At 66.3% G+C, this 53979-nt stretch carries 61 protein-coding genes and 1 tRNA gene (2 of these 62 running past the window's edge); 33 read left to right on the plus strand and 29 right to left on the minus strand.

The genetic code is table 11. The annotated features are described in order from the left end of the window. The 3 genes from V9L20_RS13385 to V9L20_RS13395 all read right to left on the minus strand — a co-directional run. A protein-coding gene (locus V9L20_RS13385) for a response regulator (RefSeq protein WP_126749383.1) crosses the window boundary here: on the minus strand, positions 1-131 show its 5' portion. The gene continues 235 nt to the left of window position 1, outside the view; 131 of the gene's 366 nt are visible here — the first part of the coding sequence; the start codon lies at positions 129-131; the stop codon falls past the left edge of the window. Further along, positions 131-529, minus strand: a complete 399-nt coding sequence (locus V9L20_RS13390; protein ID WP_126749384.1) for a response regulator — start codon at positions 527-529, stop codon at positions 131-133. Before V9L20_RS13390 ends, V9L20_RS13385 begins: the two co-directional genes overlap by 1 nt. Before the next feature lie 83 nt (positions 530-612). Next, positions 613-783 (minus strand): rubredoxin, encoded by a 171-nt coding sequence (locus V9L20_RS13395; RefSeq protein WP_007838397.1) that lies wholly within the window; start codon positions 781-783, stop codon positions 613-615. Between the two features lie 111 nt (positions 784-894). Here V9L20_RS13395 and thiD point away from each other — a divergent pair, with 111 nt between their 5' ends. Next, on the plus strand, positions 895-1860 hold the full coding sequence (thiD, locus tag V9L20_RS13400; protein ID WP_337296963.1) for a bifunctional hydroxymethylpyrimidine kinase/phosphomethylpyrimidine kinase: 966 nt from the start codon (positions 895-897) through the stop codon (positions 1858-1860). Then, positions 1860-3155, plus strand: coding sequence for a glutamate-1-semialdehyde 2,1-aminomutase (gene hemL / locus V9L20_RS13405; RefSeq protein ID WP_337296964.1), 1296 nt, complete (start codon positions 1860-1862; stop codon positions 3153-3155). Before thiD ends, hemL begins: the two co-directional genes overlap by 1 nt. A gap of 92 nt (positions 3156-3247) precedes the next feature. On the opposite strand, the gene purH is transcribed toward hemL, so the two are convergent. The 3 genes from purH to dusB are packed head-to-tail and all read right to left on the minus strand — an operon-like array spanning position 3248 to position 6189. Beyond that, positions 3248-4855, minus strand: a complete 1608-nt coding sequence (gene purH, locus V9L20_RS13410) for a bifunctional phosphoribosylaminoimidazolecarboxamide formyltransferase/IMP cyclohydrolase (RefSeq protein WP_337296965.1) — start codon at positions 4853-4855, stop codon at positions 3248-3250. Between the two features lie 16 nt (positions 4856-4871). Further along, on the minus strand, positions 4872-5108 hold the full coding sequence (locus V9L20_RS13415; protein WP_007838304.1) for a Fis family transcriptional regulator: 237 nt from the start codon (positions 5106-5108) through the stop codon (positions 4872-4874). A gap of 22 nt (positions 5109-5130) precedes the next feature. Continuing rightward, positions 5131-6189 carry a tRNA dihydrouridine synthase DusB gene (dusB, locus tag V9L20_RS13420; RefSeq protein ID WP_337296966.1) on the minus strand — a complete coding sequence of 353 codons (1059 nt, stop codon included), beginning with the start codon at positions 6187-6189 and terminating at the stop codon, positions 5131-5133. Positions 6190-6370: 181 nt separating this feature from the next. Here dusB and V9L20_RS13425 point away from each other — a divergent pair, with 181 nt between their 5' ends. Then, positions 6371-6841: a YqaA family protein gene (locus V9L20_RS13425; RefSeq protein WP_337296967.1), complete on the plus strand. Its 471-nt coding sequence runs from the start codon at positions 6371-6373 to the stop codon at positions 6839-6841. A gap of 16 nt (positions 6842-6857) precedes the next feature. On the opposite strand, the gene V9L20_RS13430 is transcribed toward V9L20_RS13425, so the two are convergent. Beyond that, positions 6858-7532 carry a glutathione S-transferase family protein gene (locus V9L20_RS13430; RefSeq protein ID WP_337296968.1) on the minus strand — a complete coding sequence of 225 codons (675 nt, stop codon included), beginning with the start codon at positions 7530-7532 and terminating at the stop codon, positions 6858-6860. Positions 7533-7542: 10 nt separating this feature from the next. After that, positions 7543-8634: a redox-regulated ATPase YchF gene (gene ychF, locus V9L20_RS13435; protein ID WP_157615968.1), complete on the minus strand. Its 1092-nt coding sequence runs from the start codon at positions 8632-8634 to the stop codon at positions 7543-7545. A 190-nt stretch (positions 8635-8824) separates the two neighbouring features. Here ychF and V9L20_RS13440 point away from each other — a divergent pair, with 190 nt between their 5' ends. Genes V9L20_RS13440 through rbsD form a run of 6 tightly spaced genes read left to right on the plus strand, consistent with a single transcriptional unit; the run spans position 8825 to position 14892 of the window. Continuing rightward, complete coding sequence (locus tag V9L20_RS13440) at positions 8825-9781, plus strand: sugar ABC transporter substrate-binding protein (RefSeq protein ID WP_337296969.1); 957 nt, start codon at positions 8825-8827, stop codon at positions 9779-9781. 43 nt (positions 9782-9824) lie between these two features. Beyond that, a complete protein-coding gene (locus V9L20_RS13445) occupies positions 9825-11444 on the plus strand; it encodes a sugar ABC transporter ATP-binding protein (protein ID WP_337297044.1) in 1620 nt (539 codons plus the stop codon). After that, positions 11441-12424: an ABC transporter permease gene (locus V9L20_RS13450; RefSeq protein WP_126749396.1), complete on the plus strand. Its 984-nt coding sequence runs from the start codon at positions 11441-11443 to the stop codon at positions 12422-12424. Before V9L20_RS13445 ends, V9L20_RS13450 begins: the two co-directional genes overlap by 4 nt. A 25-nt stretch (positions 12425-12449) precedes the next feature. Next, complete coding sequence (locus tag V9L20_RS13455) at positions 12450-13538, plus strand: LacI family DNA-binding transcriptional regulator (protein WP_337296970.1); 1089 nt, start codon at positions 12450-12452, stop codon at positions 13536-13538. Continuing rightward, a complete protein-coding gene (gene rbsK, locus V9L20_RS13460) occupies positions 13535-14503 on the plus strand; it encodes a ribokinase (RefSeq protein ID WP_337296971.1) in 969 nt (322 codons plus the stop codon). Before V9L20_RS13455 ends, rbsK begins: the two co-directional genes overlap by 4 nt. Continuing rightward, positions 14500-14892, plus strand: coding sequence for a D-ribose pyranase (rbsD, locus tag V9L20_RS13465; protein WP_337296972.1), 393 nt, complete (start codon positions 14500-14502; stop codon positions 14890-14892). Before rbsK ends, rbsD begins: the two co-directional genes overlap by 4 nt. 13 nt (positions 14893-14905) lie before the next feature. Here the strand turns inward: rbsD and V9L20_RS13470 are convergent, their stop codons facing one another. Continuing rightward, positions 14906-15907: a glycerophosphodiester phosphodiesterase family protein gene (locus V9L20_RS13470; RefSeq protein WP_337296973.1), complete on the minus strand. Its 1002-nt coding sequence runs from the start codon at positions 15905-15907 to the stop codon at positions 14906-14908. Next, entirely contained in the window at positions 15904-16785 is an 882-nt protein-coding gene (locus V9L20_RS13475; RefSeq protein ID WP_258502413.1) for an MOSC domain-containing protein, read from the minus strand. Before V9L20_RS13475 ends, V9L20_RS13470 begins: the two co-directional genes overlap by 4 nt. A gap of 90 nt (positions 16786-16875) precedes the next feature. Here V9L20_RS13475 and V9L20_RS13480 point away from each other — a divergent pair, with 90 nt between their 5' ends. Genes V9L20_RS13480 through V9L20_RS13490 form a run of 3 tightly spaced genes read left to right on the plus strand, consistent with a single transcriptional unit; the run spans position 16876 to position 20623 of the window. Further along, on the plus strand, positions 16876-18024 hold the full coding sequence (locus V9L20_RS13480) for an FAD-dependent monooxygenase (protein ID WP_337296974.1): 1149 nt from the start codon (positions 16876-16878) through the stop codon (positions 18022-18024). A gap of 20 nt (positions 18025-18044) precedes the next feature. Next, positions 18045-18767 (plus strand): DsbC family protein, encoded by a 723-nt coding sequence (locus V9L20_RS13485; protein ID WP_337296975.1) that lies wholly within the window; start codon positions 18045-18047, stop codon positions 18765-18767. Further along, entirely contained in the window at positions 18767-20623 is a 1857-nt protein-coding gene (locus V9L20_RS13490) for a M61 family metallopeptidase (protein WP_337296976.1), read from the plus strand. Before V9L20_RS13485 ends, V9L20_RS13490 begins: the two co-directional genes overlap by 1 nt. A 17-nt stretch (positions 20624-20640) precedes the next feature. Here V9L20_RS13490 and V9L20_RS13495 read toward each other — a convergent pair whose 3' ends face one another. After that, positions 20641-21267 carry a DUF2325 domain-containing protein gene (locus V9L20_RS13495; RefSeq protein ID WP_337296977.1) on the minus strand — a complete coding sequence of 209 codons (627 nt, stop codon included), beginning with the start codon at positions 21265-21267 and terminating at the stop codon, positions 20641-20643. Between the two features lie 132 nt (positions 21268-21399). Between V9L20_RS13495 and V9L20_RS13500 the strand changes: the two genes are divergently transcribed. Then, positions 21400-22179, plus strand: coding sequence for an enoyl-CoA hydratase (locus V9L20_RS13500; protein ID WP_337296978.1), 780 nt, complete (start codon positions 21400-21402; stop codon positions 22177-22179). 33 nt (positions 22180-22212) lie between these two features. Here the strand turns inward: V9L20_RS13500 and V9L20_RS13505 are convergent, their stop codons facing one another. Both V9L20_RS13505 and V9L20_RS13510 read right to left on the minus strand, forming a co-directional pair. Next, positions 22213-23502 (minus strand): hypothetical protein, encoded by a 1290-nt coding sequence (locus V9L20_RS13505; RefSeq protein ID WP_337296979.1) that lies wholly within the window; start codon positions 23500-23502, stop codon positions 22213-22215. Continuing rightward, complete coding sequence (locus V9L20_RS13510) at positions 23499-24164, minus strand: sigma-70 family RNA polymerase sigma factor (RefSeq protein WP_337296980.1); 666 nt, start codon at positions 24162-24164, stop codon at positions 23499-23501. Before V9L20_RS13510 ends, V9L20_RS13505 begins: the two co-directional genes overlap by 4 nt. Before the next feature lie 148 nt (positions 24165-24312). Between V9L20_RS13510 and V9L20_RS13515 the strand changes: the two genes are divergently transcribed. Continuing rightward, positions 24313-24389: transfer RNA gene (locus V9L20_RS13515), tRNA-Met, on the plus strand. A 249-nt stretch (positions 24390-24638) separates the two neighbouring features. On the opposite strand, the gene alkB is transcribed toward V9L20_RS13515, so the two are convergent. Together alkB and V9L20_RS13525 are read right to left on the minus strand one after the other, a co-directional pair. Further along, the gene (alkB, locus tag V9L20_RS13520) at positions 24639-25298 is read right to left on the minus strand and encodes a DNA oxidative demethylase AlkB (protein ID WP_337296981.1); all 660 of its coding nucleotides are present in this window, start codon (positions 25296-25298) and stop codon (positions 24639-24641) included. Continuing rightward, positions 25295-26746: an aminotransferase-like domain-containing protein gene (locus V9L20_RS13525; RefSeq protein WP_337296982.1), complete on the minus strand. Its 1452-nt coding sequence runs from the start codon at positions 26744-26746 to the stop codon at positions 25295-25297. Before V9L20_RS13525 ends, alkB begins: the two co-directional genes overlap by 4 nt. A 97-nt stretch (positions 26747-26843) precedes the next feature. Here V9L20_RS13525 and V9L20_RS13530 point away from each other — a divergent pair, with 97 nt between their 5' ends. The 4 genes from V9L20_RS13530 to V9L20_RS13545 all read left to right on the plus strand — a co-directional run bounded on the left by V9L20_RS13530 (position 26844) and on the right by V9L20_RS13545 (position 29464). Then, the gene (locus V9L20_RS13530; protein WP_258502426.1) at positions 26844-27032 is read left to right on the plus strand and encodes a DUF2970 domain-containing protein; all 189 of its coding nucleotides are present in this window, start codon (positions 26844-26846) and stop codon (positions 27030-27032) included. Then, on the plus strand, positions 27032-27739 hold the full coding sequence (locus tag V9L20_RS13535) for a c-type cytochrome (protein WP_443098576.1): 708 nt from the start codon (positions 27032-27034) through the stop codon (positions 27737-27739). The genes V9L20_RS13530 and V9L20_RS13535 overlap by 1 nt, the downstream gene beginning before the upstream one ends. A 16-nt stretch (positions 27740-27755) precedes the next feature. Further along, positions 27756-29036 (plus strand): c-type cytochrome, encoded by a 1281-nt coding sequence (locus tag V9L20_RS13540; protein ID WP_337297046.1) that lies wholly within the window; start codon positions 27756-27758, stop codon positions 29034-29036. Positions 29037-29212: 176 nt separating this feature from the next. Then, a complete protein-coding gene (locus tag V9L20_RS13545; RefSeq protein WP_337296983.1) occupies positions 29213-29464 on the plus strand; it encodes a hypothetical protein in 252 nt (83 codons plus the stop codon). 18 nt (positions 29465-29482) lie between these two features. On the opposite strand, the gene V9L20_RS13550 is transcribed toward V9L20_RS13545, so the two are convergent. The 3 genes from V9L20_RS13550 to ruvB all read right to left on the minus strand — a co-directional run bounded on the left by V9L20_RS13550 (position 29483) and on the right by ruvB (position 32489). Then, positions 29483-30352: a UDP-2,3-diacylglucosamine diphosphatase gene (locus V9L20_RS13550; protein ID WP_126749414.1), complete on the minus strand. Its 870-nt coding sequence runs from the start codon at positions 30350-30352 to the stop codon at positions 29483-29485. 94 nt (positions 30353-30446) lie between these two features. Continuing rightward, entirely contained in the window at positions 30447-31418 is a 972-nt protein-coding gene (gene dmeF / locus V9L20_RS13555) for a CDF family Co(II)/Ni(II) efflux transporter DmeF (protein ID WP_337296984.1), read from the minus strand. 6 nt (positions 31419-31424) lie between these two features. Then, complete coding sequence (ruvB, locus tag V9L20_RS13560) at positions 31425-32489, minus strand: Holliday junction branch migration DNA helicase RuvB (protein WP_258502432.1); 1065 nt, start codon at positions 32487-32489, stop codon at positions 31425-31427. A gap of 82 nt (positions 32490-32571) precedes the next feature. Here ruvB and V9L20_RS13565 point away from each other — a divergent pair, with 82 nt between their 5' ends. Genes V9L20_RS13565 through V9L20_RS13595 form a run of 7 tightly spaced genes read left to right on the plus strand, consistent with a single transcriptional unit; the run spans position 32572 to position 39093 of the window. Beyond that, complete coding sequence (locus V9L20_RS13565) at positions 32572-33174, plus strand: CDP-alcohol phosphatidyltransferase family protein (RefSeq protein ID WP_337296985.1); 603 nt, start codon at positions 32572-32574, stop codon at positions 33172-33174. A 40-nt stretch (positions 33175-33214) separates the two neighbouring features. Next, positions 33215-34996 carry a bifunctional alpha/beta hydrolase/class I SAM-dependent methyltransferase gene (locus V9L20_RS13570; RefSeq protein WP_337296986.1) on the plus strand — a complete coding sequence of 594 codons (1782 nt, stop codon included), beginning with the start codon at positions 33215-33217 and terminating at the stop codon, positions 34994-34996. Between the two features lie 19 nt (positions 34997-35015). Further along, positions 35016-36365 (plus strand): phosphatase PAP2/dual specificity phosphatase family protein, encoded by a 1350-nt coding sequence (locus tag V9L20_RS13575; RefSeq protein ID WP_337296987.1) that lies wholly within the window; start codon positions 35016-35018, stop codon positions 36363-36365. Further along, the gene (locus V9L20_RS13580) at positions 36358-36798 is read left to right on the plus strand and encodes a hypothetical protein (RefSeq protein WP_337296988.1); all 441 of its coding nucleotides are present in this window, start codon (positions 36358-36360) and stop codon (positions 36796-36798) included. Before V9L20_RS13575 ends, V9L20_RS13580 begins: the two co-directional genes overlap by 8 nt. Next, positions 36795-37520, plus strand: a complete 726-nt coding sequence (locus V9L20_RS13585) for a lysophospholipid acyltransferase family protein (RefSeq protein ID WP_337296989.1) — start codon at positions 36795-36797, stop codon at positions 37518-37520. The genes V9L20_RS13580 and V9L20_RS13585 overlap by 4 nt, the downstream gene beginning before the upstream one ends. Next, on the plus strand, positions 37517-38470 hold the full coding sequence (locus V9L20_RS13590; RefSeq protein WP_337296990.1) for a phosphatidate cytidylyltransferase: 954 nt from the start codon (positions 37517-37519) through the stop codon (positions 38468-38470). Before V9L20_RS13585 ends, V9L20_RS13590 begins: the two co-directional genes overlap by 4 nt. 35 nt (positions 38471-38505) lie before the next feature. Continuing rightward, a complete protein-coding gene (locus tag V9L20_RS13595) occupies positions 38506-39093 on the plus strand; it encodes a YdeI/OmpD-associated family protein (RefSeq protein WP_337297047.1) in 588 nt (195 codons plus the stop codon). An 18-nt stretch (positions 39094-39111) separates the two neighbouring features. Here V9L20_RS13595 and ruvA read toward each other — a convergent pair whose 3' ends face one another. Then, a complete protein-coding gene (gene ruvA / locus V9L20_RS13600) occupies positions 39112-39684 on the minus strand; it encodes a Holliday junction branch migration protein RuvA (protein WP_337296991.1) in 573 nt (190 codons plus the stop codon). 20 nt (positions 39685-39704) lie between these two features. Between ruvA and V9L20_RS13605 the strand changes: the two genes are divergently transcribed. Genes V9L20_RS13605 through V9L20_RS13615 form a run of 3 tightly spaced genes read left to right on the plus strand, consistent with a single transcriptional unit; the run spans position 39705 to position 41726 of the window. Continuing rightward, positions 39705-40661 (plus strand): PhoH family protein, encoded by a 957-nt coding sequence (locus tag V9L20_RS13605; RefSeq protein ID WP_307699071.1) that lies wholly within the window; start codon positions 39705-39707, stop codon positions 40659-40661. Between the two features lies 1 nt (position 40662). Beyond that, complete coding sequence (gene ybeY, locus V9L20_RS13610) at positions 40663-41124, plus strand: rRNA maturation RNase YbeY (RefSeq protein ID WP_258502441.1); 462 nt, start codon at positions 40663-40665, stop codon at positions 41122-41124. 2 nt (positions 41125-41126) lie between these two features. Further along, complete coding sequence (locus V9L20_RS13615; RefSeq protein WP_337296992.1) at positions 41127-41726, plus strand: class I SAM-dependent methyltransferase; 600 nt, start codon at positions 41127-41129, stop codon at positions 41724-41726. Positions 41727-41736: 10 nt separating this feature from the next. Here the strand turns inward: V9L20_RS13615 and dtd are convergent, their stop codons facing one another. Next, complete coding sequence (dtd, locus tag V9L20_RS13620) at positions 41737-42180, minus strand: D-aminoacyl-tRNA deacylase (protein WP_337296993.1); 444 nt, start codon at positions 42178-42180, stop codon at positions 41737-41739. Further along, complete coding sequence (locus tag V9L20_RS13625; RefSeq protein ID WP_337296994.1) at positions 42177-43088, minus strand: cation diffusion facilitator family transporter; 912 nt, start codon at positions 43086-43088, stop codon at positions 42177-42179. Before V9L20_RS13625 ends, dtd begins: the two co-directional genes overlap by 4 nt. 143 nt (positions 43089-43231) lie before the next feature. Between V9L20_RS13625 and V9L20_RS13630 the strand changes: the two genes are divergently transcribed. Together V9L20_RS13630 and V9L20_RS13635 are read left to right on the plus strand one after the other, a co-directional pair. Beyond that, positions 43232-43726, plus strand: a complete 495-nt coding sequence (locus tag V9L20_RS13630) for a FecR family protein (protein WP_337296995.1) — start codon at positions 43232-43234, stop codon at positions 43724-43726. Positions 43727-43728: 2 nt separating this feature from the next. Beyond that, entirely contained in the window at positions 43729-44340 is a 612-nt protein-coding gene (locus tag V9L20_RS13635; RefSeq protein ID WP_443098580.1) for an OmpA family protein, read from the plus strand. 40 nt (positions 44341-44380) lie between these two features. Here the strand turns inward: V9L20_RS13635 and tyrS are convergent, their stop codons facing one another. After that, a complete protein-coding gene (gene tyrS / locus V9L20_RS13640; protein ID WP_337296996.1) occupies positions 44381-45613 on the minus strand; it encodes a tyrosine--tRNA ligase in 1233 nt (410 codons plus the stop codon). 157 nt (positions 45614-45770) lie between these two features. Here tyrS and V9L20_RS13645 point away from each other — a divergent pair, with 157 nt between their 5' ends. Then, positions 45771-47111 (plus strand): peptidoglycan DD-metalloendopeptidase family protein, encoded by a 1341-nt coding sequence (locus V9L20_RS13645; protein ID WP_157616027.1) that lies wholly within the window; start codon positions 45771-45773, stop codon positions 47109-47111. A gap of 59 nt (positions 47112-47170) precedes the next feature. Next, positions 47171-48298 carry an anhydro-N-acetylmuramic acid kinase gene (locus V9L20_RS13650; RefSeq protein WP_337296997.1) on the plus strand — a complete coding sequence of 376 codons (1128 nt, stop codon included), beginning with the start codon at positions 47171-47173 and terminating at the stop codon, positions 48296-48298. 100 nt (positions 48299-48398) lie between these two features. Here V9L20_RS13650 and erpA read toward each other — a convergent pair whose 3' ends face one another. The 3 genes from erpA to rplM all read right to left on the minus strand — a co-directional run bounded on the left by erpA (position 48399) and on the right by rplM (position 49779). Next, complete coding sequence (gene erpA, locus V9L20_RS13655) at positions 48399-48764, minus strand: iron-sulfur cluster insertion protein ErpA (RefSeq protein ID WP_126749433.1); 366 nt, start codon at positions 48762-48764, stop codon at positions 48399-48401. Positions 48765-48942: 178 nt separating this feature from the next. Next, entirely contained in the window at positions 48943-49335 is a 393-nt protein-coding gene (gene rpsI, locus V9L20_RS13660; RefSeq protein WP_126749434.1) for a 30S ribosomal protein S9, read from the minus strand. A 12-nt stretch (positions 49336-49347) separates the two neighbouring features. Further along, on the minus strand, positions 49348-49779 hold the full coding sequence (gene rplM / locus V9L20_RS13665; RefSeq protein WP_028259766.1) for a 50S ribosomal protein L13: 432 nt from the start codon (positions 49777-49779) through the stop codon (positions 49348-49350). Between the two features lie 223 nt (positions 49780-50002). On the opposite strand from rplM, the gene V9L20_RS13670 reads away from it, so the two are divergent. Then, positions 50003-50962 carry a 23S rRNA (adenine(2030)-N(6))-methyltransferase RlmJ gene (locus V9L20_RS13670; RefSeq protein ID WP_337296998.1) on the plus strand — a complete coding sequence of 320 codons (960 nt, stop codon included), beginning with the start codon at positions 50003-50005 and terminating at the stop codon, positions 50960-50962. A gap of 31 nt (positions 50963-50993) precedes the next feature. Here the strand turns inward: V9L20_RS13670 and V9L20_RS13675 are convergent, their stop codons facing one another. The 4 genes from V9L20_RS13675 to ahcY form a co-directional block, all read right to left on the minus strand. Continuing rightward, the gene (locus tag V9L20_RS13675; protein ID WP_337297048.1) at positions 50994-51590 is read right to left on the minus strand and encodes a septal ring lytic transglycosylase RlpA family protein; all 597 of its coding nucleotides are present in this window, start codon (positions 51588-51590) and stop codon (positions 50994-50996) included. Positions 51591-51676: 86 nt separating this feature from the next. Then, the gene (gene metF, locus V9L20_RS13680; protein WP_337296999.1) at positions 51677-52501 is read right to left on the minus strand and encodes a methylenetetrahydrofolate reductase [NAD(P)H]; all 825 of its coding nucleotides are present in this window, start codon (positions 52499-52501) and stop codon (positions 51677-51679) included. A gap of 9 nt (positions 52502-52510) precedes the next feature. Next, positions 52511-53299 carry a TlyA family RNA methyltransferase gene (locus tag V9L20_RS13685; RefSeq protein ID WP_337297000.1) on the minus strand — a complete coding sequence of 263 codons (789 nt, stop codon included), beginning with the start codon at positions 53297-53299 and terminating at the stop codon, positions 52511-52513. After that, positions 53300-53979, minus strand: partial view of an adenosylhomocysteinase gene (gene ahcY / locus V9L20_RS13690; RefSeq protein ID WP_337297001.1) — the end only. 760 nt of this gene lie beyond the right edge of the window; only the last 680 of its 1440 coding nucleotides appear in the window; its start codon lies beyond the right edge, outside the window; its stop codon occupies positions 53300-53302. It lies immediately after the preceding gene.

Below are 53979 nucleotides of genomic sequence, written 5' to 3' on the forward strand. Positions count from 1 at the left end.
TCGAGACGGCGCATGGCGTCGTCGGCGTTTTCAGCCGTCTTGACGGCAAAGCCGTTCTTGCGGAGCAGGTCTGACAGGAACACCAGTTCCGTCTTGGAGTCGTCGACGACGAGGATTTTTCGAATGGGCATTACTGCACTTCCTGTTGAACAATGCCAAACTGCTGCACGGCCTGCAGCAGCTGGTCTTTGGTGAAAGGTTTGGTCAGGTAGTCCTGCGACCCGACCATGCGGCCGCGAGCCTTGTCGAAGACGCCGTCTTTCGAAGAGAGCATCACGACCGGAACATTGGAGAATTGAGCGTTGCGCTTGATGATGGCGCAGGTCTGATAACCGTCCAGGCGGGGCATCAGGATGTCGCAGAAAATCAGATGCGGCTTGTGATCGTTGATTTTCGAGAGCGCGTCAAAGCCGTCTTCCGCAAGAAGAACCTCGTGCCCGCCCTGCTTCAGAAATATTTCGGCACTGCGCCGGATCGTATTGCTGTCATCGATGACAAGCACCTTGTAACCTGATCCATTCGGCCCCATTGCACACACTCCTGCTGAGATGAGACTTGGATGCCCGCCGCGCCGTACATCGACGCAAATCGCGTAGCCCTATGCCATGCTCTTCAGATTTCAACCATTTCGAAGTCTTCCTTGCGCGCACCGCACTCAGGACAGGTCCAGTTCATCGGGACATCGGCCCAGGCCGTGCCTGCCGCGATGCCGTCCTCCGGCACACCAACCGCTTCGTCATAGATCCACCCACAAATCAGGCACATCCAAGTTTTCGTATTCATCGGAGCTTAAAGTCCTTGTTCATTAAATGCAACGAGTGTATCTATGCGTATCTCACTGGCGGACGGTAAACGTCGCGCCTATGCCACCATCCAGGGGATTTTGCCCGGCGTATGACCATTTACTTACATCCAGCAGACAACGCCCGCAAACCGGGCGATCTTAACGACCCCCCGGGGGACGCCGAAGAGGTTGCCGAGCGCGACCTGAATCCGCCCTGCGTGCTGGTCTTCAACGCCAGCGATCCGAGCGGCGCCGGCGGCCTCGGCGCCGATGCCCTGGCCATGGCGTCGGTGGGCGCCCACATGCTTCCCGTGGTCACGGGGGCCTACGCCCGGGACACGGCCGAGATATTCGACCATTTCGCCTTCGACGAAGAGGCCGTGGCCGAGCAGGCGCGCGCCATCCTCGAGGACGTGGAAGTCCAGCTCATCAAGGTGGGATTCGTGGGCAGCCCCGACACCCTGAGCACCATCGCCGAGACCGCCTCCGACTACCCGGAAGTGCCGCTGGTGGCCTATATGCCCAACCTCTCGTGGTGGGACGAGAACCTGATCGAGCCCTATCTGGACGCTTTTCGGGAGTTACTTCTTCCCCAGGCCACAGTGTTGGTTGGAAACCACAGCACGCTCTGGCGATGGCTGCTTCCCGACTGGAGCGGCGACCGTCCGCCCGGTGCGCGCGACATTGCCAAGGCCGCGGGGGAGTTCGGCGTGCCCTACACCCTGGTGACCGGCATGGTGCTGCCCGACCAGTTCATCGACAACGTGCTGGCCTCCCCGCAGTCAGTGCTCGCCAGCGAGAAATACGAGCGGCTCGAAGCCGTTTTTGCCGGCGCCGGCGACACCTTGTCGGCCGCGCTGGCCGCCCTGCTCGCAAGCGGCACCGACCTGGTGGCCGCCACCAGCGAAGCCCTGGCCTACATGGACCGCTGCCTGGACGCGGGCTTCAGGCCCGGCATGGGCCATGTGCTGCCCGACCGCCTGTTCTGGGCCGAGCCCGAAGACGACGAAGACGACGGTGAAGACCCCGACGCGTCCCCAGACTTTGCCCTGCCCCCTCACGACACCAGACATTGATGCCAAACGCTGACCAAAACGACATTCTTTTCGACCGCGCCCGCGCCGTCATTCCCGGCGGCGTCAATTCGCCCGTGCGCGCCTTCAAGGCCGTGGGCGGCACGCCGCGCTTCATCCGCCGTGCCGAAGGCGCCTACTTCTGGGACGCCAACGACAAGCGCTACATCGACTACATCGGATCGTGGGGGCCGATGATCCTGGGCCACGGCCACCCGGCCGTCGTGGAGGCGGTGCAGAAGGCCGTGCTCGAGGGCTTCTCGTACGGCGCGCCCACCGAGCGCGAAATCGAGCTGGCCGAAGCCATCCTCGCGCTGGTGCCCTCGATGGAGATGGTACGGCTCGTGAGCTCGGGCACCGAAGCCGCCATGAGCGCGCTCCGCCTGGCGCGCGGCGCTACCGGCCGCAAGCACATCATCAAGTTCGAAGGCTGCTACCACGGCCACGCCGATGCGCTGCTGGTCAAGGCGGGCTCCGGCCTGGCCACTTTCGGCCATCCCACCTCGGCCGGCGTACCGCCCGAGGTTACGCAGCACACGCTGGTGCTCGAGTACAACAACATCGCGCAGCTCGAAGAAGCCTTTGCGCTGCATGGCAACGACATCGCCTGCCTGATGATCGAGGCGATTGCCGGCAACATGAACTTCGTGCGAGCCACGCCCCAATTTGCCAAGCGCTGCCGCGACCTGTGCACGCAGCACGGCGCGCTGCTGGTGTTCGACGAAGTGATGACCGGCTTTCGCGTGGGGCTGCACGGCGCCCAAGGCGTGCTGGGCATCACGCCCGACCTCACGGTGCTCGGCAAGGTCATCGGCGGCGGCATGCCGCTGGCGGCTTTCGGCGGCCCGCGCGCCATCATGGAGCAGCTTGCGCCCCTGGGCCCGGTGTACCAGGCCGGCACGCTTTCGGGCAACCCCGTGGCCACGGCCTGCGGCCTGGCAACGCTGAAGGAAATCGCCAAGCCCGGCTTCTACGAAGCGCTGTCGAAGAAAACGCAGTCGCTCGTCGCGGGCCTCAAGGCTGCCGCGGCGGCCGAAGGCCAGCCCTTCAACGCCGACAGCGAAGGCGGCATGTTCGGCTTCTTCCTGATGAACGAACTGCCGCAGAACTACGCCACGGTGATGACCACCGACAACGCAAAGTTCAACGCGCTGTTCCACGGCCTGCTCGACCGCGGCGTGTACATCGCACCAGCGCTTTACGAAGCGGGCTTTGTGAGCGCCGCGCACAGCGACGACGACATCGCCGCCACGATCGAGGCTGCCAGGCAGATCTTCAAGGCCTCCGGGCCCCGCTAAGGGCGAACCTCCGGCCAAGAAAAAAGCCGGGCTGCGCACGCCAGCAAAACGCTGGCGGTACAGCCCGGCCTTGCCCGAAGGGCCGTTGATGCTCAGTGGCGGAAGTGGCGCACGCCCGAAAGCACCATGACCACGCCGCGCTCGTCGGCCGCGTCGATCACTTCCTGGTCGCGCATCGAACCACCGGGCTGAATGACGCAGCTCGCACCGGCGTCGACCACCACGTCGAGGCCGTCGCGGAACGGGAAGAAGGCATCGCTCGCCACCGCCGTGTCCTTGAGCGACAGGCCCGCATGCTCGGCCTTGATGCTCGCGATGCGCGCCGAATCGAGGCGACTCATCTGGCCCGCACCCACGCCCATGGTCATGCCACCGGCGCAGAACACGATGGCGTTGCTCTTCACGTACTTGGCCACCTTCCATGCGAACAGCAGGTCTTGCAGTTGCTCGGGCGTGGGTTGCTTCTTGGTGACCACCTTGAGGTCGCTCGCCGCGAGCTCGTGGTTGTCCGCGGTCTGGATCAACAGGCCCGAGCCGACGCGCTTGACGTCCATCGCGTTGCGGCCGTTGTCCCAGTCGGTAGCGCCGCCCTTGGGCAACGCAATCTCGAGCACCCGCACGTTGAGCTTGGCCTTGGTGGCCTGGAACACCTCGAGCGCCTCGGGCGTGTAGCCGGGCGCCATCAGCACTTCGACAAACTGCTTGGCAATAGCCTGCGCGGTTTCGCCGTCGACCGGGCGATTGAAAGCAATGATGCCGCCGAAGGCCGAAGTCGGATCGGTCTTGAAGGCCTTGCCATAGGCTTCGGCCGCATCCTTGCCGACCGCAACGCCGCAAGGATTGGCGTGCTTCACGATCACGCAAGCCGGCACGTCGAAGCTCTTCACGCATTCCCATGCGGCGTCGGCATCGGCGATGTTGTTGTAGCTGAGCTCCTTGCCCTGCAACTGCTTGGCAGACACGAGCGAGCCGGGCGCCGGATGCAGGTCGCGATAGAACGCGGCCTGCTGGTGCGGGTTCTCGCCATAGCGCAGGTCTTGCACCTTCACGAAGCGGCCGTTGCTTTGCGCCGGAAACAGCGAGCGCGTGGGCGAAGGCTGGCCGATGCTGGCTTCGAAGTCGATGGCCGAAAGGTAGTCGCTGATGGCGCCGTCGTAATCGGCAATGCGGTTGAACGCGGCCACCGAGAACGCGAACTTGGTCTTGTCGCTGAGCTTGCCGCCGGCCTGGAGCTCGGCCAGCGCCACGGGGTATTGCGAGGCGTCGGTCAGCACGCCCACGTCTTTCCAGTTCTTGGCGGCGCTGCGCACCATGGCCGGTCCGCCGATGTCGATGTTCTCGATCGCGTCTTCGAGCGTGCACCCGGCCCTTGCCACTGTGGCTTCGAACGGATAGAGATTGACCACCAGCAGGTCAATGGTGTCGATGCCGTGTTCCTTGATGGCTGCCACGTGCGCGGGCAGGTCGCGGCGCGCCAGCAGGCCGCCATGAATCTTGGGATGCAGCGTCTTCACGCGGCCGTCGAGCATTTCGGGAAAACCGGTGTGGTCGGCCACTTCGGTGACCGGCAAGCCGGCATCGGCCAACAGCTTGGCGGTGCCGCCGGTAGACAGCAGCTTGATGCCGAGCGCATGCAGCGCCTGCGCAAATTCGAGGATGCCGGTTTTGTCGGAGACGGAAATGAGTGCGGTCTGGGCCATGGAATATGCCGTGTAGTTATTTCAAAAGTTTGTGTTCAACCAGCTTCTTGCGAAGCGTGTTGCGATTCAGGCCCAACCATTGCGCAGCCTTCGACTGGTTGCCCTCGGCGCGCGTCATCACGACATCGAGCAAGGGCTTCTCGACCACGCGCACGAGCATCTCGTACATGCCGTCGGGTTCGGTGCCGCGCAAATCGCGAAAGTAGCTGTCCAGACTGGTGCGAACGCAGTCCTCGATGTGTTTCTTGCTCATGCTTTTCTTCTCTTCTTCTCTCTCAATCAGCGGCGCAAGCCGCCTCCTCTTCACCGGACAGCTCTTCGGCCGCCTGGTGCACGGGCATGCGGTCCATGTGGTCCGCCAACCCGTCGAAATAATCGCCGACCGCACGCAGCTGCGCGGCGGAATCTTCGATGGTGTTCATCTGCGCGCGGAAGGCTTCGCCGTCCGCAAGCGTACGCACATACCAGCCGATGTGCTTGCGCGCGGTGCGCACGCCGCTGAACTCGCCGTAGAGCGCATAGTGCTCCACCAGATGGTCCAGCAGCAAGCGGCGAACCTCTATGACCAGCGGCGGCGCAAGATGCGTACCCGTTGCAAGAAAGTGAGAAATCTCACGAAAGATCCAGGGCCGGCCTTGCGCCGCGCGGCCGATCATCACCGCATCGGCACCGGTGGCCGCGAGCACGTCGCGCGCCTTCTCCGGTGAATTGATGTCGCCGTTGGCCACCACGGGAATGCGCACCGCCGCCTTCACGGCGGCAATGGTGTCGTACTCGGCGCTGCCCTTGTAGCCTTGCTCTCGCGTGCGGCCATGCACGGTGAGCATCTGCACGCCGGCCGATTCGAAGTCGCGCGCGAGCCTCACCGCATTGCGGTGCTCCTGGCTCCAGCCGGTGCGCATCTTGAGCGTGACCGGCACGTTGAACGGTTGAGCCGCATCCACCACCGCCTGCACGATCTCGCGCGCCAGCGGCTCGTCGCGCATCAGCGCCGAGCCGGCCCACTTGTTGCAGACCTTCTTGGCCGGGCAGCCCATGTTGATGTCGATGATCTGTGCGCCACGTTCGATGTTGTAGACCGTGGCCTCGGCCATCATGGCCGCATCGGTGCCGGCGATCTGCACCGCGATGGGGCCGGGCTCGCCGTCATGGTTGGCGCGGCGCGATGTCTTGAGCGTGTTCCACAGGTCTTTGCGCGAGGTCACCATCTCGCTGACCGCATAGCCCGCACCCAGTTGGCGGCACAGCATGCGGAACGGCCGGTCCGTCACGCCGGCCATGGGCGCGGCGAACAGGCGGTTTTCCAGCGTGTGATTGCCGATCTGCAGGGTCATGGAGGAGAAAGCGTCGCGAGTTCGGCTGCTGAAAAATGAGGCACGATTGTAGCCACGCGGGATTTCGGCGAATGAAACGATTTGCGCTTGGGGTAGGGAAATAAAACCTGCGGTCCTCGGCGCTTTCTCCGACCTGTACAAGCAGGCGGGCTACCTATACTGCGTCGACTCATTTCACCTTATGCAAGCCTGGCTCGACGCTCTTCTGGCGCTACTCGCGCTTCCGCAATACGGACTCTCCACGCTGTTCATCGCGGCCTTTGTCTCGGCCACGCTGCTGCCGGTGGGCTCCGAGCCCATTCTGTTCGGCTTGCTCAAGCTCAACCCCGAACTGTTCTGGCCGGCGGTGCTGGTGGCAACGGCGGGCAACACGCTGGGCGGCGCGGTCGACTGGTGGATAGGCTACGGCGCGCACAAGGTCGCAGACAAATACTCGCACTCGAAACATCATGTGCGCGTATTGAGTTGGCTGGAGCGGCTCGGTCCCAAGGCGTGTCTCTTGAGCTGGCTGCCGATCGTCGGCGATCCGCTCTGCGCGGTCGCGGGTTGGCTCAAGCTGCCGTTCTGGCCATGTCTTGGCTACATGCTCATCGGCAAATTCTTGCGCTACGTGTGTATGACCGTCGCGCTGCTCTATATCTTTCCGGGGTAGTCCCGGCGCACCCGCGTCAGCTCGACAGATCGTAGGGGCCGCCGCGTTCCAGCGCACGCTGGTAGGCCGGCCGCGCATAAATGCGCTCCAGGTAGGCCATGAGACGGGGGCGCGTTGCATTCAGGCCGCCGCGCGCCTGCGAGGCTTCGACGGGAAAGCTCATCTGGATGTCGGCGCCCGTGAATTCATTGCCCGCAAACCATTCGCTCTTGCCGAGCTCGGCTTCCATGAAGTTCAGGTGGCTCTCGATGTTGGGCATGATGATGGCCGCCTTGGCCTTGCCCGAGATCATCTTCGCGACCGGCTTCACGAAGAAAGGCATCTTGCTGCGCTCGATCTTGTCGAACACCAGCTTCAGCAGCAGCGGCGACATGGCCGTGCCTTCCGCGAAATGCATCCAGTAGCGGTAGCGCAGTGCCTCAGGCGTGCCCGGCGCCGGTGCCAGTTGGCCGTTGCCGTAGCGCTCGATCACCGTCTCGATGATCGCGCCCGATTCCGCAAGCGTGAGCCCGTCGTCCGTCGTGACCACCGGCGACTTGCCCAGTGGATGAACGGCCCGCAGCGAAGCGGGCGCCAACATGGTCTTCGCATCGCGCTGGTAGTGAACGATCTCGTAGGGCAGCCCGAGTTCTTCGAGCAGCCACAGCACGCGCTGCGAGCGCGAGTTGTTCAGGTGGTGGACGGTGAGCACGTGGCGAGCTTTACGAGCTGAACAAGAAGTTCATCACGTCGCCGTCCTTGACGACGTATTCCTTGCCTTCCGAACGCATCTTGCCCGCGTCCTTCGCGCCCTGCTCGCCCTTGTAGGCGATGTAGTCCTCGAACGCGATGGTCTGGGCGCGGATGTAGCCCTTTTCGAAGTCGCCGTGAATCACGCCGGCCGCCTGCGGGCCGGTGTCGCCGATGTGGATGGTCCAGGCGCGCACTTCCTTCACGCCCGCGGTGAAGTAGGTCTGCAGGCCCAGCAGCTTGAAGGCCGCGCGAATCAGGCGATTGAGGCCCGGCTCTTCCTGGCCGATTTCGGCGAGGAACATCTTCTTGTCTTCGTCGTCCATCTCGGCCAGGTCGGCTTCGATCTTGGCGCAGATGGCGACCACGGGCGCGCCCTGCTTGGCGGCGTATTCGCGCAGGCGGTCGAGGTACGGATTGTTTTCGAAGCCATCTTCGGCCACGTTGCCGACGAACATCGCGGGCTTGGCGGTGATGAGCGTGAACGACTTCACCAGCGGCTGCTCTTCCTTGGTGAACTCGAGCGCGCGCACCGGCGTGTTCTCGTTCAGCGCGGCTTGGCAGCGCTCTAGCAGGCCGACGAGCTTCTGCGCGTCCTTGTCGCCCGAACGCGCCACCTTGGTGTGGCGGTGCAGCGCCTTCTCGACCGTGGCGAGGTCGGCCAGGCAGAGCTCGGTCTGGATCACTTCGATGTCGGAGATCGGGTCGACCTTGCCGGCCACGTGGATCACGTTCTCGTCGTCGAAGCAGCGCACCACGTTCACCGTGGCGTCGGTTTCGCGGATGTGCGCAAGAAACTTGTTGCCCAGGCCTTCGCCCGTGCTGGCACCGGCCACCAGGCCGGCAATGTCGACGAACTCGACGATGGCGGGCACCACGCGCTCGGGCTTCACGATCTCGCTGAGCTGCGCGAGCCGCGGATCGGGCACTTCCACCACGCCCACGTTGGGCTCGATGGTGCAGAACGGATAGTTTTCCGCTGCGATACCGGCCTTGGTCAACGCATTGAAAAGGGTGGATTTACCGACGTTGGGCAGGCCGACGATGCCGCATTGCAAACTCATGGGGGGTCCTCTGGGTAACCCAGGATTTTAGGCGAGCCGGCTCAGCCATCGCCGGCGGGCTTTGCAAGACGGCTTGAAACCTCAGGGTTAGACCCAACAAGCAAACGTTTGCGCAAACGTTTTCGTTAGTTAATATCGGAGCCCCGGCCAAGACCGGCGCCCGCTCAACCACCTCAGGAGACACATCACCATGAAGTTCACCCGCCGTACGCTGCAAAGCGCAGCCGCACTGACGTTGCTGGGCGCCTTCGCCGCCACGCCCGCCCTCGCCCAGGAAAAGCCCAAGGTGGCGCTGGTCATGAAGTCGCTGGCCAACGAATTCTTCCGCACCATGGAAGACGGCGCCAAGGCGCACCAGAAAGCCAATGCCTCGCAATACACGCTGGTGGCCAACGGCATCAAGGACGAGACCGATACGGCCGCCCAGATCAAGATGGTCGAGCAGATGATGGCGCAGAAGATCAATGCGCTGGTCATCGCACCGGCCGATTCGAAGGCGCTGGTGCCGGTGGTCAAGGCGGCCATCGACCGGGGCATCCTGGTTGTCAACATCGACAACCAGTTCGACGCCGCCGCGCTGAAGGAAAAAGGCATCCAGGTGCCCTTCGTCGGCCCGGACAACCGCGCCGGCGCCAAGCTGGTGGGCGATGAACTGGCCAAGAGCCTGAAGGCCGGCGACAAGGTCGGCATCATCGAAGGCGTGTCGACCACGTTCAATGCGCAGCAGCGCACCCTCGGCTACCAGGACGCAATGAAGGCCGCCGGCGTGACGGTGGTGGGCGTGCAGTCGGGCCAGTGGGAAATCGACAAGGGCAACACGGTGGCCGCCGGCATGATGCGCGAGCACCCCGACCTGAAGGCGCTGCTCGCGGGCAACGACAGCATGGCGCTCGGCGCGGTGGCTGCCGTCAAGGCCGCGGGCAAGACCGGCAAGGTGCTGGTGGTGGGCTACGACAACATCGGCGCCATCAAGCCGATGCTGAAGGACGGCCGCGTGCTTGCCACCGCCGACCAGTTCGCGGCCAAGCAGGCGGTGTTCGGCATCGAGACCGCGCTCAAGGCGCTGGCCGAGAAGAAGCCGCAGTCGAGCATGCCGGCTGAAGTGAAGACCGACGTGGTGCTGGTCACCAAGACGTCGTCCAAGTAAGCAACAAGAAAAAGAGTCGCCGTTGAACGCATCCGCCGCCGCCATGAACGCAAGTCTTGCCACGCCCGTGCTCTCGCTGAGTGCGCTTGGCAAGGACTATGCGGCGCCGGTGCTCGACGACGTTTCTCTTGTGCTGAATGCCGGCGAGGTGCTCGCGCTCACGGGCGAGAACGGCGCGGGCAAGAGCACGCTCTCGAAAATCGTCTGCGGCCTGGTGCAGCCGACGCGCGGCCAGATGCTGCTGGGCGGCGCGCCGTTCCAGCCCGCATCGCGCCGCGACGCCGAGCGGCTGGGCGTGCGCATGGTCATGCAGGAGCTGGGGCTGGTCAACACGCTGTCGGTGGCCGAGAACCTGCTGCTCGACCGGCTGCCCAACCAGACCGGCTGGATTCGCCGCGGCAAGCTGCACGAGTTGGCCGCGCGCCAGCTCGCAAAAATCGGCATGCAGAACATCGACCCGGCTACGCCCGTGGCGCGGCTCGGCATCGGCCAGCAGCAGATGGTCGAGATTGCGCGCAACCTGCAGGACGACACGCGCGTGCTGGTGCTCGACGAGCCCACCGCCATGCTCACGCCCCGCGAAACCTCGCACCTCTTCGAGCAGATCGAACTGCTCAAGGCCCGCGGCGTGGCCATCGTCTATGTGTCGCACCGGCTCGAGGAATTGCAGCGTATTGCCGACCGCGTGGCGGTGCTGCGCGACGGCCGACTGGTCGACGTGCGCGCGATGGCCGGCGTGCGCGAATCTGAACTGGTGCAGCGCATGGTCGGCCGCGCGGTGCACGAGCACGAAGGGCGCGACCGCCGAGTGGCCGGCCCCGTCTTGCTGAGCGCACGCAGCATCGGCCGCGCCGAGGTCGTCAAAGGCATAGACATCGACTTGCACGCGGGCGAAGTCATGGGCTTGGCTGGCCTGGTCGGCTCGGGCCGGACCGAACTCGTGCGGCTGCTGTTCGGTGCGGACCGTGCCGACAGCGGTGAAATTCTTCTCTACGACGGCATTTCCAGCACGCAGCCAGTGCAGCGCGCGCCCAAGGGTTGGCGATCGCCGATGCAGGCCATTCGCGCCGGCATCGGCCTGGTGACCGAAGACCGCAAGTCGCAAGGGCTGCTGCTCACGCAGCCGATTCGCGTCAACGCCACGTTGAGCGACCTGGGCGCCATTTCGCACGCCGGCTGGCTGCAACGCGCCAAGGAGCGCGGCATTGCCAGGCGGCTGGTGGAACTGCTGCGCATCCGCTCCCGCAGCATCGAGCAGCCCGTTGCCACCTTGAGCGGCGGCAACCAGCAGAAGGTGGTGTTCGCGCGCTGGCTGCACCGCGAATGTAAGGTGCTGCTGCTCGACGAGCCCACGCGCGGCGTGGACGTGGGTGCGCGGGCCGATCTCTATGCCGAACTGGACCGCATGACCGACGCCGGCAAGGCGCTCTTGATGGTGTCGAGCGACCTGCGCGAGCTGATGGCCATGTGCGACCGCATCGGCGTGATGAGCGCCGGCCGGCTGGGCGCGGTGTTCGAGCGCGGCCAATGGAGCGAACAATCGCTGCTCGCCGCGGCATTCAGCGACGCGACGGGACGCGTCACCGAGCCAACGCCCGCCACGGCGGGATCTGCCATTTCCGATTCGAACAAGGCCCAACCAGCCTCCGCCGAGACACCATGAACGCAGCCGCCGCTACATCCGCCCAGCCCTCCGCTCTCAAGGGCCAGTTGGGCACCTACCTTGGCCTCACGGTCGTGCTCGTGGGCATGGTCGTGCTCTTCGGTTCGCTGAGCGAGTACTTCTTTACCCGCGAAACCTTCATCTCGATTGCCAACGAAATTCCCGCGCTTGCGGTGATGGCTGTCGGCATGACCTTCGTGCTGATCATCGCGGGCATCGATCTTTCTGTCGGCTCGGTGCTCGCCCTCAGCGCCGCGGTCACGGCCGCGGCCATCCTGCAGTGGCAGCTCCCGGTCCCGGTGGCTGCCGCGCTGGGTCTTGCGACCGGGCTGGTGTGCGGCACGGTCACCGGCGCGGTGTCGGTGGCATGGCGCCTTCCGAGCTTCATCGTCTCGCTGGGCATGCTCGAAGCGGTGCGAGGCGGTGCCTACCTGGTGACCGATTCGCGCACGCAGTACGTGGGCGATGCGATCTCCGGCCTTGCAGCGCCCTGGGTCGGCGGCATCTCGGCGGCGTTCGTGCTGGCGGTGGTGCTGGTGGTCGCGGGCCAGTTGGTGCTCACGCGCACGGTGTTCGGCCGGCATGTGGTGGGCATCGGCACCAATGAAGAAGCCATGCGGCTTGCCGGCATCGACCCGCGGCCGATCCGCATCATCGTGTTTGCGGCCACCGGCCTCCTGGCGGGGCTCGCAGGCCTGATGCAGTCGGCACGGCTCGAAGCGGCCGACCCCAATGCCGGCGTCGGCATCGAGCTGCAGGTGATCGCGGCCGTGGTGATCGGCGGCACCAGCCTCATGGGCGGACGCGGCTCGGTGGTCAACACCTTCTTCGGCGTGCTCATCATCGCGGTGCTCGAAGCCGGGCTCGCGCAGGTGGGCGCGAGCGAGCCGAGCAAGCGGATCATCACCGGGGCGGTGATCGTGGTTGCGGTGATCATCGACACCTTGCGCCAGCGTCGGGCCGATCGCCGCCTGGCCTGATGCCGCAATAAAAGGGGAACACGCCATGGCCACCATCAAGGACGTCGCGCTGCGCGCGGGGGTCTCGGTTACCACCGTCTCGCACGTGGTCAACGACACGCGGCACGTGAGCGCCAAGGGTCGCGAGCGCGTCGAGCAGGCCATCCGCGAACTGGGCTACGTGCCCAACGCGATGGCGCGCAGCCTGAAGAGCAACACCACCTCGACGCTCGGCATGCTGATTCCGAACAGCTCGAACCCCTACTTCGCCGAGATCGTGCGCATCGTGGAAGACCGCTGCTTTGGCGCCGGCTACACGCTGGTGCTGTGCAACACCGACGACGAGCCCCGCCGCCAGAGCGTGTACCTGCAGGTGCTGGCCGAGCGCCGCATCGACGGACTGATCGTGGTGTCCACGGGCGCGGGCGACGACGACTCGCTGGTCACGCAACTGCACGGCCTGCGCATTCCCACGGTGCTGGTCGACCGCGAGATTGCCGACCCGGCCTGCGATCTGGTGGAAACGGCCCACATGCAGGGCGGCCTGCTCGCGGTGCGGCACCTGCTGTCGCTCGGCCACAAGCGCATTGCCTGCATTGGCGGGCCAGTGGGCGTGATGCCGAGCGAGCAGCGCATCGAAGGCTGGCGCATGGCGCTGGCCGAAGCCGGCGCCGCCCCCAATGCGGACGCGCTGCTGTGGCGCGGCGGCTTCACGAGCCAAGGCGGCTACGAGGCGATGCACGCCATCTTGCGCACCGAGCACGCGCCTTCGGCCGTGTTCGTGTGCAACGACCTGATGGCCATCGGCGCCCTGCGCGCGGCGCATGAAAGCGGCGTGCATGTGCCGGATGATCTTTCGATCGTCGGCTTCGACGACATCGAACTCTCGGCCTACACCAGCCCGCCGCTCACCACCGTGGCGCAACCCAAGGAACGCATCGGCGCACTGGCGGTCGACATGCTGCTGGAGCGCGTGGGCGGCAAGCGGCGCGATGCGCGCAAGGTGGTGCTGCAGCCCGAGCTGCGCGTGCGCGCCTCGACGGCGCGGCACGCCAGCTTCCGCGAGGCGAGCGCCCCCTCCACTGCTGCTTCTGCTCCTTCTTCAACGGAAAACCGAAAGTCCCGCGCCCCGTGAGTTCCCAGCCTTCTTCTACCAGCGCTGCGCAGCAGCCGCCCCGCATCGTGGTGCTCGGCAGCCTGAACATGGACATCGTGCTGCGCGTGCCGCAGGCGCCGTCCGCCGGCGAAACCCTGCTGGGCCGCTCGATCGCCCACATTCCCGGCGGCAAGGGCGCCAACCAGGCCGTGAGCTGCGCACGCGAAGGGGGCAAGGTCAGCATGATCGGCTGCGTCGGCAACGACGCGCATGGCCAGGCGTTGCGCGCCGCGCTCACGCAAGACGGCATCGACAGCGCCGCACTGCGCACGGATGGCAGCGAGCCCACCGGCACGGCGCTGATCCTGGTGGAGGACAGCGGCCAGAACCGCATCGTGATGATCCCCGGCGCCAATGCGAAGGTCGAGATCGACGAGGCGGCACTGCGGCAGCAGCTGCAAGGCGCGGCGTTTCTGGTGGCGCAGTTCGAGACACCAATGCACGAGGTTGCCCGCGCCATCACGGTGGCACACGAGGCCGGCTGCAAGGTGCTGCTCAACCCATCGCCGGTACAGCCCATCGCCCAGCCGCTGTGGCCGCGCATCGACACGCTGGTCGTCAACGAGCTCGAAGCCGAGGCGCTGTGCGGGCAGGTCGCCGATAGCCCGCAGGAAGCCGCACTCGCCGGCCAAGCCTTGCGTGCAAAGGGCATTCAGCGCGTGGTCGTCACGCTCGGCGCGCGCGGCGCGGTGGCCGTCGATGCCAATGGCGCGCGCCACCATCCCGCACCCAAAGTGCAGGCGGTCGACACCACCGCGGCGGGAGACACCTTCCTCGGCGCGCTGGCGGTTGCGCTGGGTGAAGGCCAATCGTTCGACGAAGCCGTGCGCCTGGGCATCCGGGCCGCCGCGCTGTGCATTCAGCAGCCCGGCGCCCAACCTTCCATTCCGCAGCGCAGTGCCGTGCTGCAAAGCCCCATGCCCCCTGATTGGATCGCGCTGTGAAACGTACCGCCTTGCTCAACTCCGAACTGTCCCAGGTCATCGCCTCTCTCGGCCACGGCGACATGCTGGTGATCGGCGATGCGGGCCTGCCGATTCCGGAGGGCCCGCGGCGCATCGACCTTGCGGTGACACGTGGCGTGCCGCTGCTCACCGAGGTGCTTCAAGCCGTTCTGTCGGAGATGCAGGTCGAGAGCATCGTGGTGGCGGACGAGGCCTTGAGCGGCGCCGAAGCCCTGCCCGCCTGGTATCCGCAATCGCTCGGCATTGCGCCGCAAACCGTGTCGCACGAAGAGTTCAAGCGCCGCAGCGCGACGGCGCGCGCCATCGTGCGCACGGGCGAGTGCACGCCCTACGCAAACATCATGCTGATAGCCGGCGTGAGCTTCTGAGGCGCCACCGGCTTCAGTCCGGCACGCGGGAGCGCACTGCCGGACCGATGCGCTCGATGCGGTTGGTCCACAGCCCGCCGCGATAGTCGACGGGCAGCTCCGCAAGCGTCTCGGTGTTATCGATGCCACTGCTGAAGTCGCCGCCCGCATATGACCCGATCACCACCAGCCCGGTGCCGGCTGTCTCCAGCCGGCGCTGCAGCCGATGCGGCCAGCCCCAAAGCCACGGCGCCACATTGACCGGCACCAGCATCAAGCCGCTCCGGCATGCTTTGGGCATGTAGCTCGACCAGCCAAGCGCCGCGTAGCGCAGCAGGCACTGCACCAGCGCACTGCGCGGCGCCACGCGAATGTCCGGCAATGCCTGGTTGAGCGCGCTGACCGGCTCGTCGCTGCCGTACACCACGAGTCGGCTTCTCTGCACGGCATCCAAAGCGGCGAGGCGGCCTGCAAGCAGCCGGCCTTCTTCCGCGTCGCGGCTCTTCATGTGAATGAGAAAGCGCCCCGTCGGAAACTCGCTCAGTACCTGCGACAGGCTCGGCATCAACCCGATGCCCTTACCCCGCAATGGGTAAGTCTTGCCTCCGTCGGAGGTATAGCCGTAGCCGACGTCCAGCGCCTGCAGTTGCGCCAGCGTGTGATCGCGCACGACGCCTCGCCCCTCGGTTCGGCATTCGAGCGTCCAGTCGTGGAACACCGCAAACGCGCCGTCTTTGGTGGGATGGACATCGAACTCCACCATGTCCGCGCCGGCGTCGAAAGCTGCCCGCATCGACGGCAGCGTGTTTTCGATCAAAGCATGCGTCGGCGCGTGAATCTGGGCAGCGGTGCAGGTGTCGCTGCGCAAGCCGCGCACATCGAAAGTCTGGTGCACGCCGCGGTGGGACAGCAAAAAGGGCCGCGCGGCAGGCGGCTGGAGCCATCGCGACTGGTTGCCGGCAAAAAGCAGCACCGACGCCAGCGCGACGACCGCCAAAAGCACGGCCACCGAGCGCAGCGTGCGGCTGCCTTTCATTCGAACCGGTAGTTCGCGCCCACGGCCTGCCCCACCTTGAGCATGTGCTCCACGCCCTGCAGCACGATGCAGTTCATGCCGAAGGTGATCCGCCCGTCGACGCGCGCGTCCGCCCGGTAGGTGCGCAGCATGTCGCCGACCTCGGGGCTGCTGACGCCCGTGGCCGGGTCGATGTCCGGAATCGGGCAGCGCGTACAGGGCTTCACGGGCTTGAGCTCGGCCTCGCCTTCGGCTGTTTCGATGTGCAGCGCGTCGACCCGGTCTTCGTCGTGCGACTCGATGCCGGCCAGCACGATGTTGGGGCGAAAGCGTTCGATGCCGACCGCATCGTGCCCCGCGGCGGCCAGCCGCTCGTTGAGTTCGGCCAGCGAACCCTCGCTGGCCACCAGCAGCGGATAGCCGTCGGCAAACTGGTTCGTCGCCTCGACGCCATCCGTCCAATCCAGGCTTGAGAGGCGCTTTTGCTCAGGATCGAAGCGCACCAGGCGCAGCGTCTGCGGCTTGCCCGGCTCGGAGAGAAAGTCGCTGAACCATTGCGCAGCGATGTCGCCCATGTCGTAGGCGGCGACCTCGTCTTTCCAGACTTTCGCGCGAACCGGCTTTTCGACCTTGTCGAACGCGAGGTGCAGCGCCAGCATGCCGGGCGCCCGCAGCACCACTTCCATCTGCTTCATCTGCGGCTTGATCAGCGCCATGCGCGGCAGCTGGCGCTGGGTGACGAACTCGCCCTGTGCATCGACCACCATCCAGGCGCGGTCGAACTCGAGCCCGGTTTCGGTCAGCAGCGCTTCGGGGAGCTCGACCCCCGCGCATGATTTGACGGGATAGACGAACAGGCGCGCAATGGTGGCCTGAAGATCGAAAGCGGGCTGTGGCACGTGGGGTTCCTTGGAATTCGGCGCAGATTCTCCCGCATCGGCCATTCCGGGGCGAGCCCCGGGCCTGGGCATAGTTCTTACAATGGGCCGATGGCCCTCCCCCCTGAAGTTTGCATACGCGGTGCCGGCATCGTCGGCCGGACGTTGGCCCTGTTGCTTGCGCGCGAACGCGTGCGCGTTGCGCTGGTGGCTCCGCCCGCCACGGCGGGCAAGGACGACATCCGCGCCTACGCGCTCAACACCGCGTCGAAGAAGCTGCTCGAATCGCTGCGCGCCTGGCCGGATGCCGCGCATGCCACGCCGGTGCGCGAAATGCTCGTGAACGGCGACGAAGGCGGCCGCGTGCAGTTCAACGCCGTGCGCCAGAAGGTTGAGGCGCTGGCCTGGATCGTCGACGTGCCCGCGCTCGAAAAGCAGCTGGCGGACGCGGTTCGCTTTCAGCCCCAGGTCGAGGTGGTGGCCGATCCCGTCCCAGCGCCGCTCACGGTGGTATGCGAAGGCAAGGCCAGCACCACGCGCGAAGCGCTCGGCGTGAGCTACGCGGTCACGCGCTATCCGCAGCACGCGATTGCGGCGCGGCTCGAAGCGGCGCAGTCGCACGACGGCGTGGCACGCCAGTGGTTCAACGACAAGGGCGAGGTGCTGGCACTGCTGCCGGTGGGGGGCGTGCACGGCCGCTCGGTCGCGCTGGTGTGGTCGGTCGACCAGCTTCGCGCGCCCGCGCTGCTCGCCCAGAGCACTGAAGAATTCAACGCCGCCGTGACCGAGGCCAGCCATGGCGCCCTGGGCACGCTGCAACTCGCGAGCGAACGCGCCGCCTGGCCGCTCGCGCGCGCCATTGCCGACCGCTGGACCGGCGCCATGCCCAACCAGGCGCAGGGTGCTTCTGCCCCTTCCTCTCAATCCTGGGCACTGGCCGGCGACGCCGCCCACACGGTGCATCCGCTCGCGGGCCAGGGCCTCAACCTGGGCCTGGCCGATGCGGCCATGCTGGCCGAGGTGATCAAGCAGCGCGAGTACTGGCGCAGCGTGGGCGATGCGCGCCTGCTGCGCCGCTACGAGCGCGCCCGCCGCGCCGACGTGCTGCAGATGAGCCTTGCCACCGACGGCCTGCAGCAACTTTTTTCGCACAGCACGGGGCCCCTGCCCGCGCTGCGCAACTGGGGCATGCGCGGCTTCGACCGCACGCGCCTCCTCAAGCACTGGATCGCCAACCAGGCGATGGGCTTGAGGGCATGAATCCATCGACCGGACTTTCAATGAAACTCGCACGCCACCTTTTTCTCGCCGCCTGCACCCTGGGCGCGGCCGTCACAGCCCTTGCCGGCGAAGCCGAGATCCGCAAGAACCTGCAGGCCCGCATTCCGCAGTTTCCGGCCATCGACGAAGTCACCAAGTCGCCGCTGCCGGGCCTGTATGAAGTGCGCGTGAACGGCTTCCAGATCTACTACACCGACGAGCAGGGAAACTACCTGCTGCAGGGCAACCTCATTGACGTGAATGCGCGCAAGAACCTGACCGAGGAGCGCATCGAGAAGCTCAGCCAGGTTTCGTTCGACAAGCTGCCCGTGAAGGACGCGATCAAGATCGTGCGCGGCACCGGCAAGCGCAAGCTCGCGGTGTTCGAAGACCCGAACTGCGGCTACTGCAAGCGCTTCGAGAAGGACATGAAGACGGTCGACAACGTGACCGTCTACCTGTTTCTCTACCCGGTGCTCGGCCCCGATTCGGCCACCAAGTCGCGTGACATCTGGTGCAGCAAGGACAAGGGCAAGGCCTGGGGCGACTGGATGGAAGCCAACGTCAAGCCCACCGCCGCGGCAAGCAGCTGCGACGTGACGGCGCTGCAGCGCAATGTGGAGTTCGGCCGCAAGTACAACATCACCGGCACGCCCACGCTGATCTTCGCCGACGGCACCCGCACGCCGGGCGCCATTCCGGCAGAGCAGGTCGAAAAGCAACTCACCGCTTCCACCAACTGATGGCCGCGCCGACGACCGCTTCTCGGCGCGCGCGAGCGGCTGCGCCGGCCGCCGCGGTGCGCTATCGCATCGAAGGCGCGGACCTGCATGCGCACCTCTTCGGCGTGACGCTGACCGTCGAGGCGCCCTCCGCGCAGCAGCGCGTGACGCTGCCGGTGTGGATTCCGGGCAGCTATCTGGTGCGCGAGTTCGCCAAGAACCTGCAGGGCCTGCGCGCCGTGCAAGGGCGCCGCAAGCCGGTGCTGACGCAGCTCGACAAGTGCAGCTGGCAAATCGATTGCGTGCCGGGCCAGCCGCTGGTGCTGCACTACCAGGTCTGCGCCTACGACAACTCGGTGCGCACCGCGTGGCTCGACGCCGAACGCGGCTTCTTCAACGGCACGAGCCTTTGCCTTCGGGTCGAGGGCCAGACCGATGCGCCGCATGCGCTGGAGATCGTTGCGCCTGCGCTGCCGCCTGAAAACGGGCCTTGGTCATGCGCCACCGCCCTTGTTCCGTCGAAGACCGACAAGCACGGCTTCGGCAGCTACCTGGCCGCCGGCTACGACGAGCTGGCAGACAGCCCGGTCGAAATGGGCGCCTTCTGGAGCGCGGAGTTCGAAGCCTGCGGCGTGCCGCACCGCTTCGTCATCGCGGGTGCCGCGGCCTCGTTCGACGGCGAGCGGCTCATCGCCGACACGCAGGCCATCTGCGAAGCCGAAATCCGCTTCTGGCATGGCGACAAGGCGGGCAAGCGCGGCGGGCCCAAACTGCCTATCGACCGCTACGTGTTCATGCTCAACGCGGTGGACGACGGCTACGGCGGCCTCGAGCACCGGCATTCCACGGCACTGATCTGCAACCGGCGCGACCTGCCGCAGCGCGGCGCCAAGAAGCAGCCGGAGGGCTACACCACGTTGATGGGGCTCATCAGCCACGAGTACTTCCACACCTGGAACGTCAAGCGCATGCGTCCGGCAGAATTCGCGCACTACGACTACAGCCGCGAAAACTACACGCAGCTGCTCTGGTTCTTCGAGGGCTTTACCAGCTACTACGACGACCTGCTGCTGCGCCGCGCCGGCCGCATCGACGACGCGGGCTACCTGCGCCTGCTCAACAAGACCATCAACCAGGTGCTGCAGACGCCGGGCCGGCTGGTGCAGCCGGTGGCCAACGCGAGCTTCGACGCCTGGATCAAATACTACCGGCAGGACGAGCAGACGCCCAACAGCACCGTGAGCTACTACACCAAGGGCGCGCTGGTGGCGTTGTGCTTCGACCTCACGCTGCGACGCGAAGGCAAGGGCACGCTCGACGACGTGATGCGCCACCTGTGGGTGCAAAGCGGCGGAGGTCCGATCAGCGAAGCCGACATGGCCGCTGCGCTCGAAGCGGTGGGCGGCCGCTCTTATTCAGCGGAGATTGCGCAGTGGGTGCACTCCACCGACGAGCTGCCGCTTTCAGACTTGCTGCGCGCGCATGGCGTTGCGGCGCTCGACGATCCGTCGCAGCCGGCGCAGGCACTGGGCCTGCGCGTGGCCGAAGCCAACGGCAGCGTTCAGGTCAAGGTGGTGCTGCGCGGCGGCGCGGCTGAAAAGGCGGGCTTCTCGGCCAACGACGAATGGATCGGCATCGAGATGCCGGCCGCCGGCAAGAAGGGACAGCAACGGCCCGCGCAGGCCTGGCGCATCACCAAGCTCGACGACCTGGCGCTGTATTTGGGCGATGCCACGCGTTTTACCGCGCTGGTGGCCCGCGACCGCAAGCTGCTGAGGCTGCCGCTGGTGCGGCCGGAAGGTGCCACAACGTGGCGCCTGTTCCTGCACGACGCGGCAAAAGTGGCGGCCTGGCTCGCGCCCGACGCGCGGCGCTGAGCCGAGCGCTCGCTGAACTACCGGCGCTCGCCTTGCGCGGCGGGCTCTGCGGCCGGCTGCTGCCGCACGAACTGGATCGGCTGTGGCTCGCCCACGAGCACGCAGGGCTTGCCGGTGCGCCGGCAATGGTCTTGCACGCGCCAGTAAGCGCCGTGGCTCACGCAGCCGGTCTGGCAGATCACCAGGTCGGCGGCGCGCAGGCCGGCCTCGAGCGCGGGGTCGTCGGCATCGTCGCCGCCGTCATGGTGCAAATAGCGGCCGCCGGCAATCTCCACCAGCTGCCGCGCGAGCGATGGCGCCTCTTCTCCGCGGCCCACGCACAGCACCGCTTTTTCGCGAAGGTCGGCAGGCGCGCCGTGAAGCGACGGCATGACGCGACGCCGGCTTGCCGGCGCCAGCAGCGCGTCGAGGCGCTTCGGCAATGCGTTGCCAACGGCAGCGCGTGCCGCGAGTTCCTCGCGCACGATGGAGATTGCCGAATCGCGCGCCACGAGTGCACCGCGCAGCCGAACGACGTGCGCCTCGAGCCGTTCGATCATCGCGGCCTGTTCGGCCAGAAGGCGCGAGCAGCGCTCCTGGACGCGCGCATACGCACGCAGCAGCACGGCATGTTCTTGCTCTCGCGCTGGTTCTTGCTCTTGCATCGGGAACTCCATGGCGGCGATTCTAGATGAGAATAATTCTCAACTAAAGTCTTACCCGGCGCGGCAGGGAAGGCCTGCACCGGATGCTGGGTATAGTGAAGCGAGGCGTTTTTTCTTTCCCCCGGAGACACCATGAGCTACGAAAACATCGAAGTGCGGACCGAAGCAGGCAAGGTCGGCATCATCACCCTCAACCGTCCCAAGGCGCTCAATGCGCTCAACGACGCGCTGATGACCGAACTGGGCGCCGCCCTCAAGGCCTTCGATGCCGACGACGCCATCGGCTGCATCATCCTGACGGGCAGCGAGCGCGCCTTTGCGGCCGGCGCCGACATTGCGGCGATGGCCAAGTACAGCTTCATCGACACCTACAAGGGCGACTACATCACGCGCAACTGGGAAACCATCCGCTCGATCCGCAAGCCCGTGATCGCAGCCGTGAGCGGCTTTGCGCTGGGCGGCGGCTGCGAGCTCGCGATGATGTGCGACTTCATCATCGCGGCCGACAACGCCAAGTTCGGCCAGCCCGAAATCAAGATCGGCGTGATCCCCGGCGCCGGCGGCACGCAGCGCCTGCCGCGCGCGGTGGGCAAGAGCAAGGCGATGGACATGGCGCTCACCGCCCGCATGATGGACGCGGCCGAAGCCGAGCGCGCGGGCCTCGTGAGCCGCGTGGTGCCGTATGAAAAGCTGGCCGAAGAGGCGCTGGGCGCCGCGCTGGTCATTGCCGGCTATTCGCAGATCGCGGTGATGGCGGCCAAGGAATCGGTCAACCGCGCCTTCGAAAGCGGCCTCTCCGACGGCGTGATGTTCGAACGCCGGCTGTTTCACGCGCTGTTTGCCACGGCCGACCAGAAGGAAGGCATGGACGCCTTCCTCAACAAGCGCCAGCCCGATTTCAAGAACGCCTGACGGCAACAGCGCCGCGGCGCTTTCGCTTGCTTGCTATTGCCGCGCGAGCAGCGCCCACAGCGCGGCAAGCGCCGATGCCGGCGGTGTGCCGACCGATGGGCGGCCGCCCGTTTGCGGCGTCCATCGCACCTGGTCGCCTGCGATCTCGAGCACGGCAAGCAGGGCCGTGCCGCGGTAGAGCTCCAGGCGCGCTTCAACCGGCGCGGCCAGGTCGCTGCCGGGAACCGTCGCCGAACGCGCCACCGCATTCACCGATGCCGCCAGCCCTTCGACTTCGCCGCGCGCATGGCGCACGGTTTGTCCGGCGCGCACGTAGTTGAAGGACGTCCAGCCGTCCAGCGCCGAGAACGGCGACGTATCGCCCTGCGGGCTTGCGGTCCCGGCGGCAATAGCCGCGCGCGGAGCGGGTGCCTGGCGCAAGGCGCCGGAAGGCTCGGCATCGGTATTGCGCTGTGCGGACAGCGCGGGCGCACTGCCCGCCCGCTCGCGCTGCATCGTCGGCGGCGCGGCCGCGGCCATCGGTGCCGCTACGCCTCGATCTTCGGTGCGGGGGAATGCCCGCGGTTCGGCTGCGGATTGCTCCGCAATGGACGGTGGCGGAGTCGCCTTCGCAACTGCGGCGGCTGGCGGTGGGGAGGACGCAACGGCAGACTCCGGTGCGGGTGCGGGTGCGGGCACCGGCGCGGCGAGAACGGGCGCTGTCGGCGCCGCCGACGTCTTCCTGTCTCTTTCCTGCGCGGCCCCGGTCTCCTTGCCGGCGGGTGCCGGTGCAGGCCTGCGCAAGGCATCGCCCCTGCGCCTGGCCGACTCTTCATTTGCGGTGTCACGCGCAGGCTCAGTCGCTTGCGGGGCTGGCTGGACCGGCGCAGCGTCTTGTGTCGCCGGTGCTTGCGGCACCGGTGCGACAACCGCGGGACTGGGCGCCGAAGGTTGCACAGGCGCCGGTGCCGCGGCTCCGCCAACCTGCGCCTCTCCATCGAGCCGCGCATCGGGAATCGGTTCGCGGTACCAGAGCACGGTCACGAAGGTGGCCACGAGCACCGTCGCAAAGGCCGCATTCCACGGCATGCGGGAATGCGCTTCTCCGCCGCCGAACAGACGGCGCCACCACGGTGCGGCGCCCTCGCCGTCGGATGCCGGCTCCGGCTTGTAAACAGGCGCCAGGTTGTGCGCCATCTTCCTGATCGCATTCCGGGTGCGTGGATCGGGCATGGCGCTGCTGTCCGGCGCATGTTCCAAGGCGCGGCGCAACACGGGGTCCTGCAACGCGCCCTCGTCGCCGCTCTCGAAACCGCTACTTTTATTATTGCCGCCGCTGCTCATGCGCGCTGCTCCAGCACCGACAGATAGCGCTCCATGCAGCCACGCAGTTTTTGCAGCCCATAGCGAAGACGGCTGCGCACGGTTTCGAAACCGATTTCCAGGCTGGCCGCGAGCGCCTCGACCGTCAACCCGTCTTCATGGTGCAGCAGGAATGCGGCGCGTTGCTCGGGCGGCAGTTCGTCGAGGCAGGCCAGCAGTCGGCGGCCGGCGGCGCGCCAGAACGCGAGTTCCTCGGCCGAGGGATGCGCGGCGGCATCGACCGCGCCGCGCACGCCGCGGTCGAGCGTGGGCACGGCATCGTCGCCGTCGTCCGGATGGGGGCCGAGCGCCACTTCTCGGCCGCTCACGCGCAGCCGGTCCATGGCCAGGTTGTGCGCAATGGTGAAGGCCCATGTGCGCCAGGCGGCGCCTTGCGGCGAAAAACTGTCGCGCGCGGAAATGATGCGCACCCAGGTGTCCTGGAACACCTCGTCGGCCTGCGCCGCCAGCCGAGCGCCCAGCAGCCGCTTGACGAAGCGGAACAGCCCGCCCTCGTGGCGCGCGTAAAGCACGTCGAACGCCGCGCCGTCGCCGCGCGCATAGGCCAGCATCAGCTGATCGTCGGGCATGGCGTCGCGCTCGATGGCGGTTTTGGCGGAAGGGGCGCGGGGGAGCGCGGACATCGGAGGATTCTCACCCGGGCTTGTACGGGCGACGGGCGGCTTCGGGGTTGGTCCTTGCAAAAAAGACACCTCCTGAATCCGCCAAGCCTTGATCGAAGGCCCGCAGCCTGCGCTATAATCTTGGGCTCGGCACAAAACTGCGCCGAACGGCTCTTTAGCTCAGTCGGTTAGAGCGATGGAATCATAATCCACAGGTCCGCGGTTCGAATCCGTGAAGAGCCACCAAGATCATTAAAAGCCTTGCAAGTCAACGACTTGCAGGGCTTTTTTGTTTTCCGCGGCTCGCAAGATTGGCTCTTTTCGACGCCGTTTTTTCCACTGCCGGCGCCGGTGCCCGTTCAACGGGCAATGTGGTGCAAACCCGCACCAGTGCTTGCTCCGGCGACCCGGGTCCTCAGACAACCCACAGAGTTGTGCACAGAAAAGCGGGACAAGTCATCCGTTTGACTTGGTCGGAATGTAGCGCCGCCTGGCTCAGCCCGCCTTGCGGAAAGTGAGATTGATGCGCCGGCTGCCGAACAGCGCATGCGGCCGGTCTGCGAGCGGCAGCACGCCGTGGTAGCGCAGCCGGTCCGGCCCACCCCAGACGACGACATCGCCGTGTCCGAGCGGAATGCGCACAGCCTTGTCGCCGCGCGCAAGCCCGCCGAAAAGAAACGTGGCGGGCATGCCGAGCGACACCGAGACGATGGGCGCGCTGTAGTCGCGCTCGTCCTTGTCCTGGTGCAGCGACAGCCGCGTGCCGGGCTCGTAGCGGTTGACCAGGCAGGCATCCGGCGCGAAGCCTTCGTACCCCGCTTCGGCCGCGGCTGCTTGCGCCAGGCGCTCGAACACAGCGGGCATCGGTGGCCACGGCCGGCCGGTTTCAGGATCGAGTTCGCCGTAGCGGTAGCCGCGCCGATCCGAGATCCAGCCAAGGCGCCCACAGTTGGTCATTGCCACGGACATGGTGAGGCCGCCCGGCGTCACGAGGTGCCTGAACGCGGCGCGCTGTTCGACCTCGTTCAATGCCGGCAGAAGTTCGTCAACGAATGGAAGCGCGAAACCACGCAGCACGAATGCGCCGGGGCCGATGGCCTCTTTGCCGCGCGGCAGGTCGGCATCTGGAGCATCGGAAAAAAGATCGAGCGTCACTGCGCGATTTTCTCGCGCACCGGGCTGCCGGCCGCCGCCTCGGCCACCAAATGCCCCAGCGTCTGCATCGCCTTTTCGGCCTGCGCGTCCCAGGCATGTCCGTAGTTCAACCGAAGGCAATGCGCAAAGCCGCGCGTCGCCGAAAAGATCGGCCCGGGCGCGACGCTGATCCCAAGCTCCAGCGCCTGCCGATGAATGTCGAGCGCGTTCACATGCGCCGGCAACTCGACCCACATGAAATACCCGCCAAGCGGCCGCGTGGCGCGCGTGCCCGCCGGAAAGTAGTGGCCCACGGCTTGCGCAAAGCTCGCTTGCTGAAGAGCCAACGTCTGGCGCAGCTTGCGCAGGTGCTTGTCGAGGCCGCCCTTCTCCAGATAGCTGGCTAGCGCGAGCTGCGCAGGCACCGAGGTGCTGAGCGTGGTGGTCAGCTTCAGCCGCGCCACCGAGCGCGCAAAGCGCCCTGCCGACGCCCACCCGATGCGATAGCCCGGCGCCAGGCACTTCGAGAACGAAGAGCAATGCAGCACGAGGCCCTGCGTGTCGAAGGCCTTGGCCGGAGGCGGGCGCCGGTCGCCGAAATAAAGCTCGGCGTACACGTCGTCTTCGATCAGCGGCAGCGCGTGAAGTGCGAGCAGCTCCACCAAGGCCTTCTTCTTGGCATCGGGCATGAGGCTGCCGAGCGGGTTCTGGAAGGTGGTCATCAGCCAGCAAGCCTTGGGCCGGTGGGCCGCAATGGCGAGCTCCAGCGCGCCCAAGTCGATGCCTTCGCCGGGATGCGTCGGCACCTCGATGGCGCGCAGGCCCATGCGCTCCAGCGCCTGCAGGGCCGCATAGAAGGTGGGCGATTCGACGATCACCGAATCGCCGGGCCGGGTGACTGCCGCAAGGCACAGATTGAGCGCCTCCAGCGCGCCATTGGTGACGACGATTTCATCGGCCGGCACCTGCATGCCGTCGCCCAGGTAGCGCAATGCGACCTGCCGGCGCAGCGCCGCGCTGCCGGGCGTGAGGTCGTCCACCGTGCTCCACGGGTCGAGCGACTTGGCGCTGGCGGCCATGAACTGGCCCAGCCGCGCGAGCGGAAACAGCAGCGGGCTCGGAAACGCCGAGCCGAAAGGCACCACCTTGCGCGACATGCTGGCTTCGAGAATGTCGAACACGTGGCCGCTCACGTCGAGCGACTTCGGCCCCTCGGCCGGGCGCGAAGTGAGGTTGGCCTCGGGCGGCGCATCGCGCAGTCCTCCGGCCGCGACGTAGTAGCCCGAACGGTCGCGCGCGCGCACCAGCCCGCGCGCTTCCAGGAGGTAATAGGCCTGAAACACGGTGGACGCGCTCACGCCCCGGCTCTCGCCGGTCTGCCGCACCGAAGGCAGGCGGTCGCCGGTCTTCAGCGTGCCCTGGCGGATCGATGTCTCGATGTCGGCGGCAAGGGCTTCGTAGCGCTTCATCGCGGGGCTGCTTTCATCGGGGGGACTTTATCTGCACTGGTGATTTGATCCGGAACTGCATCTGTTTTTTTGCGTGCGGTTGCGGCACAGTCGGTGCATGGTCAATCTCATGCGCGCGGTACGCGCTGTTCTCTGGAGTTTCATCGGGCTGGGCGGCCGACGCGCCGATGCCGACCGGCGCACCGAGCAGGTCGGGGTGCTGCCGCTGATCGGCGTGGCACTGGTCACGGTGCTGCTGCTCATTGCGGGGCTGCTGGCGCTTGCGCACTTTGCGGCCGGCACGTGATGAAGGCCGTCCGCCACTTCTTCAGAGGCCTTGCAGGAATCGCATTGCTGTTGCTGCTCGGCGGCCACGGGGCTGCCATGGCGGCAGGCGGCATCGAGCAGCGCGTGGCCGCCTGCATTGCCTGCCACGGACGCGAAGGCGCCACAACCAATGCCGGCTACTTTCCGCGCCTTTCGGGCAAACCCGCCGGATACCTGTTCAACCAGTTGCGGAGCTTTCGCGACGGCCGGCGCTTCAATGCCGACATGACCTACATGGTGCAGCACCTCTCCGATGCGTACCTGATGGAAATGGCTGAATACTTTGCGGGCCTGGACCTGCCCTACCCGTCCGTTTCGACCGCGAGCGATGCAACGCCCGCGCAACTCGCGCGCGGCCGGCAGCTGGCGCTGGAAGGCGATGCGGCCCGCCGCATTCCGGCCTGCGTGCAATGCCACGGCGCAGCGCTCACCGGCGTGCAGCCGGCCATCCCCGGGCTGCTTGGGCTGCCGCGCCTGTACGTATCGTCGCAGCTCGGCGCCTGGCTCACCAGCGAACGGCATGCGCTCGCGCCCGACTGCATGGCCGAGATCGGCCGCCGCATGACCACCGCCGACATCAACGCCGTGGCCAGCTGGCTCGCGGTGCAGCCCATGCCGGCCGACCCGAAGCCCGTGTCATCTTTGCCCGCACCGCTGCCGATCGCCTGCGGCGGCATGCCGAAGTGAGACGGCCATGAAGAAGATGCGATACCTCGGCTGGACATTGCTCGTTCTGGTGCTGCTGCTCGGCGGCGCGGCCGGCGGCATCGTGGCGCTGAACCTGCGCGGCGAAGACCCGCTGCCGGAGCAGGCCGAGGCCTTCAACGCCACGCCCCAGCAGGTCGAGCGCGGGCGCTATCTTGCGCTGGCCGGCAACTGCGCCGGCTGCCACACCACGCGGGGCGGCCAGCCCTATGCGGGCGGCCTGCCGATCGAAACGCCCTTCGGCACCGTGTACTCGAGCAACCTGACGCCCGACGAAAAGTCCGGCATCGGCAGCTGGAGCAGCGCGCACTTCTGGCGCGCCATGCACAATGGCCGCAGCAAGGACGGCCGGCTGCTGTATCCCGCGTTCCCGTACCCCAACTTCACCCAGGTCACGCGTGAAGATTCGGACGCCATCTACGCCTACCTGCGCAGCGTGCCGCCCGCGCCGGCGCCCAACCTGACGCACCGGCTGCGCTTCCCCTACGACACGCAAGCCGCGCTGGCGGTGTGGCGGGCCCTTTCCTTCAAGCCCGAGGGCTTCGTCGCGAACTCAAGCAAGCCTGCCGAATGGAACCGCGGCGCGTACCTGGTCGGCGGGCTGGGCCACTGCATCGCCTGCCATGGCCCCCGCGATTCACTCGGCGCCACGCAAACCAAGCTCGGCCTTTCGGGCGGCTTGATCGCGGTCGAGAACTGGTACGCGCCCTCGCTTGCCGATCCGCACGAGGCGGGCGTGGCCGACTGGCCCACGGCCGAAGTGGTCGCGCTGCTCAAGAGCGGCATCGCGCCGCGCGGCTCCGTCATGGGGCCGATGGCCGATGTGGTGTTTCGCAGCACGCAGTACCTGAGCGAGGCCGACCTGGCCGCGATGGCGAGCTACCTGAAAGACCTGCCCCGCGCGCCGGCTGCAACTGCCGCCCCCGCGCAACCTGCCGCCGTCCTGCGCCGAGACGCCGGCACGATGGCGCGAGGCGCAAAGATCTACGACCAGCGCTGCGCCTATTGCCATGGCGACCAGGGCCAGGGAGTGCCGGGGGCGTTTCCGCCGCTGGCAGGGAACCGCGCCGTGAACATGGCACAGACGGCGAACCTGATCCAGGTGATCGCGCACGGTGGCTACCTGCCCGCCACCGAAGGCAATCCGCGCCCCTACGGCATGCCGCCGTTCGGCCACCTGCTGGACGCGGGCGACGTGGCCGCGGTGCTCACCTTCGTTCGCGGTTCGTGGGGCAACGACAGCCCGCCTGTGACACAGCTCGACACGATGCGGCGCTGAGTTGGCGGCATAGGCGCCTTGGAGACGGTCGGCGTCGCGGTCGTGCGTCTCCATTTTTGAGTTCTTTTGTTTTCATCCGGGATTGCCCGAGGCGCCACATCGCTCATTAACTGTTCCAATTCGTTACGGGAGTTGTTCCAGGCGCCCCAGAACGCGCGACTCGAAGGAGAGCAACCTTGAGCCTTGTCGCTACGAATTTCTCGCACGCCAGCGTCGAGCGGCTGTGCGACTACGAACTGCCAGACCCGCTGGCACAAGCCGCCCCAACGGCCAACCCGCTGCCGGAACCCACGGGTGCAGAAAATCTTGCGCTCGCCTGGTGGCTTTGGGCCGACGAAGTTGGCAAGTCCATGCTGCGGCACTACGACAGCTGGCGCGAACAGCACCTCGGTCAGTCGCCACAACATCGGCCAAGAGCCGACCAGTAGCCGCCGAGCCGCCCCTCGTCAGGCTGCGACAGGCTCGCGCTGCGCGCCGGCCTTCGCGGGCACAGGCATGTGCTGCGCCCAGTCGATGATCTCCAGCGTGCCGTCGGCATGCTCGGCCAGGGCCGTGAGGCTTTCGACCCAATCGCCGTCGTTGCAATAGAGGATGCCGTCGATGTCGCGCATTTCGGCGTGGTGGATGTGGCCGCAGACCACGCCCTGCACGCCGCGCTTGCGGGCTTCGCGCGCCACGGCGTTCTCGAAGTCGCCCACGTAGCTCACGGCACGTTTGACCTTGCCCTTGAGGTACTTCGAAAGCGACCAGTACGGCAGCCCCATGCGCGCGCGCAGCGAGTTGAGGTGCCGGTTGAGCTTGAGCGTGAATTCGTAGAGCGAATCGCCCACGTGCGCGAGCCACTTGGCGCACTGGATCACGCCGTCGAACAGGTCGCCGTGAATGATCCAGAGCTTGCGGCCATCGGCGGTCTCATGGATCCATTCCTCGGCCACGTCGATGCCGCCGAAGTTGTGGTGCAGGTACTTGCGCGCGAACTCGTCGTGGTTGCCCGGAATGAAGATCACGCGGGTGCCCTTGCGCGCCTTGCGCAGCAGCTTCTGGATCACGTCGTTGTGCGCCTGCGGCCAGTACCAGTGGCGCTTGAGCTGCCAGCCGTCGATGATGTCGCCGACCAGGAACAGGGTTTCGCACTCCGTGTGCTTCAAAAAATCGAGCAGCGCGCGGGCCTGGCAGCCGGGCGTGCCCAGGTGCAAATCGGAGATCCAGAGGGTGCGATAGCGCAGCGGCGGGCGCGCAAGATCGTCGTCCTCCGGCTCGGGGGCCCGGGTCGCGGTGTCGCGCCATGCGCGGAGGAAAGCATCGTCGCGTTGCATGGACGGGTAGGCTCCCACCACGGCGTGACGCCGCGATGGCGTTCCCGTGACATTCCGGTGACGCGTGGCCAGGAGACCACGCCCTGCAGTCAACTCAGGATGCGCAGCGCTGGATTTCCACCGTCGAGTGGCGGATTTCCTCGTGCATCGAGAAGCAGGCGCGCACCTCGTCGGCCGAGAGCGTGGGCGAATGCGTCACCACCGTGAGCGCACACGCGTAAGCCTCGCGACCAACGCGCCACACATGCAGGTCGACCACGCGCGTTTCCGAATCGGCCAGCATGGTCTCCACGCCTTCGCGGATTTCGGCCGTGACGGGATGGTCCATTTCACGGTCGAGCAGCACGCGGCCAGTTTCCTTGAGCAGCCCCTTGGCCCAGACCGACACCAGCACCGCGCCGACGATGCCCATCATCGGGTCGAGCCAGGCCCAGCCGAAGAACCAGCCGCCCAGCAGCGCCGCAATGGCGAGCACCGAGGTGGCGGCGTCGGCCACCACGTGCAGGTAGGCGGAGCGCAGGTTCAGGTCATGGCCGTGAGAGCCGTGTGCATGGCCATGATCGTCGTGATGCGCATGTCCGTGGCCATGGTCGTGCCCAGGCCCGTGGTGGTGCGCCGACCCGAGCAGCCGCGCGCAGACTAGGTTGACCACCAGCCCCAGCACGGCCACCGCCACGGCTTCGCGGTAGTGGATGGCCGAGGGCGAGAGAAGCCGTTCGATGGAGCCCACCACCATCAGCACCGCAACGCCGAGCAGCATCAGCGCACTCGCAAAGCCGCCCAGCACTTCAATCTTCCAGGTGCCGAACGCAAAGCGCGGATCGTGCGCGTAGCGCCGTGCCGCCGCATAGGCAAAGGCGCTCAGGCCGATGGCCAGCGCATGAGAACTCATGTGCCAGCCGTCGGCCAGCAGCGCCATGGAGTTGAACCACCAGCCGGCGCCGATTTCGATCACCATCGCGGCGACGGTGATCCACATCACGAGGCGGGTGCTGCGCTCGGCCGATTCGTTGCCTGCGCCAAACTGGTGATCGTGCTGCCAGGCACTCAGGTCATGGGTATGCATGGTTCGTCAGATTCCGAAGAGGTCTTGTCCGTCGGAGCGGCTCGAAGGCGGCGTCACGCCCAGGTGGCGGTAGGCGGCCAGCGTGGCGATGCGCCCGCGCGGAGTGCGCTGGAGGTAGCCCTGTTGAATGAGATAGGGCTCGATCACGTCCTCGATGGTGTCCCGCTCCTCGCCGATGCTGGCCGCCACGTTGTCCAGGCCCACCGGGCCGCCGTCGAAGCGGTGGATCACGGCCTCGAGCAGCTTACGGTCCATCAGGTCGAAGCCCTGCGGATCGACGTCGAGCATGGCGAGGGCCTTGTGCGCAATCTCTTCGGTGATGCGGCCGTTGCCCTTCACCTCGGCGTAGTCGCGCACGCGGCGCAGCAGGCGGTTGGCGATGCGGGGCGTGCCGCGCGAGCGGCGCGCAATCTCGAAGCCGCCGGTTTCGTCCGTTTCCACCTTGAGCAACCCGGCGCTGCGCCGCACGATGAGTGCCAGTTCCTCGGGCGTGTAGAACTCCAGCCGCGCCACGATGCCGAAGCGGTCGCGCAGCGGGTTGGTGAGCATGCCGGCACGCGTGGTGGCGCCCACCAGCGTGAAAGGCTGCAGGTCGAGCTTGATGCTGCGCGCCGCGGGGCCTTCGCCGATCATGATGTCGATCTGGTAGTCCTCCAGCGCCGGATAGAGAATTTCCTCGACCACCGGGCTCAGGCGGTGGATCTCGTCGATGAAGAGCACATCGTTGGGCTCCAGGTTGGTCAGCAGCGCCGCCAGGTCCTTGGGCTTCTCGAGTACGGGGCCGGAGGTCTGGCGCAGGTTCACGCCCAGTTCGGCCGCGATGATGTGCGACAGCGTGGTCTTGCCGAGGCCGGGCGGGCCGAACAGCAGCACGTGGTCGAGCGCTTCCTTGCGCTTGCGCGCGGCGCCGATGAAGATTTCGAGCTGCTCGCGTACCTTGGCCTGGCCGACGTATTCGTCGAGCAGCTTGGGGCGCAATGCCCGCTCGATCGCCTCTTCCTGGGGCGACGCGGGGGCGGCGGACACCACGCGTGGGGGAGCGGGCGCGAAGTCGTCGGTCTGAATGGTCATTTGAGGGGTCTTCGGCTTGAGTTTAGTGCCTGCCACACTGGCAAAATGCTCCGGCCATATAACAAACGAGGGGAAGCCAAGGGTGTCGATCTACGAACTGAAGCCTCGGTTCCAGGCGCTGCTGCGGCCGCTCGTCGTCCGGCTGCACGCCATGGGCATCACCGCCAACCAGGTCACCTTGGCCGCATGCGTGGTTTCGGTCGCCCTCGGGCTCTGGCTTTTCTTCGCGGCGCCGTCCCTCGCGGCCTTCGCACTCATTCCGGCATGGATGTTCGTGCGCATGGCGTTCAACGCCATCGACGGCATGCTGGCGCGCGAGCACGGGCAGCAGAGCAAGCTGGGTGCTTTTCTCAACGAATTGACCGACGTGGTCTCCGACGCCGCGTTGTACCTGCCGTTTGCGCTGGTGCAGCCGTTCAGCCCGTTCTGGATCGGCACGGTGATCATGCTCGCGGGCCTGAGCGAGTTTGCCGGCGCACTCGGCTCCACGGTTGGCGCCTCACGCCGCTACGACGGGCCGCTCGGCAAGAGCGACCGCGCCTTCGTGTTCGGCGCGCTCGGCCTTTATGTGGCGCTGGGCTGGCCCCTGCCGGGCTGGACCGCCTGGCTGATGCCGCTGCTCGCTGCGCTGGTCGCTTGGACGGTGGCCAACCGCGTGCGGCGCGCGCTGGCCGAAGCCGCATGAACCCATGCACAACAAACAAAAGAACAGCGATCTGGATTCAATGACCGATACCGATACCGATACCAACACCAACCAACGCATGGCGCAAGAGCGCCAGTTCCGCACGCACGACGGCGAATCGCTCTTCTACCGGCACTGGCCGGCCACGGGTGCGGCGCGCCGCGGCGCGATCGTGCTGTTTCATCGCGGGCACGAGCACGGCGCGCGCATGGCGCACCTCGTTGACGAACTCAACCTGCCCGATTTCGACTTTTTTGCCTGGGACGCTCGCGGCCACGGCCGCTCGCCGGGCCAGCGCGGCTACAGCCCGAGCTTTGCCACCTCGGTGCGCGACGTGCAGACCTTCGTGCAGCACATCGGCAGCGCACACGGCGTGGCCGAGCAGGACATCCACGTGATTGCGCAGAGCGTGGGGGCCGTACTGGTCTCCACCTGGGCGCACGACTACGCCCCCAAGGTGCGCGGGCTCACGCTGGCGTCGCCGGCTTTCAAGGTCAAGCTCTACGTGCCTTTTGCGCGCGCCGGGCTGGGCCTGATGCACAAGCTGCGCGGCCTGTTCTTCGTCAACAGCTACGTGAAGGCGAAGTTCCTCACGCACGACCCGGAGCGCATTGCCAGCTACGAGAGCGACCCTCTGATCTCGCGGCCCATTGCGGTGAACATCCTGCTGGGGCTCTACGAAGCCGCCGACCGCGTGGTGGCCGATGCCAATGCCATCACGCAGCCGGTTCAGCTGCTGATCTCGGGCGCCGACTGGGTGGTGCACCACAAGCCGCAGCACCAGTTCTTCGAGCGGCTGGGCAGCGCCATCAAGACCAAGCTGGAACTGCCGGGCTTCTTCCACGACACGCTGGGCGAGAAAGACCGCGCACCGGCGGTGCAGGCCATCCGCGAGTTCGTCCTTCAGCTGTTCGAGGAGCCGCCGGCACCGGTCGACCTGCGCGCGGCGCACCTGAGCGGCAACACCGCCGACGAGTCGCGCGCGCTGACCGAGCCGCTGGCGCCGCTGTCTCCGCGCGGCGCCTACTGGGGGCTGACACGCGCCGGACTGCGTTTTGGCGGCACCCTTTCGCGCGGCGTGAAGCTGGGGCACGACACCGGCTTCGATTCGGGCAGCACGCTCGACTACGTCTACCGCAATCATCCGGAAGGCAAGGGGCCGCTCGGCCGCTCCATCGACAAGACCTACCTGAACTCGATCGGCTGGCGCGGCATCCGGCAGCGCAAGATCCATGTCGAGGAGCTGATCCGCATCGCGATGGAACGCCTGGCCGAAATGCACCGCGAGGTGCGCGTGATGGACATTGCGGCCGGCCACGGCCGCTACGTGCTCGACGCAGTGACCGCAAGCCCCGTCAAGGCCAGTTCGATCCTGCTGCGCGACTACAGCGACATCAACGTGCGCGACGGGCGCGCGCTCATCGCCGAGAAGGGCCTTGAAGACGTCGCACAGTTCGTTCAGGCCGATGCCTTCGACCGCATCAGCCTGGCCACCGTAACGCCGCGCCCCACGCTGGCCGTGGTGTCGGGCCTGTACGAACTCTTTCCCGACAATGAAATGGTGCGCCGCTCTCTCGCGGGCGTGGGCGATGCGGTGGAAGACCGCGGCTACCTGGTCTACACCGGACAGCCCTGGCACCCGCAACTCGAGATGATTGCGCGCGCGCTCACCAGCCATCGCCAGGGCGAAGCCTGGGTGATGCGCCGCCGCACGCAGGCCGAGATGGACCAGCTGGTCGAAGAAGCGGGCTTCCGCAAGATCGACCAGCGCATCGACGAGTGGGGCATCTTTACTGTCTCGCTCGCGGTGAGGGTGGCGTGACCTCCGGGCTTGACGCGAAATGAAGCACTGGCTGGCACAGCGACCGTGGAAGCGGGCTGCCGCATGGCTGGTGTTTCTGGGGCCGCTGTTCTATACGACCTACGGCCTTGCCAACTGGTGGGCCACCACGCGCGCGCAGGTGCCTTCGATGGCCTTCGAGTGGGAGCGGCAGGTGCCGTTCTGGGCCTGGACGATTTTTCCGTACTGGACGATCAACGTCTTCTATGCGCTTTCGCTCTTTCTCGCGCGCAGCAAGCACACGCTCGACCGGCATGCGCTGCGGCTGGTGAGCGCCACGCTCATCGCCTGCACGTGCTTCGTCGTCTGGCCGCTGCATTTCAGCTTTGGGCAGCCGGCAGTCGAAGGCGCGCCGGCCTTTCTGTTCAATGCGCTGCGCGGCTTCGACCAGCCCTATAACCAGGCGCCTTCCCTGCACATCGCGCTGGCGGTGATCCTGTGGGACTGGTACCGGCAGTTTTTGCGTGCAATGTGGGCAAGGCTGGTGCTGCATGTGTGGACGTTCGCAATCTGCGCGTCGGTGCTCACCACCTGGCAGCACCACTTCATCGACATTCCGACGGGTGCGCTGCTCGGAATCTTCTGCGTCTGGCTGTGGCCGCCGGAGCGGACGGTGTCGATGCCGCGTGCCTGGCAGCGCACGCGCGATGCACAGCGCTGGAAGCTCGCGGGCTTCTATGCCGCCGGCGCGGCGTTGTTTCTTGCTGCCGCGTTGTATGGCGGCGGCACGTGGCTGTGGCTCGCCTGGCCCGCGGTTTCGCTGGCGCTGGTGGCACTCAATTACATCGGCTTCGGCGCCCGAGGCTTCCAGATGAACGGTAGTGGCCGCATGGGCTGGGCCGCGCGCTGGCTGTTCGCGCCCTATCGCCTCGGCGCCACAGTCAACGCATGGCTCTGGACGCGCAAGCTGCCGGCTTCGGTCGAAGTGGTGCCGGGCCTGCGCCTCGGGCGCCTGCCGACGAAGGCCGAATGGATTGACGCCGGGCGGCCGCGGCTTGTGAGCCTGTGCGCCGAGCTGCAGGCGCCGGCCGGCGTTCCGCATGCGCGTTGCGTGCCGATACTCGATTTGACCGTGCCGCCGACCGTGCGGCTGCAACGCGCCGCCGCGGTGATCGAAGGGCAGCGCCTCCATGCCGAAGGCGCTCCCGTGTGGGTCTGCTGTGCGTTGGGCTTCTCGCGCAGCGCCGCCGCGGCCATTGCATGGCTGGGGCGCTACGGCGCATCGGGCGGCCTGGCGCAGGCGGAAGACGCTGTGCGCCTTGCGCGCCCGCAGATCGTTCTGCGCGCTGCCTGGCGGGCCTCGCTCGAACCGCTCGGTGCCGCTGCACCTGGAGTGCCGCCCCATGACTGAGAACGAGCGCGCCATCTGCGCCGCGCTTGCCGGGTTGCTGCGCGCCGCGGCGGTGCTGGCGGCCTGGGGCTTCGCACTCATGTGCATCGCGGCGCTGGTGCTCGCGCTCACCATGCGCTCGCTCTCGACCACGGCCGCCATGGGCTTTGGCGCAGTCGTGGTGCTGGGCACGCTCGAGCGCTATTTCGCATTCAGGCTGCGGCTCGACCAGGCGCTGTTCGCCGATCTCGCGCGCGGCGACATCGCATCGCTCGGTGCGCTCGACGGCGCGCTCGACCGGCTCGGCCTGCGCAGCGCACAACCGCCCGCGACCCTTCGGCCGCTCGAAGACCGAGTGCAGGGCACCCGGCAGCTCCTGCAGCGCCACGCCATCGTGGTTGCCTGCCAGAGCGCCATGTTTCTCCTTGCCTTGATGACACAGGACCTGTCGTGACCGAAGAAGACAACAACAACGAAAAAAACCGCAGGCCTGAAAGCACGGTGCTGCGCCGCGCGCTTGCCGTCGTCGCCGGCAAGCTGATCATCGGCGCGGCAGGGTTGCTGACTGGCGTGCGCGCCATCTGGAGCGGCACCACGCCCAAGGCCGAGCAGACGCTGTACTTCGCCAACCACACGAGCCACGGCGATTTCGTGCTGCTGTGGGCCACGCTGCCGCCCGACCTTCGCGCGCTGACGCGGCCGGTGGCGGGCCAGGACTACTGGATGGCGTCGAAGGTGCGCCAGTTCATCGGCGCGGATGTGTTCAACGCGCTGATGATCCGGCGCGACGGCTCGGGCCAGGGCGGCAACCCGGTCGACCAGATGAAGGAAGCGCTCGAAGGTGGCGACTCGCTCATCATGTTTCCCGAGGGCACGCGCAACACCGGCGACGAGATCCTGCTGCCGCTCAAGAGCGGCCTCTATCACCTGGCGCGCGCCTGCCCCACCGTGCGGCTGGTGCCGGTGTGGATCGAGAACCTGAAGCGCGTGCTGCCCAAGGGCACGCTGGTGCCGATTCCGCTCGCCTGCACGGTTCGCTTCGGCGCGCCCATCCAGCTGGACGAGGGCGAAGACAAGACCAGCTTTCTCGCCCGCGCGCGTGCCGCCATGCTCGACCTGCGCCCCGAATACGACCGCGTGCCCGAACAAGAAAAAGCAGCAGCAACCACGCCATGAACATCTCGCCTTTCACACAGACCACGCTGCAATTGTTCGGAGGCGTGGCCGGCGTGCTGATCCTTGCATCGGCCATCGGCGCAGCGCTCAAGTGGCGCGTGGCGCAAGGCCAGCCCCATTCGGTCATCGACAACCTCAACGCGCGCGTCAATGCGTGGTGGGTGATGGTGGCGGTGATCGGCCTTGCCTTCGCCTTCGGCAAGGGCGGCGTGATCGTGCTGTTCTATCTGATCTCTTTCTACGCGCTGCGCGAGTTCATCAGCCTGGCCTACACGCGGCGCGGCGACCATCATGCAATTGCCGCGGCGTTCTACATCGGGCTGCCGGTGCAGTACTTCCTGGTGTGGATCGAGTGGTACGGGCTCTATTCGATCTTCATTCCGGTCTACGCCTTTCTTGTGCTGCCGATTCTTGCGGCCGTGGGCGGCGACACGCAGCGCTTTCTGGAGCGCACCTCCAAGATCCAGTGGGGCCTGATGATCTGCGTGTTCTGCATCAGCCACGTGCCCGCGCTGCTTACGCTGCAGATTCCCGGCTTCGAAGGCCGCAACCTGCTGCTGATCGCTTTTCTGGTGATCGTGGTGCAGGGCAGCGACGTGCTGCAGTACGTCTGGGGCAAGCTCTTCGGCAAGCGCAAGGTGGCGCCCGAACTCTCGCCATCAAAGACGTGGGAAGGCCTGGTCGGCGGCGTCGCCAGCGCCACCGCACTGGGGGCGGCGCTCTATTGGGCGACGCCGTTCAACCCCTGGCAGGCGGCGCTGATGGCGCTCACCATCTGCCTCATGGGCTTTTTCGGCGGACTGGTGATGTCCGCCATCAAGCGAGACCGCGGCGTGAAAGACTGGGGTTCGATGATCGAAGGCCACGGCGGCATGCTCGACCGGCTCGACTCGGTGATCTTCGCGGCGCCGATCTACTTTCACGCCTTGCGCTACTGGTGGGTGCCGTGAGCACGGCACCCACCAGTACAAGGGCAAAGAAAGCGGTGGCGGCCGAGCGCGTTCCGCACGACACGCCCGTCGAATGCACCACCGCCGCCTCATGGGAGCGGTGGCTCAAGAGACACCATGCCGCCGCGGCCGGCGTGTGGCTGCGAATGGCCAAGAAGGACAGCGGCATGGCATCGGTCAACCACGCCGAGGCACTCGAGGTTGCGCTGTGCTACGGCTGGATCGACGGGCAGCGCAAGGCGGAAGACGACAAGTACTTTCTGCAGCGCTTCACCCCTCGCACGCCGCGCAGCACCTGGTCGAAGATCAACCGCGACAAGGTACTGAAGCTGATCGAGGAAGGCCGCATGCAGCCTGCCGGCCTGGCAGAGGTCGACCGCGCCCGCGCCGACGGCCGCTGGGATGCGGCCTACGACGCCCAGAACGTCGCCACCGTGCCGCCCGACCTGCAGGCCGCGCTGGACGCAAACCCCAAGGCCGCCGCCTTCTTCGCCACCCTCGATTCGCGCAACCGCTACGCGGTGCTGTTCCGCACGCAGGGTGCGAAGAAACCCGAGACCCGGGCGCGGCGCATCGCGCAATTCGTTGAAATGCTCGCCAAGGGCGAGAAGATCCATGCCTGAGCCAGATCGGGTGGCGGCCTACTTCGCCAGCGCCTTCAGCGCCAGCTTGATGCCCTCGCTCACCGTCGCATCCTTTGGCAGTGCCTTCAGCGCCAGCGCGGCTTCCTTGTCGCTGTAGCCCAGCGCGATGAGCGCCTGCAGGATGTCGGCCTGCGCATCGGAGGCTGCATGCGCAGGCAGGCCGATGTCGGCACCCAGCTTGCCCTTGAGTTCCAGCAGCAGCCGCTCGGCGGTCTTCTTGCCGATGCCCGGAATCTTGATGAGGCGGCCGAGCTCCTGCGTGGTGATGGCCTGCGACAGCTCGCCCACGCTCATGCCCGAGAGCAGGCCGAGCGCCGTGCGCGGGCCTACGCCAGTGATCTTGATGAGTTGCCGAAAAGCCGCACGCTCCTCGGCGGTGCCGAAACCGTAGAGAATCTGCGCGTCCTCGCGCACCACGAAGTGCGTGAGCAGCGAAACGCGCTCTCCGGTGCCGGGCAGGTTGTAGAACGTGCTCATCGGCACATCGACCTCGTAACCGACGCCGTTGCAGTCCACCACCACTTGCGGTGGGTTGCGCTCGGCCAGGATGCCGGTGAGTTTGCCTATCATGGGTGCCCTTTTTCCTTGAAATGTCCGGCGTGATTCTGCGACACACCTTTGCTCCCCCCAACAACTCGCGCCTCGGCCACCTGTGCGGACCGCTGGACGCACACCTGCGCCGCATCGAAGAGGCGCTGGGCGTGAAGATCGCGCACCGCCACGAGCAGTTCAAGGTCGACGGCCCCAAGGCCTCCGCGCAGCGGGCGATGGACGTGCTGCAGGCGCTGTACGAAATCGCCCAGCGCCCGATCGACCCGGCCGTGGTGCAGCTCACGCTGGCGGGTGACGGTTCCATGATCGACGGCGACGAGGACGCGGCCATGCTCGTCACCCGCCGCGCCGATCTGCGCGCGCGCACGCCCACGCAGGCGCTGTACCTCGACAACATCGCCAAGCACGACATCACCTTCGGCATCGGCCCGGCGGGCACCGGCAAGACCTACTTGGCGGTGGCCTGCGCGGTCGATGCGCTGGAGCGCGCCGCGGTGCAGCGCATCGTGCTCACGCGCCCGGCGGTGGAAGCCGGCGAGCGGCTCGGCTTCTTGCCGGGCGACCTGACGCAGAAGGTCGACCCCTACCTGCGCCCGCTGTACGACGCGCTCTATGACCTGATGGGCTATGAAAAGGTGCAGAAGGCTTTCGAGCGCAATGCACTCGAAATTGCGCCGCTGGCCTTCATGCGCGGACGCACGCTGAACAACGCCTTCGTCATCCTGGATGAAGCGCAGAACACCACGGTCGAGCAGATGAAGATGTTCCTCACACGCATCGGCTTCGGTGCCAAGGCGGTGGTGACGGGCGACGTGAGCCAGATCGATTTGCCCAAGCAGCAGTTGAGCGGGTTGATCGACGCCGAGCGCGTGCTGCGGCGCGTGAGCGGTATTGCCATCACGCACTTCACCAGCGCCGACGTGGTGCGGCATCCGCTGGTCGCCAAGATCGTCGATGCCTACGACGGCCAGCGCAAGCGCGCGGGGTCGCACTGACATGGCGCTGGCCCAGCTTTCGCTTTCGCTGCAGTTCGCACCGCGCTTCAAGGGCATCGAGCGGCATCGCGCCGCATTGCCGCGGCACAGCGTGGCCCGCTGGATCCGCCATGCGCTCGACGCGGACGGCGAAATCACGGTGCGCATCGTCGATGCCGAGGAAGGCCAGCGCCTGAACCGCGAATTTCGCGGCAAGGACTATGCGACCAACGTGCTGACGTTCGACTACGCGCAAAGCCCGATGGTGATGGCCGACCTGGTGCTGTGCGCGCCGGTGGTCGCGGCCGAGGCCAAGGAGCAACGCAAGACATTGGCCGCGCACTACGCGCACCTGCTCGTTCACGGCACGCTGCACGCGCAGGGCTGGGACCACGAGACCGGTGAGGCCGATGCCGAGGAAATGGAAGCGCGCGAGATCGAGATCCTGGCGGGCCTCGGCATTCGAAATCCATACGGCAGGTAGCGATGGTGTCGCCCGAAGCGAATACCACCGATCCGTGGCTGGACCGCTGGCTGGATCTGGTCGGCGAGCGCGCAGGCGCTGCCCCGGTGCTCGAGCTGGGCTGCGGAACGGGCCGGGACAGTGCGGTGCTGGTGAATGCGAGGCGCCGCGTGGTGGGCATCGAACTCTCGACCGAATCGGTAGCGGCTGCGCGGGCGCGCGTGCCGCAGGGTGCGGAGTTTCACTGCACCGATTTCCGTGCGCCCTTTCCAGTGGTCGACGGAAGCGTCGGCGTGGTGCTCGCGAGTCTTTCGCTGCACTACTTTGCCTGGGACGAAACGCTGGCGTTGGCTCGGCGCATTCACCGCGTGCTTCGACCGGGCGGTGTGTTGCTGTGCCGGTTGAACTCGGTGAACGACTTACACCACGGCGCCATCGGCCCGCCGCCGAAGGGCGAAGATTCTTTCTACCTCGTGGACGGCGTGCCCAAGCGGTTTTTCGACCGCGCAGCGGTGGAGCGGCTCTTCACCGAGGGCTGGCGCATGCTGCACCTGGAAGAACGCACGGTCGAGCGCTACGAACAGCCGAAGGTGCTCTGGGAAGCCGTGCTCGAACGCGACTGAAGGCAGCGCGCTACGCCGTCATCTGCAGCGGAATGGTGACCGGCCCATCGTTGACCAGGTGCACCTGCATGTCGGCGCCGAACTCGCCCGTGGCAACCACGGGATGCGCGGCACGGGCTTGCGCCACGAAATAATCGTAGAGCCGCCGCCCTTCATCCGGCGCCGCTGCCTGCGTGAAGCTCGGGCGGTTGCCGCCGCTCACGTCGGCCGCGAGCGTGAACTGGCTCACCACGAGCAGGCCGCCGCCGATGTCCTGCAGGCTGCGGTTCATCTTTCCCGCGTCGTCTGAAAAGATGCGCAGTTTCAGTATCTTTGCCAGCATGCGGTCGGCGAGCGCATCCACATCGCCGCGCTCGGCGCAGAGCAGCACGAGCAGGCCGGCCTCGATGGCGCCCGCGGTCTGCCCGCCAATATCGACACGCGCGCTTGCCACGCGTTGAATCACGGCTTTCATGCCTCTTCCTCCATCTGCGTGGCGCGCGCTTCCATGCCCAGCGGCAGCAGCTGGATGGTCACGCGCAGGCCGGGCACGGCGTCCATAAGTGCCTGCTCCAGTTCGTCGCGCATGGCGGCCGCGTGCTGCAGTGTCCAGTCGCCCGGCACGTGCATGTGCAGGTCGGCAAACCGGCGCTGGCCCGCGCGCCGCGTGACCATGTCGTCGAAGCGCAGCCGCGCGCCTTCGGGCAGGCGTGCGGCAAACTCGTCGAGCGTGGCGCGCAGCGTGGCAATGGTCTCGGGCTCGAGCGCCTCGTCCATCAGGCCCTGCGACGAGCGCCACACGAGCTTCACGCCTTCCCGCACGATGTTGAGCGCCACGCCGATGGCGAGCAGCGGATCGAGCCAGAGCCATCCGCTGAAGTGCACGGCCACAATGCCGATGACGACCGCGGCCGAGGTCCAGACGTCGGTCATGAGATGCCGCGCATCGGCTTCCAGCGCGATGGACCGGTGGGTATGCGCCGCGCGAAACAGCGCATAGGCCAGGCCCGCGTTGAATGCGGAACTAAGCACCGAAAGCGCGAGCCCCCAGCCCAACTGCTCGAGCGGCTGAGGAGAAAGCAGCCGCTGCACGGAAACCCAGAGAATGGCGGCCGCCGCACCCACGATCAGGATGCCTTCGAAGCCCGATGAAAAGTACTCGGCCTTGTGGTGGCCGTAGGGATGGTCCTCGTCGGCCGGCCGCGCCGCCACCGTCACCATGGCCAGGGCGAACATGGCGCTGGCAAGATTGACGAACGACTCCATGGCGTCGGAGATCAGGCCCATCGAATTCGTGACGTAGCCTGCCAGGCCCTTGAGCAGGATCGTGATGAGGGCTACGGCGACGGAGACGCGAAGCAGCGTCTTGGGCGTAAGAATCATGCGCGGCGAGAGACGTTGAGCAAGAAAAACGACAGAAGTGCGGCAAAAGACCGCATCTTTGTAGCCGAGTTATCAAAAGCGGCCTCCGCTTGTAACAGGTTCAATTTAATATTTGTGTCACCGCGAGACATTCGCAGAGAGTGATGATGAAAAAATTCCTGATCGCCCTGGGAGGCTTCGCCCTTTGGGGCGCAGTGGCGTTGGCCCACGCGCAAGCAGCGCTCACCGCACCCATAGCCGCACCGGTTGCGGAGCCTCAGGCGGGCTTCGTGAAGTCGGTGCGCGGCAATGTGCAGTTGCTCAGCTCGGCCGGTACGCCGCGCGTGGCTGCTGCAGGCGATGCGCTCACCGCGGTGGACCGTATCGTGACCGGCCCGGACTCTTCCGCGGCCGTGGTCTTGCGCGACGACACGACGCTCGTCGTCGGGCCTTCGTCGCGGCTGGACCTGAAGGAATTCCACTTCAACGCCACCACGCATGAAGGCGGCGTGCTCGTATCGCTGCTGCGCGGCTCCATGCGCATGATCACGGGCCTGATCGGCAAGACCAACCCCGACGCGATCCGCGTGGAAACGCAAACGGCCACGATCGGAATCCGCGGGACCGACTTCATCGTGCAAGCCGACGGGCAGCCATGATGATGAAGTTGCGGCCCCATGCCTCCTATCTTCTTGCCGCCCTGACCGCAGCGCTGCTTGCCGCCTGCAGCTCGCCGGGCACCCGCGTGGTGCTGCTGCCCCAGGCGGACGACAAGCCCTCTGCGGTGGTGGTGCGCGCGAAGGACGGCGAAGAAGTTCTTTCCAGGCCCTACCAGCGTGCGACCGCGGCGGTCGGCGCTTCGGGCGCCCCCGTGGTCGACCAGGCGGACCCGGCCAAGGTGCGGGCCGAGAACAAGGCACTGTTCGACATGCGTCCGCCTCCGCCGCAGCGCTACACCGTGTTTTTCGACGCCGGCGGCACGACGCTCACGCCTGCGTCGCAGCAGGTCATGAACGAGGCACTGGTTGCGGCTCAAACCCGCAGCGGCAGCGACATCGTGGTGACCGGACATACCGACACCAAGGGTGCGCTCGAGCAGAACGACATGCTTTCGCAGCGCCGGGCGCAGGAAGTGGTGCAGCTCTTCATAGACCGGCAATTTCCCGCTAAGCGCATCGAGGCCGTAGGCCGCGGCGAACGCGAACTCGCCGTGTCCACGGCCGACGAGGTGGACGAGCCGCGCAACCGGCGCGTCACCATCGAAGTCCGGTAAAGGCAGCTGGCGGCCAGCGCGGCCGCCCCTTTTGGTCTGATCAGCTGACGGTCACGCGCGCAAACTTGCGCTTGCCGACCTGCACCACGTAGCTGCCCGCCGGCAGTTTCAGGGCCTTGTCGCTGATCACGACCGAATCGACGCGCACGCCGCCGCCGTCGATCAACCGGTTGCCTTCGGAAGTCGAAGGCGCCAGCCCGGCCTGCTTGAGTAGTTGCGCAATACCCAGCGGCGCACCGCCAAGCGACACCTCGGGAATGTCGTCCGGCACACCGCCCTTGCTGCGGTTGATGAAATCCTGCTCCGCCGCCTCGGCCGCCGCCGCGCTGTGGAAGCGGGCGGTGATTTCCTTGGCCAGGGCCACCTTCGCGTCCTTCGGATTGCGGCCGGAGGCAATTTCGGCCTTGAGCGCCTCGATCTGCTCCAGCGACTGGAAGCTCAGCAAGGTGTACCAGCGCCACATCAACTCGTCGGAAATCGATAGCACCTTGGCGAACATGGTGTTCGCGTCTTCGCTGATGCCGATGTAGTTGTTCTTGCTCTTGGACATCTTCTCGACGCCGTCGAGACCCTCGAGCAGAGGCATAGTGAGTATGCACTGCGGCTCTTGCCCGTATTCCTGCTGAAGATGCCGTCCGACCAGAAGATTGAACTTCTGGTCGGTGCCGCCCAGCTCGAGGTCGCTCTTGAGCGCCACCGAGTCGTAGCCCTGCATCAGCGGGTAGAGGAACTCGTGCACCGAGATCGACTGGCCGGCCTTGAAGCGCTTGTTGAAGTCGTCGCGCTCCATCATGCGGGCGACGGTGTACTTGGCGGCCAGCTGGATCATGCCGCGGGCGCCCAGCGGGTCGCTCCATTCGGAGTTGTAGCGAATCTCGGTCTTTTCGGGGTCCAGCACCAGGCTGGCCTGCCGGTAGTAAGTTTGGGCGTTGGCCTCGATCTGCTCCCGGGTGAGAGGCGGCCGAGTGCTGTTGCGGCCCGAGGGGTCGCCAATGGTGGTCGTGAAGTCGCCGATCAGGAAAATCACCCGGTGCCCCAGGTCTTGGAGCTGCCGCATCTTGTTGAGAACAACCGTATGGCCGATATGGATATCGGGAGCGGTCGGATCGAGCCCCAGCTTGATGCGCAGCGGCGTTCCGCTGGCCTCCGAGCGCTGCAGCTTGCGCACCCATTCGTCTTGCGGCAGGAGCTCGTCGGCGCCCCGGAGGGAGATTTCAAGCGCTCGTCTTACACCATCGGACAGGCCATTGGATGTAACAGATTCGGCATTCATAGGCTTTTTGGCTGATTTTCAGGTTGCCGAAGCTATACTCAGCCCGACTTTTCAAGCGCCGGATTCTAAGCGGCGCTTTTTTCCGCACCGTCCTGCCGCCCTGTCCGTTCTGGGCTTTGCAGCGCGGATTTGCAGAACCTGAGCTGGAATTCAAAGTTTGATCAACGGCATTCTCGCCGCCGAGGAGCTCCTGGCTTCTCGCGTGGCCTATACATTCCGGACCTATCCCAAGCAGATCACCGCGGCCATCGCGGCTGCCTTGCTGAGTGCCGGCACCCTGGCGGTGGCCTCCCTGGGCCCCGACGCCTCCGACCTCCCGGTCCAACAGGTGCTTGAAGCGACCGCGCCCCTGTCCTTTGCAGAACAGAGCGAATCGCTCGAGAACTTCAGCTTCACGCTGTTTCGCACCGACATCACGCGTTCGAGCGACACGGCCGAGGCCCTGCTGAAGCGCCTGGGTATTTCCGACCCCGCCGCCACCGCCTTCGTGCGCGCGAGCGGCGAAGCCCGCAATGCGCTCTTCGCGCGCGCGGGCCGCACCATCACGGCCGAAGCCACCCAGGAAAACCAGCTCAAAAAGCTGAGCGCCCGCTGGATTCCCGACGGCGACGGCGGCTTCAAGCGCTTCGTCATCGAGCGCACGGCGGTCGGCTTCGTTGCACTCACCGAGCGCGACACGCTCACGCCCGGCACACGCCTGGCCAGCGGCACCATCCGCACCTCGCTGTTCGCAGCCACCGACGACTCCCGCGTTCCCGATTCGGTCGCGAGCCAGCTGGCCGACATCTTCGCGGGCGACGTCGACGTGCGCGCGCTGCGCAAGGGCGACCGCTTTGCGGTGGTGTACGAAACCTTCGAAGCCGACGGCCAGGCGCTGCGCAGTGGCCGCGTGCTCTCGGCCGAGTTCGAGAGCGGCGGCAAGGTGCACCAGGCCGTGTGGTTCCAGCCCCCGGGCCAGAAGGGCAGCTACTACCGCCCGAACGGCGACAGCCTGCGCAAGGCGTACCTGAGCTCGCCGGTCGAGTTTTCGCGCGTGTCGAGCGGCTTTGCGATGCGCATGCACCCGATCCTGAACAGCTGGCGCCAGCACAACGGCATCGACTTTGCCGCGCCCACGGGCACGGCAGTGCGCAGCGTCGGTGACGGCACGGTCGATTTCGCCGGCACGCAAAGCGGCTACGGCAACATCGTCATCATCAAGCACCGCAACAACCAGCAGACGGCCTACGCCCACCTGAGCCGCGTCGACGTCAAGGCCGGTGAAAGCATCAGCCAGGGCCAGACGATCGGCGCCGTGGGCTCCACGGGCTGGGCCACCGGCCCTCACCTGCACTTCGAGTTCCGCGTGAACGGCGAATACCAGGACCCGGCCTCGATCGCCCAGGAAGGCGGCGCCCCGATCACCGCGGCCATGCGCCCGGCCTTCGAACGCATCGCCGTCGGTGCTCGCACCGAACTGGCCGCGGCGTTCTCGGTCATCCAGGCCAGCGCGGACTGAGCACCCGCGGGGCAATAGATAGCGGCGGCACAACAAACGCCCCGCTCGCCCCGTTCAGTATGGCCGCCGAACTGTTCATCGGCTTGATGTCCGGCACGTCGCTCGACGGCGTCGATGGCGTTCTGGCCGACTTTTCCGAAGGCCGCATCGCAGTACGGGCCTACGCTACCGCCCCTTTCCCCGCCGATCTGCGGACGGAACTGATGGCGCTCAACACATCCGGCGACAACGAACTGCACCGCGCCGCGCTGGCCGGCAATGGCTTGGCCCGCATCTATGCAGGCGTCGTCGGCCAGCTCCTCGCGGACAGCGGGACTCCAGCCAGTGCCGTTACGGCGCTTGGCGCTCATGGCCAGACGGTTCGCCACCGTCCCACCGAATTCGACGCCGTTGGCTACACGCTGCAGACCAACAACCCGTCGCTGCTGGCCGAATTGAGCGGCATCGACGTGGTTGCAGACTTTCGCAGCCGCGACCTCGCCGCGGGCGGCCAGGGCGCTCCACTGGTGCCGGCATTCCACCGTGCGCTCTTCGCGCGCGCCGACGAACCCGTGGCGGTGCTGAACATCGGCGGCATTTCCAATCTGAGCCTGCTACCCGCCGCCGATGCACCGGAAGAGCCCGCCGTGCTGGGTTTCGACTGCGGGCCAGGCAATGCCTTGATGGATTACTGGTGCCAGCTTCACACCGGCGAGCCCTTCGATCGCGGGGGGCAATGGGCCGCAAGTGGGCAGGTGCTGCCCGAGCTGCTTGCAACGCTGCAGGCCGAGTCCTATTTCGCAAAGGCGCCGCCCAAGAGCACGGGTCGCGATCTTTTCAACCCGTCCTGGCTTTCAGCACGCCTAGGCGCGGTTGCGGGCGCCGCGCCTGCCGACGTGCAAGCGACCCTGACCGAATTCACCGCCAGCGTTTGTGCGGCTGATGTGCAGCGCTATGGAAACGGTAGCAGATTGCTGATCGTTTGCGGCGGCGGTGCCTTGAACGACCACCTGCTCGCCCGTTTGCGCGCGTTGCTGCCGGGCGTGGCGGTGGACGCGTCCACGAAGCACGGCCTGCCGCCGCTGCAGGTCGAAGCCGCGGCCTTTGCATGGCTGGCGCGCAGCACCGTGCGGCGCGAAGCAGGCAACCTTGCCAGCGTGACCGGTGCGCGCGGGCCCCGGGTATTGGGCGCTATTTACCCGGCCTGAGACTCCCGCAAGCGGAGTCCGTGCCTCGTTTGCAGGCAAGAATAAAAGCACCAGGCAACAAAAAGCCGCCCGAAGGCGGCTTTTACGGGCAAGAGGGCAATCAAGCCGAGAAGCTGGATCCGCAGCCGCAGGTGCTGGTGGCGTTCGGATTCTTGATCACGAACTGGGCGCCCTGCAGGTCTTCCTTGTAGTCGATTTCAGCGCCGACCAGATACTGGTAGCTCATGGCATCGATCAGCAGCGACACGCCGTTCTTGGTCATGGTCGTGTCGTCTTCATTCGTGATTTCGTCGAAAGTGAAGCCGTACTGAAAGCCCGAGCAGCCGCCGCCTTGCACGAACACGCGCAGCTTGAGGTCGGGATTGCCCTCCTCGGCGATCAGGTCGGCCACCTTGGCGGCCGCACTGTCCGTGAAGACGATCGGCTCGGGCATCTGGGTCTGGATGTTTTCGGCAACAACGCTCATGTGGGATAACTCCTTGAGGGCCGAACAGGCGGCCAATGAACCAATGCTACTGCAATGCGGCATTCTCGGCAGGGCGGCATTGGCGAGCACCCAACACAAGTGGGGTCGAAAACCGTCCCCGCCAAGGGCCGCAATGAAAAAGCCGCCCGAAGGCGGCTCTTGCTTGCAGCGGACAGTATCAGCGCTTGCTGAACTGCTTGCGGCGGCGAGCAGAGTGCAAACCGACCTTCTTACGCTCGACTTCACGCGCGTCGCGGGTAACGAAGCCAGCCTGGCTCAGCACCGGCTTCAGGCTTGCGTCGTAGTCGATCAGCGCGCGGGTGATGCCGTGGCGCGTTGCGCCGGCCTGGCCCGATTCACCGCCGCCGTTCACGTTGACCATCACGTCGAAAGCTTCGAGGTTGTTGGTCAGCACGAGGGGTTGCTTCGCGATCATGATCGAGGTTTCGCGGCCGAAGAACTCTTGAATGTCCTTGCCGTTGACCGTGATCTTGCCCGAGCCCTTTTTCAGAAACACACGGGCAACGCTCGATTTGCGACGGCCGGTGCCATTGTTCCATTCACCAATCATTCTCAAGGCTCCTTACAGTTCCAGCACTTTGGGCTGTTGGGCGGTATGCGGGTGCTCAGCGCCACCGTACACCTTGAGTTTCTTGATCATCGCGTAGCCAAGCGGGCCCTTAGGCAGCATGCCCTTGACAGCCTTTTCCAGGGCGCGGCCCGGGTGCTTGGATTGCATGTCGCGGAAGTTGGTCGCCGTGATACCGCCCGGGTAGCCCGAGTGACGGTAGTACACCTTGTCGATCGACTTGGCGCCGGTGACGCGCAGCTGGGCTGCGTTGATGATGACGATGAAGTCACCGGTATCGACGTGAGGCGTATAAATGGCCTTGTGTTTGCCGCGCAAACGGAGAGCAACTTCGCTGGCTACTCGTCCGAGGACCTTGTCGGTCGCGTCAATCACAAACCACTCGTGCGTCACGTCAGCGGGCTTGGCGCTGAACGTTTTGGTCATGAGTTTTTCTCTTGAAAAGAGGGTTTGGCGAGCCCTTTTCCACGGTCGGCGTTCCTCTGACGGGAATCTCTTAGGTGGGTTTCACGCGCCCTGGAGACCAGGTTACATGCCTTCGCCGCGGGGCTACAAAAAACGCTGCGAAGCCCGCGATTATACGAAGAATCGGGCCATCGAAGCAAATTGAAGCCTGCCGGGGAGCCCGAGACGTTACCATCCTTACCCTATGTTCAGTTACCGCCACGCCTTCCATGCCGGCAACCACGCCGACGTGCTCAAGCACACGGTGCTGATTGCCACGCTCGACCACCTGCTTGAAAAAGAAGCAGCCCTGACCGTCATCGACACCCACGCTGGCGCCGGCCTGTACCGCCTCGACGGGGACTACGCCGGCACCAGCGGCGAAGCAGCCGAAGGCATATTGCGCCTGCTTTCGGACAAGAAGGCGGCTGCTCCCACGGCGCAACCGGCCCCGGCTGCAAAGTCCGCTACCAAAAAGGCAGCACCCGAGGCCGAAGCACCCTTGGCCGACGCGATTGCACGCTATCTCAGCGTGATTCACGACTTCAATCCCAAGGGCGGCGCGCGTATCTACCCGGGTTCGCCGTTCATCGTGCAGCACCTGCTGCGCGACCACGACAAGCTCAAGCTGTTCGAACTGCACCCGACCGACGCACGCACGCTGGATGCCAACATTGCGCAACTCGAGGCGGGCCGCCAGATCGCCGTGCTGCGCGAAGACGGCTTCGGCAGTGCCACCAAGTTCCTGCCTCCACCTTCGCGCCGCGCGCTGGTGCTGATGGACCCCAGCTACGAAATCAAGAGCGACTACGGCCGCGTGCTGGACTTCGCGGCCGAGGCGCTCAAGCGCTTTGCGACCGGCACCTATGCGGTGTGGTACCCGATCATCCCGCGGCCAGAGGCGCACGACCTCCCGCGGCGGCTGAAGACGCTGGCGACCAAGGCCGGCAAGTCGTGGCTGCACGCCACGCTCACGGTCAAGTCGAGCAAGCTGATCACCACCACAACGGGCGAAACCCAGCGCCCCGGACTGCCGGCCAGCGGCATGTTCCTGATCAACCCGCCCTATACGCTGAAGCCGCTGCTGGCGGCTGCCCTGCCGCAGCTGGTGGAGCGGCTGGCCCAGGACAAGCACGCCGCCTTCTCGCTCGATTCGGGCGGCTAGCCCTTTCCTGATTTTTCTTCGCCCGGCGTTTTCAGCGTCGGCGGCGCGGCGGCACATTCACCTTGCGGCGCGGAGCCGCTGGTGCGGACGCCAGCGGCGGCTCTGCCGCCTCGACGTCGGCACCACCGCAGCGCATGCCGTCGCGATCGATGATCGTCAGTGCCACCTGCTTGATGCCGAGACCGATCATGCCGATGCGCTCGGCCGCGGCACGGCTCAGGTCGATGATGCGGCCCTGCGCATAGGGGCCCCGGTCGGTAATGCGTACCAGCACTTCGCTGCCGGTGACCAGGCTGCGCACGCAAACGCGGGTGTTGAACGGCAAGGTCTTGTGGGCCGCCGTCATGGCCGTCATGTCGAAGCGTTCGCCGCTCGCGGTCTTGCGCTGGTGAAACTGGATGCCGTACCAGGACGCTCCACCACGTTCGTAGATCTCGCGAGGGCCACTGTCGCCGGGCACCCCGTCGTCAGGCCCCAGGTCGCCAGAGCTGGGCGCCGCAAGGTCGTAGCGGACCGAAGGCACGCTCGAGCGGGCGGGTGCACCCGCAGGCACCGCCAGCTGGCGCGACAAGGGCGAAAGCTTTGCGTCTTTCGTGTCAGCCGCCGGGCCTTCGGTGGCCGGGGGCATGGCACAGCCGGCCAGCGCGCAGGTTGCTGCAACAAGGGCCACACGCAAGGCCCCGCGCAGCGAGCGTCCTGCTTCCGCGCGCCCCCTCAATCGAGGCGCTCCAGCACAGCCAGCGTCGGCGCCGACTGGTTCATTGTGTAGAAGTGCAGCGCCGGCGCGCCGCCGTCGCGCAGGCGCGCGCAGAGGTCGGCCACCACGTCGAGGCCAAAGGCCTTGATGGATGCCGTGTCGTCGCCAAAGCCCTGCAGCCGCAGGCGAATCCAGCGCGGGATCTCGGCGCCGCAGGCGTCGGAGAAGCGCATGAGCTGCGTCGAGCTGATGATCGGCATGACGCCCGGGACGATCGGCGTGTCGAGCCCCAGCTTGCGCGCATCGTCGACAAAGCGGAAGTACGCCTCGGGGCTGAAGAAGTACTGCGTGATCGCAGAATCGGCACCGGCCTTCACCTTGGCGGCAAAGGCCTGCAGGTCGGCCTCGGGCGAACGCGCCTGCGGATGCACCTCGGGGTAGCAGGCCACCTCGATGTGGAAGTCTCGGCCGGTTTCTTCGCGGATGAAGCCCACGAGATCGCTCGCGTACAGAAATTCGCCGCCGATGCCGTAGCCACTCGGCAGGTCGCCGCGCAGCGCGACGAGGCGCTTCACGCCCATGGACTTGAGCTCGGCCAACTGCTCGCGCACCGTGGCGCGCGTGGCGCCAATGCACGAGAAGTGGCTTGCGGCGTCGACGCCCTCGGACAGGATCTCCTGCACCGCACCGAACGTGCCCTGGTGCGTAGAGCCGCCCGCGCCGTAGGTGACCGAGCAGAACTCGGGCTTGCGCGCATACAGCTGCTGGCGCACGGCGCGCAGCTTGACCGCGCCTTCAGGCGTCTTGGTCGGAAAGAATTCGAAGCTCAGCGGAAGGCGCACCTGCGTTCCTTAAGAGCCGTCCGCTTGAACAGCGCGCACGGCGTGAATGAAAAACTCGCGGTTGCCGTCGCCGCCGGCGATCGGGCTGTCAAACCACTGCAGCACGCGAAGCTCGAGGGCTTCGCAGGCATCGCACAGGCGCTTTTCGACCACCGCATACATCGACTCGTCGCGGACGATGCCACCCTTGCCGACCTGCCCCGGCTGCAGTTCGAACTGCGGCTTGACCAGCATCAGCAGGTGGCCGTCGTCGGCCAGGAACGGCATCAGCGCCGGTAGCACCAGCGTCTGCGAAATGAACGACAGATCACCGACGATGAGGTCGAAGCGCAATTCGGAGGGCTCCTCACCCTCCTCTTGCAGATCGTCCGCCGACAACGCACGCGCATTGACGCCTTCGATGGCGACCACACGCTCGTCTTCGCGCAACCGCGCATGCAACTGCCCATGGCCCACGTCCACGCCCACCACCTTCGCAGCGCCGCGCTGCAGAAGGCAGTCGGTGAAGCCTCCGGTCGACTGGCCCACGTCGAGGCACAGCTTGCCCGATGGGTCCAGGCCGCTCGCGGCCAGCGCACCTTCGAGCTTGAGCCCGCCGCGCGACACGTAGCGGGCCTCCGCCGCGTCGTCGAGTTCGACCTCAGCCGACTCGGGCACTTCGTCGCGATTCTTCACGACCGAGCGCCACGCGTCGCCCGTGCCCGCATCGCGCCAACGCATGCCGCCGGCAATCAGCCGCACGGCCTGCGAGCGCGATGCGGCAAAGCCGCGTTCGACCAGCAATTGATCAGCGCGCATTCAGTACCGGTACGTGTCCGCCTTGTACGGACCCGCCTTGTTCACGCCGATGTAGGCGGCCTGTTCGTCGGTCAGCTCGGTGAGCATGGCGCCGACCTTCTTCAGGTGCAGGCGCGCGACCTTTTCGTCCAAGTGCTTGGGCAGCACGTAGACCTTGCCGGCCTGGTAGGCATCGGGCTTGGTGAAGAGCTCGATCTGCGCAATGGTCTGGTTGGCGAAAGACGACGACATCACGAAGCTCGGGTGGCCCGTGCCGCAGCCCAGGTTCACGAGGCGACCCTTGGCCAGCAGGATGATCTTCTTGCCGTCGGGGAAGGTGATGTGGTCGACCTGCGGCTTGATCTCCTCCCACTCGTACTTCTCGATCGACGCAACGTCGATCTCGTTGTCGAAGTGGCCGATGTTGCAGACGATGGCCTGGTCCTTCATTGCAGCCATGTGTTCGTGGCGGATCACGTCCTTGTTGCCCGTGGTGGTCACGAAGATGTCGGCCTTGTCGGCGGCGTATTCCATCGTGACGACCTTGTAGCCTTCCATCGCGGCCTGCAGTGCGTTGATGGGGTCGATCTCGGTCACCCACACCTGGGCGCTCAGTGCGCGCAACGCCTGGGCCGAGCCCTTGCCCACGTCGCCGTAGCCGGCCACGCAAGCCACCTTGCCGGCAATCATCACGTCGGTGG

The sequence above is a fragment of the Variovorax sp. CCNWLW225 genome, assembly GCF_037204045.1.
Classification (GTDB): Bacteria; Pseudomonadota; Gammaproteobacteria; order Burkholderiales; family Burkholderiaceae_C; genus Variovorax.

Bases quoted from the DNA above. Each gene is read 5' to 3' on its own strand.
- V9L20_RS13390 (WP_126749384.1), bottom strand. From the start codon at position 529: ATGGGGCCGAATGGATCAGGTTACAAGGTGCTTGTCATCGATGACAGC.
- V9L20_RS13395 (WP_007838397.1), bottom strand. From the start codon at position 783: ATGAATACGAAAACTTGGATGTGCCTGATTTGTGGGTGGATCTATGAC.
- thiD (WP_337296963.1), top strand. From the start codon at position 895: ATGACCATTTACTTACATCCAGCAGACAACGCCCGCAAACCGGGCGAT.
- hemL (WP_337296964.1), top strand. From the start codon at position 1,860: ATGCCAAACGCTGACCAAAACGACATTCTTTTCGACCGCGCCCGCGCC.
- purH (WP_337296965.1), bottom strand. From the start codon at position 4,855: ATGGCCCAGACCGCACTCATTTCCGTCTCCGACAAAACCGGCATCCTC.
- V9L20_RS13415 (WP_007838304.1), bottom strand. From the start codon at position 5,108: ATGAGCAAGAAACACATCGAGGACTGCGTTCGCACCAGTCTGGACAGC.
- dusB (WP_337296966.1), bottom strand. From the start codon at position 6,189: ATGACCCTGCAGATCGGCAATCACACGCTGGAAAACCGCCTGTTCGCC.
- V9L20_RS13425 (WP_337296967.1), top strand. From the start codon at position 6,371: ATGCAAGCCTGGCTCGACGCTCTTCTGGCGCTACTCGCGCTTCCGCAA.
- ychF (WP_157615968.1), bottom strand. From the start codon at position 8,634: ATGAGTTTGCAATGCGGCATCGTCGGCCTGCCCAACGTCGGTAAATCC.
- V9L20_RS13440 (WP_337296969.1), top strand. From the start codon at position 8,825: ATGAAGTTCACCCGCCGTACGCTGCAAAGCGCAGCCGCACTGACGTTG.
- V9L20_RS13445 (WP_337297044.1), top strand. From the start codon at position 9,825: ATGAACGCAAGTCTTGCCACGCCCGTGCTCTCGCTGAGTGCGCTTGGC.
- V9L20_RS13450 (WP_126749396.1), top strand. From the start codon at position 11,441: ATGAACGCAGCCGCCGCTACATCCGCCCAGCCCTCCGCTCTCAAGGGC.
- V9L20_RS13455 (WP_337296970.1), top strand. From the start codon at position 12,450: ATGGCCACCATCAAGGACGTCGCGCTGCGCGCGGGGGTCTCGGTTACC.
- V9L20_RS13470 (WP_337296973.1), bottom strand. From the start codon at position 15,907: ATGAAAGGCAGCCGCACGCTGCGCTCGGTGGCCGTGCTTTTGGCGGTC.
- V9L20_RS13480 (WP_337296974.1), top strand. From the start codon at position 16,876: ATGGCCCTCCCCCCTGAAGTTTGCATACGCGGTGCCGGCATCGTCGGC.
- V9L20_RS13485 (WP_337296975.1), top strand. From the start codon at position 18,045: ATGAAACTCGCACGCCACCTTTTTCTCGCCGCCTGCACCCTGGGCGCG.
- V9L20_RS13490 (WP_337296976.1), top strand. From the start codon at position 18,767: ATGGCCGCGCCGACGACCGCTTCTCGGCGCGCGCGAGCGGCTGCGCCG.
- V9L20_RS13495 (WP_337296977.1), bottom strand. From the start codon at position 21,267: ATGCAAGAGCAAGAACCAGCGCGAGAGCAAGAACATGCCGTGCTGCTG.
- V9L20_RS13500 (WP_337296978.1), top strand. From the start codon at position 21,400: ATGAGCTACGAAAACATCGAAGTGCGGACCGAAGCAGGCAAGGTCGGC.
- V9L20_RS13505 (WP_337296979.1), bottom strand. From the start codon at position 23,502: ATGAGCAGCGGCGGCAATAATAAAAGTAGCGGTTTCGAGAGCGGCGAC.
- V9L20_RS13510 (WP_337296980.1), bottom strand. From the start codon at position 24,164: ATGTCCGCGCTCCCCCGCGCCCCTTCCGCCAAAACCGCCATCGAGCGC.
- V9L20_RS13525 (WP_337296982.1), bottom strand. From the start codon at position 26,746: ATGAAGCGCTACGAAGCCCTTGCCGCCGACATCGAGACATCGATCCGC.
- V9L20_RS13530 (WP_258502426.1), top strand. From the start codon at position 26,844: ATGGTCAATCTCATGCGCGCGGTACGCGCTGTTCTCTGGAGTTTCATC.
- V9L20_RS13535 (WP_443098576.1), top strand. From the start codon at position 27,032: ATGAAGGCCGTCCGCCACTTCTTCAGAGGCCTTGCAGGAATCGCATTG.
- V9L20_RS13540 (WP_337297046.1), top strand. From the start codon at position 27,756: ATGCGATACCTCGGCTGGACATTGCTCGTTCTGGTGCTGCTGCTCGGC.
- V9L20_RS13550 (WP_126749414.1), bottom strand. From the start codon at position 30,352: ATGCAACGCGACGATGCTTTCCTCCGCGCATGGCGCGACACCGCGACC.
- dmeF (WP_337296984.1), bottom strand. From the start codon at position 31,418: ATGCATACCCATGACCTGAGTGCCTGGCAGCACGATCACCAGTTTGGC.
- ruvB (WP_258502432.1), bottom strand. From the start codon at position 32,489: ATGACCATTCAGACCGACGACTTCGCGCCCGCTCCCCCACGCGTGGTG.
- V9L20_RS13570 (WP_337296986.1), top strand. From the start codon at position 33,215: ATGACCGATACCGATACCGATACCAACACCAACCAACGCATGGCGCAA.
- V9L20_RS13575 (WP_337296987.1), top strand. From the start codon at position 35,016: ATGAAGCACTGGCTGGCACAGCGACCGTGGAAGCGGGCTGCCGCATGG.
- V9L20_RS13580 (WP_337296988.1), top strand. From the start codon at position 36,358: ATGACTGAGAACGAGCGCGCCATCTGCGCCGCGCTTGCCGGGTTGCTG.
- V9L20_RS13590 (WP_337296990.1), top strand. From the start codon at position 37,517: ATGAACATCTCGCCTTTCACACAGACCACGCTGCAATTGTTCGGAGGC.
- ruvA (WP_337296991.1), bottom strand. From the start codon at position 39,684: ATGATAGGCAAACTCACCGGCATCCTGGCCGAGCGCAACCCACCGCAA.
- V9L20_RS13605 (WP_307699071.1), top strand. From the start codon at position 39,705: ATGTCCGGCGTGATTCTGCGACACACCTTTGCTCCCCCCAACAACTCG.
- ybeY (WP_258502441.1), top strand. From the start codon at position 40,663: ATGGCGCTGGCCCAGCTTTCGCTTTCGCTGCAGTTCGCACCGCGCTTC.
- V9L20_RS13615 (WP_337296992.1), top strand. From the start codon at position 41,127: ATGGTGTCGCCCGAAGCGAATACCACCGATCCGTGGCTGGACCGCTGG.
- dtd (WP_337296993.1), bottom strand. From the start codon at position 42,180: ATGAAAGCCGTGATTCAACGCGTGGCAAGCGCGCGTGTCGATATTGGC.
- V9L20_RS13625 (WP_337296994.1), bottom strand. From the start codon at position 43,088: ATGATTCTTACGCCCAAGACGCTGCTTCGCGTCTCCGTCGCCGTAGCC.
- V9L20_RS13630 (WP_337296995.1), top strand. From the start codon at position 43,232: ATGATGAAAAAATTCCTGATCGCCCTGGGAGGCTTCGCCCTTTGGGGC.
- V9L20_RS13635 (WP_443098580.1), top strand. From the start codon at position 43,729: ATGAAGTTGCGGCCCCATGCCTCCTATCTTCTTGCCGCCCTGACCGCA.
- tyrS (WP_337296996.1), bottom strand. From the start codon at position 45,613: ATGAATGCCGAATCTGTTACATCCAATGGCCTGTCCGATGGTGTAAGA.
- V9L20_RS13650 (WP_337296997.1), top strand. From the start codon at position 47,171: ATGGCCGCCGAACTGTTCATCGGCTTGATGTCCGGCACGTCGCTCGAC.
- erpA (WP_126749433.1), bottom strand. From the start codon at position 48,764: ATGAGCGTTGTTGCCGAAAACATCCAGACCCAGATGCCCGAGCCGATC.
- rpsI (WP_126749434.1), bottom strand. From the start codon at position 49,335: ATGATTGGTGAATGGAACAATGGCACCGGCCGTCGCAAATCGAGCGTT.
- rplM (WP_028259766.1), bottom strand. From the start codon at position 49,779: ATGACCAAAACGTTCAGCGCCAAGCCCGCTGACGTGACGCACGAGTGG.
- V9L20_RS13670 (WP_337296998.1), top strand. From the start codon at position 50,003: ATGTTCAGTTACCGCCACGCCTTCCATGCCGGCAACCACGCCGACGTG.
- V9L20_RS13675 (WP_337297048.1), bottom strand. From the start codon at position 51,590: ATGCCCCCGGCCACCGAAGGCCCGGCGGCTGACACGAAAGACGCAAAG.
- V9L20_RS13685 (WP_337297000.1), bottom strand. From the start codon at position 53,299: ATGCGCGCTGATCAATTGCTGGTCGAACGCGGCTTTGCCGCATCGCGC.